This is a genomic window from Rheinheimera sp. (assembly GCF_030824435.1).
In the GTDB taxonomy this organism is placed as follows: Bacteria; Pseudomonadota; Gammaproteobacteria; order Enterobacterales; family Alteromonadaceae; genus Pararheinheimera.
Genome location: NZ_JAVBXS010000040.1, coordinates 1 through 52,081, shown reverse-complemented (window position 1 = coordinate 52,081; position 52,081 = coordinate 1). Strand labels below are relative to the sequence as shown.

Annotated in this window: 42 protein-coding genes; 17 read left to right on the top strand and 25 right to left on the bottom strand. The window is 47.5% G+C overall.

Annotated features, from left to right (window positions below; translation table 11 throughout):
* Window positions 1–108 precede the first annotated feature (108 nt).
* From RCH83_RS09940 to RCH83_RS09925, 4 genes are all read right to left on the bottom strand, one after another.
* Window positions 109–882 carry an NUDIX domain-containing protein gene (locus RCH83_RS09940; RefSeq protein WP_306521525.1) on the bottom strand — a complete coding sequence of 258 codons (774 nt, stop codon included), beginning with the start codon at window positions 880–882 and terminating at the stop codon, window positions 109–111.
* Between the two features lie 68 nt (window positions 883–950).
* On the bottom strand, window positions 951–2,153 hold the full coding sequence (locus RCH83_RS09935) for an ABC transporter permease (RefSeq protein WP_306521523.1): 1,203 nt from the start codon (window positions 2,151–2,153) through the stop codon (window positions 951–953).
* Window positions 2,154–2,939, bottom strand: a complete 786-nt coding sequence (locus tag RCH83_RS09930; RefSeq protein ID WP_306521521.1) for an ATP-binding cassette domain-containing protein — start codon at window positions 2,937–2,939, stop codon at window positions 2,154–2,156.
* Window positions 2,940–2,971: 32 nt separating this feature from the next.
* On the bottom strand, window positions 2,972–3,853 hold the full coding sequence (locus tag RCH83_RS09925) for a DUF3025 domain-containing protein (protein ID WP_306521519.1): 882 nt from the start codon (window positions 3,851–3,853) through the stop codon (window positions 2,972–2,974).
* 209 nt (window positions 3,854–4,062) lie between these two features.
* Here RCH83_RS09925 and asnB point away from each other — a divergent pair, with 209 nt between their 5' ends.
* The 5 genes from asnB (at window position 4,063) to fghA (ending at window position 10,562) form a co-directional block, all read left to right on the top strand.
* Window positions 4,063–5,727 (top strand): asparagine synthase B, encoded by a 1,665-nt coding sequence (gene asnB, locus RCH83_RS09920; RefSeq protein WP_306521517.1) that lies wholly within the window; start codon window positions 4,063–4,065, stop codon window positions 5,725–5,727.
* Between the two features lie 265 nt (window positions 5,728–5,992).
* Window positions 5,993–8,119 carry a hypothetical protein gene (locus RCH83_RS09915; protein ID WP_306521515.1) on the top strand — a complete coding sequence of 709 codons (2,127 nt, stop codon included), beginning with the start codon at window positions 5,993–5,995 and terminating at the stop codon, window positions 8,117–8,119.
* Complete coding sequence (locus RCH83_RS09910; RefSeq protein ID WP_306521513.1) at window positions 8,116–8,364, top strand: VF530 family protein; 249 nt, start codon at window positions 8,116–8,118, stop codon at window positions 8,362–8,364. The genes RCH83_RS09915 and RCH83_RS09910 overlap by 4 nt, the downstream gene beginning before the upstream one ends.
* 73 nt (window positions 8,365–8,437) lie before the next feature.
* Window positions 8,438–9,550, top strand: coding sequence for an S-(hydroxymethyl)glutathione dehydrogenase/class III alcohol dehydrogenase (locus RCH83_RS09905; protein ID WP_306521529.1), 1,113 nt, complete (start codon window positions 8,438–8,440; stop codon window positions 9,548–9,550).
* A gap of 169 nt (window positions 9,551–9,719) precedes the next feature.
* Window positions 9,720–10,562 carry an S-formylglutathione hydrolase gene (fghA, locus tag RCH83_RS09900; protein WP_306521511.1) on the top strand — a complete coding sequence of 281 codons (843 nt, stop codon included), beginning with the start codon at window positions 9,720–9,722 and terminating at the stop codon, window positions 10,560–10,562.
* Between the two features lie 100 nt (window positions 10,563–10,662).
* Here fghA and RCH83_RS09895 read toward each other — a convergent pair whose 3' ends face one another.
* The 4 genes from RCH83_RS09895 to RCH83_RS09880 form a co-directional block, all read right to left on the bottom strand.
* Window positions 10,663–14,307 (bottom strand): EAL domain-containing protein, encoded by a 3,645-nt coding sequence (locus RCH83_RS09895; RefSeq protein ID WP_306521509.1) that lies wholly within the window; start codon window positions 14,305–14,307, stop codon window positions 10,663–10,665.
* 195 nt (window positions 14,308–14,502) lie between these two features.
* On the bottom strand, window positions 14,503–16,452 hold the full coding sequence (locus RCH83_RS09890; RefSeq protein WP_306521507.1) for a methyl-accepting chemotaxis protein: 1,950 nt from the start codon (window positions 16,450–16,452) through the stop codon (window positions 14,503–14,505).
* Between the two features lie 354 nt (window positions 16,453–16,806).
* Window positions 16,807–18,831 carry a S9 family peptidase gene (locus RCH83_RS09885; protein ID WP_306521505.1) on the bottom strand — a complete coding sequence of 675 codons (2,025 nt, stop codon included), beginning with the start codon at window positions 18,829–18,831 and terminating at the stop codon, window positions 16,807–16,809.
* A gap of 124 nt (window positions 18,832–18,955) precedes the next feature.
* Window positions 18,956–20,476, bottom strand: coding sequence for a fumarate hydratase (locus RCH83_RS09880; RefSeq protein ID WP_306521503.1), 1,521 nt, complete (start codon window positions 20,474–20,476; stop codon window positions 18,956–18,958).
* A gap of 243 nt (window positions 20,477–20,719) precedes the next feature.
* On the opposite strand from RCH83_RS09880, the gene pabB reads away from it, so the two are divergent.
* The 4 genes from pabB (at window position 20,720) to RCH83_RS09860 (ending at window position 25,056) form a co-directional block, all read left to right on the top strand.
* Window positions 20,720–22,099, top strand: coding sequence for an aminodeoxychorismate synthase component I (gene pabB, locus RCH83_RS09875; protein WP_306521501.1), 1,380 nt, complete (start codon window positions 20,720–20,722; stop codon window positions 22,097–22,099).
* 9 nt (window positions 22,100–22,108) lie between these two features.
* Window positions 22,109–22,663, top strand: a complete 555-nt coding sequence (locus tag RCH83_RS09870) for a CoA pyrophosphatase (protein WP_306521499.1) — start codon at window positions 22,109–22,111, stop codon at window positions 22,661–22,663.
* 304 nt (window positions 22,664–22,967) lie between these two features.
* Window positions 22,968–24,347, top strand: coding sequence for an L-serine ammonia-lyase (locus RCH83_RS09865; RefSeq protein ID WP_306521497.1), 1,380 nt, complete (start codon window positions 22,968–22,970; stop codon window positions 24,345–24,347).
* Window positions 24,348–24,753: 406 nt separating this feature from the next.
* Window positions 24,754–25,056 carry an isoamylase early set domain-containing protein gene (locus tag RCH83_RS09860; protein ID WP_306521495.1) on the top strand — a complete coding sequence of 101 codons (303 nt, stop codon included), beginning with the start codon at window positions 24,754–24,756 and terminating at the stop codon, window positions 25,054–25,056.
* Window positions 25,057–25,090: 34 nt separating this feature from the next.
* On the opposite strand, the gene RCH83_RS09855 is transcribed toward RCH83_RS09860, so the two are convergent.
* From RCH83_RS09855 to RCH83_RS09840, 4 genes are all read right to left on the bottom strand, one after another.
* The gene (locus tag RCH83_RS09855) at window positions 25,091–26,212 is read right to left on the bottom strand and encodes a beta-ketoacyl-ACP synthase III (protein WP_306521493.1); all 1,122 of its coding nucleotides are present in this window, start codon (window positions 26,210–26,212) and stop codon (window positions 25,091–25,093) included.
* A gap of 210 nt (window positions 26,213–26,422) precedes the next feature.
* On the bottom strand, window positions 26,423–27,475 hold the full coding sequence (locus RCH83_RS09850) for an RDD family protein (RefSeq protein WP_306521491.1): 1,053 nt from the start codon (window positions 27,473–27,475) through the stop codon (window positions 26,423–26,425).
* 88 nt (window positions 27,476–27,563) lie between these two features.
* On the bottom strand, window positions 27,564–28,739 hold the full coding sequence (locus RCH83_RS09845; protein ID WP_306521489.1) for a VWA domain-containing protein: 1,176 nt from the start codon (window positions 28,737–28,739) through the stop codon (window positions 27,564–27,566).
* 3 nt (window positions 28,740–28,742) lie between these two features.
* Window positions 28,743–29,588: a MoxR family ATPase gene (locus tag RCH83_RS09840; protein ID WP_306521487.1), complete on the bottom strand. Its 846-nt coding sequence runs from the start codon at window positions 29,586–29,588 to the stop codon at window positions 28,743–28,745.
* 109 nt (window positions 29,589–29,697) lie between these two features.
* Here RCH83_RS09840 and cysK point away from each other — a divergent pair, with 109 nt between their 5' ends.
* Both cysK and RCH83_RS09830 read left to right on the top strand, forming a co-directional pair.
* The gene (gene cysK, locus RCH83_RS09835; RefSeq protein ID WP_306521485.1) at window positions 29,698–30,666 is read left to right on the top strand and encodes a cysteine synthase A; all 969 of its coding nucleotides are present in this window, start codon (window positions 29,698–29,700) and stop codon (window positions 30,664–30,666) included.
* Between the two features lie 112 nt (window positions 30,667–30,778).
* The gene (locus tag RCH83_RS09830; RefSeq protein WP_306521483.1) at window positions 30,779–31,240 is read left to right on the top strand and encodes a hypothetical protein; all 462 of its coding nucleotides are present in this window, start codon (window positions 30,779–30,781) and stop codon (window positions 31,238–31,240) included.
* Window positions 31,241–31,242: 2 nt separating this feature from the next.
* Here RCH83_RS09830 and RCH83_RS09825 read toward each other — a convergent pair whose 3' ends face one another.
* Both RCH83_RS09825 and ggt read right to left on the bottom strand, forming a co-directional pair.
* Window positions 31,243–31,989, bottom strand: a complete 747-nt coding sequence (locus RCH83_RS09825) for an enoyl-CoA hydratase-related protein (protein WP_306521481.1) — start codon at window positions 31,987–31,989, stop codon at window positions 31,243–31,245.
* 12 nt (window positions 31,990–32,001) lie between these two features.
* A complete protein-coding gene (ggt, locus tag RCH83_RS09820; protein ID WP_306521479.1) occupies window positions 32,002–33,675 on the bottom strand; it encodes a gamma-glutamyltransferase in 1,674 nt (557 codons plus the stop codon).
* A 228-nt stretch (window positions 33,676–33,903) separates the two neighbouring features.
* Between ggt and rrtA the strand changes: the two genes are divergently transcribed.
* Complete coding sequence (gene rrtA, locus RCH83_RS09815; protein ID WP_306521527.1) at window positions 33,904–34,521, top strand: rhombosortase; 618 nt, start codon at window positions 33,904–33,906, stop codon at window positions 34,519–34,521.
* Window positions 34,522–34,532: 11 nt separating this feature from the next.
* Here the strand turns inward: rrtA and RCH83_RS09810 are convergent, their stop codons facing one another.
* Window positions 34,533–35,207 carry an RluA family pseudouridine synthase gene (locus RCH83_RS09810; protein ID WP_306521477.1) on the bottom strand — a complete coding sequence of 225 codons (675 nt, stop codon included), beginning with the start codon at window positions 35,205–35,207 and terminating at the stop codon, window positions 34,533–34,535.
* A 143-nt stretch (window positions 35,208–35,350) separates the two neighbouring features.
* Between RCH83_RS09810 and RCH83_RS09805 the strand changes: the two genes are divergently transcribed.
* A complete protein-coding gene (locus tag RCH83_RS09805) occupies window positions 35,351–36,079 on the top strand; it encodes a pseudouridine synthase (protein WP_306521475.1) in 729 nt (242 codons plus the stop codon).
* 117 nt (window positions 36,080–36,196) lie between these two features.
* On the opposite strand, the gene RCH83_RS09800 is transcribed toward RCH83_RS09805, so the two are convergent.
* Window positions 36,197–38,659: a prolyl oligopeptidase family serine peptidase gene (locus tag RCH83_RS09800; protein WP_306521473.1), complete on the bottom strand. Its 2,463-nt coding sequence runs from the start codon at window positions 38,657–38,659 to the stop codon at window positions 36,197–36,199.
* Between the two features lie 239 nt (window positions 38,660–38,898).
* Window positions 38,899–39,504: an FMN-dependent NADH-azoreductase gene (locus tag RCH83_RS09795; protein ID WP_306521471.1), complete on the bottom strand. Its 606-nt coding sequence runs from the start codon at window positions 39,502–39,504 to the stop codon at window positions 38,899–38,901.
* A 300-nt stretch (window positions 39,505–39,804) separates the two neighbouring features.
* Here RCH83_RS09795 and RCH83_RS09790 point away from each other — a divergent pair, with 300 nt between their 5' ends.
* On the top strand, window positions 39,805–40,395 hold the full coding sequence (locus RCH83_RS09790; RefSeq protein ID WP_306521469.1) for a sigma-70 family RNA polymerase sigma factor: 591 nt from the start codon (window positions 39,805–39,807) through the stop codon (window positions 40,393–40,395).
* Window positions 40,379–41,065, top strand: a complete 687-nt coding sequence (locus RCH83_RS09785; protein ID WP_306521467.1) for a ChrR family anti-sigma-E factor — start codon at window positions 40,379–40,381, stop codon at window positions 41,063–41,065. Before RCH83_RS09790 ends, RCH83_RS09785 begins: the two co-directional genes overlap by 17 nt.
* 173 nt (window positions 41,066–41,238) lie before the next feature.
* Here RCH83_RS09785 and RCH83_RS09780 read toward each other — a convergent pair whose 3' ends face one another.
* Both RCH83_RS09780 and fadR read right to left on the bottom strand, forming a co-directional pair.
* A complete protein-coding gene (locus RCH83_RS09780; RefSeq protein WP_306521465.1) occupies window positions 41,239–43,500 on the bottom strand; it encodes an aminotransferase class V-fold PLP-dependent enzyme in 2,262 nt (753 codons plus the stop codon).
* Between the two features lie 281 nt (window positions 43,501–43,781).
* The gene (fadR, locus tag RCH83_RS09775) at window positions 43,782–44,498 is read right to left on the bottom strand and encodes a fatty acid metabolism transcriptional regulator FadR (RefSeq protein ID WP_306521463.1); all 717 of its coding nucleotides are present in this window, start codon (window positions 44,496–44,498) and stop codon (window positions 43,782–43,784) included.
* Between the two features lie 186 nt (window positions 44,499–44,684).
* Between fadR and dsbB the strand changes: the two genes are divergently transcribed.
* Window positions 44,685–45,218 (top strand): disulfide bond formation protein DsbB, encoded by a 534-nt coding sequence (gene dsbB / locus RCH83_RS09770; protein ID WP_306521461.1) that lies wholly within the window; start codon window positions 44,685–44,687, stop codon window positions 45,216–45,218.
* A gap of 91 nt (window positions 45,219–45,309) precedes the next feature.
* Here dsbB and RCH83_RS09765 read toward each other — a convergent pair whose 3' ends face one another.
* The 3 genes from RCH83_RS09765 to RCH83_RS09755 form a co-directional block, all read right to left on the bottom strand.
* Window positions 45,310–45,927, bottom strand: a complete 618-nt coding sequence (locus RCH83_RS09765; RefSeq protein ID WP_306521459.1) for an FKBP-type peptidyl-prolyl cis-trans isomerase — start codon at window positions 45,925–45,927, stop codon at window positions 45,310–45,312.
* 136 nt (window positions 45,928–46,063) lie between these two features.
* Window positions 46,064–46,345, bottom strand: a complete 282-nt coding sequence (locus tag RCH83_RS09760; RefSeq protein ID WP_306521457.1) for a YfcL family protein — start codon at window positions 46,343–46,345, stop codon at window positions 46,064–46,066.
* A 2-nt stretch (window positions 46,346–46,347) separates the two neighbouring features.
* The gene (locus RCH83_RS09755; RefSeq protein WP_306521455.1) at window positions 46,348–47,526 is read right to left on the bottom strand and encodes an ATP-NAD kinase family protein; all 1,179 of its coding nucleotides are present in this window, start codon (window positions 47,524–47,526) and stop codon (window positions 46,348–46,350) included.
* A gap of 142 nt (window positions 47,527–47,668) precedes the next feature.
* On the opposite strand from RCH83_RS09755, the gene RCH83_RS09750 reads away from it, so the two are divergent.
* Window positions 47,669–49,069 (top strand): coniferyl aldehyde dehydrogenase, encoded by a 1,401-nt coding sequence (locus RCH83_RS09750; protein WP_306521453.1) that lies wholly within the window; start codon window positions 47,669–47,671, stop codon window positions 49,067–49,069.
* A 61-nt stretch (window positions 49,070–49,130) separates the two neighbouring features.
* Here the strand turns inward: RCH83_RS09750 and RCH83_RS09745 are convergent, their stop codons facing one another.
* The 3 genes from RCH83_RS09745 to prmB form a co-directional block, all read right to left on the bottom strand.
* A complete protein-coding gene (locus RCH83_RS09745; protein ID WP_306521451.1) occupies window positions 49,131–50,315 on the bottom strand; it encodes an MFS transporter in 1,185 nt (394 codons plus the stop codon).
* A gap of 149 nt (window positions 50,316–50,464) precedes the next feature.
* Window positions 50,465–51,571, bottom strand: coding sequence for a chorismate synthase (aroC, locus tag RCH83_RS09740; RefSeq protein ID WP_306521449.1), 1,107 nt, complete (start codon window positions 51,569–51,571; stop codon window positions 50,465–50,467).
* Between the two features lie 2 nt (window positions 51,572–51,573).
* On the bottom strand, window positions 51,574–52,081 hold a 508-nt coding region (gene prmB, locus RCH83_RS09735), incomplete at its 5' end, for a 50S ribosomal protein L3 N(5)-glutamine methyltransferase (RefSeq protein WP_306521447.1).

Below are 52,081 nucleotides of genomic sequence, written 5' to 3'. Positions count from 1 at the left end.
TGATTAAAATTCAAACAGCAGCCTCCGGCAATTTTGGTTAATTTTCAAGCACCACTTATCGCAAATTTATTAAGTTGATGTTTTTACGACAGATCTATTTTGGATTTTTTATTCATTTGCGACAGCGGGCAAAAAAATCTCATAGTCAGCCGCCGATTTCATATAACCCTCGACCTGGTGCGATACCAAACGCGACTGACTGACGGCAGACTTTAGAATTAACTTATTGTATAAACTTGCTTTTTCATCGTTAAAATAAGTTTCAACATCAAACCAGCGCACCTCGGCAATTTCATTTTCTGCCGCCTGTAAAGCTGTGGTTTGGGCATATAACTGACACACAATATAAAGGTTGGACGCGCCAAACTGGCCTTTGTGATGATGCCGCATACCAAGCACTGAATGAAAACTGGCAACAACACCGGTTTCTTCCAGTACTTCGCGCACTACGGCGCTGGCTAAATGCTCTTTTGACTCCACCATGCCACCCGGCAACTTAAAATAACCGGGTTTTTCGCCTGCAAGCGGTTGCTCTTTCACCATCAGCACTTGTCCGGTCGGCGACCAGACCAGCGCACCAACCCCAATACTATGAGTTGCCGCCAAAGGTAAATAGCTATTTTGCTGTAGTTTTTTTACCAGCATCAGCCGCTCTGGCTGGCAGTGGTGATAGGTAAAACCAAGCTTTAAAGCATCTGGAATGAAAGCGGCGCAGCTAGCAGGCAACTCAAGCCAGATCAGCTGATATTGCTGTTGCCACTGTGTGATACTTTGTGTCAGCCGCAGCCCGAACTCAGCAACTGCAATAGGCACAGAATCAACCACCAACTGCTCAGGCCCTATATAACAACCGCCATAAGCATTGACTACAGCTTTAAACATTGGGTTCTCCGGCAGTTTAGGGCGCAATAGGTGGCTGGCAGCAAAATGCACCGGCCACCGGCATAGGCTTAACGAAATAACACTTTTTCTTTTTGAAACCAGGACACACAAAAAGCAATGGCGCCAGCGGCTATCAACAAGGTTGAGCCAAGCACCGCGGCCAGCAGCAGGTAATCGATAGTGCCTTTCACCAATTCTTTAATTGATAAAGCCACATTCAGCACCGGTACCATAGCGGTTTTCCAGTTCAGCTCAACGCCTGGCAGAATAGCCACCACCAGCGGCATAAACACCACCATAGTGACTGGGCCAATGTAATTTTGCGCTTCTTTATAACTACGGGCGTAAATAGACAGGCTCAAAAGCATGGCGGCAAAAATGGCAGATAATGGCAACAACAAAGCTAAAATCAGCGTTAAGTCGATAAAACCTAAGGTTTCCATAGTCTTGGCAACCACATCCACACCGGCCATAGAGCCAATCAGATAACCCCAGCCGCCAAAACTGATCACTGTCAGCGCTGCCGACACTAAGCCTGTGGTCAGCACTGTTAAAAACTTGCCAAGCACAATAGCAGTGCGGCTGATGGGGCAAATTAACAAAGTTTCTAAAGTGCCCCGCTCTTTTTCACCAGCGCCTATATCCATGGCCGGGTAAGAAGCACCGGCCAGCACCAGTGGCACCAGTAAATAGGCGATAAAACCACCAATTTTTTCGCCGATATTTTCCCGGTTTTCGGCGGTATTTATCCGTTCTACTGTGACAGGCTCAAGCACTGCGGCCACTTTATCGCTACTGACCCCAAGGCCCGCCAGCTTGTCTTGTTGCAGCTTTTTACTGAAAGTTTTCAGCAAATCGTTAAAGTGTTTGGACACCATATCCAATTGCGACGAACTGTTATGAATAAGCTGCCATTTGCTTTGATTTAAGTTGTCTGCGCTTAAATCAAAATCGGCTGGAATCACAATAGCGACATCAAACTTATCATCGCGGATGGCCTGCTTTAAATCGCTGGCATCTGTGAGATCTGTCTCCACTTTTTTGAAGTTTTTATGATAAAACAAAGCATCGGCAAAGGCTGGCGCCCGCTCTGCATTAATAATTACATATCGATGCTCTTCTGCTTCAGCCTGACGGCTGACATTACTCATCACCAGTCCCATCAGGCCAAATAACAACGGGAAAATTAACAGCGGCAATAACACCACAAACATCAGCGTTTTTTTGTCACGCATCAACTCTAATAATTCTTTTTGATACACCTGCCACATTTACACTGCCTCCTTGTTAATCACCTGCAAAAATCCATCCCTTAAATCGCCTTCGGCTGTTAAAGCACGGAATTCCGCCAGACTGCCGTTAAAAGCACTGACACCGTCGTGAATCACCACCACCCGGTCACAAAGCGCCGCCACTTCATCTAAATGGTGGGTTGAAAAAATCACCGGTGTGCCTTGTTGTTTTAACGAACGGATAAAATCCAGCACAGTCTGCACCGTCATAATATCCAGGCCAGTGGTAGGTTCATCCAGAATAACCACTTTGGGTGAATGCACCACAGCGCGGGCAATGGCGGTTTTTTGCTTCATGCCAGTCGACATATTGTCGGCCCTTCTGTTGGCAAATTCGTGCATCTGCAACAGGGTAAAAAGCTCATCGATGCGTTGGTTCAGATCGTTTTCATTCATGCCATGCAAACGGCCAAAATAAGCCACATTTTCGCGGGCTGTTAAACGGCCATATAAACCAGTGCTGCTGGATAAAAAGCCAATACGCTTGCGGGCTTGCAGCGGCTTTTTAATCACATCCTGGCCATCAATCAGCACTGAGCCACTATCAGGTTGCAAAGCGGTAGATAACAAACGCAAAGTGGTGGTTTTGCCGGCACCATTAGGCCCAAGCAACGCCAGTACTTCACCTGCCTGACAGGAAAAACTCACATCACGCACCGAATGGAACCTGTCACCGCCAAAACGCACGTCATTTTTTTCGCTGTCCGACAGCTTGTGTTGTTTGCTAATGGCAAAAGCTTTTGCCAACTGCTTTATTTCAATCATCTCTACTCCCTGCTCCCAAAAACCGGCCACACTCACTTTGTGTTTGTTCTTTTTGGCCGAAAATAACTGGCATCCTGATAAAAATCAGCCACCTGATTGGCCGCATACCAACCCGGCACGCCCAATAAAGGCAAGGGCGTCAGCTGATTGTTTAGTTGCAAAATATCGTTGTTAGCAATTTGTTTACCAAGCTCAGTATCTATGAAATCAATACGTTGGCGCAACGGCCAATGAAAAAATTCCGTCTGAACCTCAATTGCCAGCATTTTGCCTGTTAAACCAATAAAAGGCCGGGTTGCCATTTCATAATTGGCGTGGCCAAAAATCATCGCCTGTAGCTGTGGTGTTGCATCCACGCCCTGCCATAACCGCCTGTTGTCGACAAAAGCGCTTTGCCACTGGTGCTGGCGCAAAGCTTCTATCACAGGCGCTGCCTGGTGCTGATAAAGTACCAGCACACCACACTCGTCCAATAACGTCAGTTTGTTACGAAGTTTGCTGCGTGTTTTTTGCCCATGCATGGCTATTTCAGCTATATGCAGCTGATTTAACAGCGTTTTTGTTTTAGGAAATAAACACCAAATCAAAGCACCAAAAAAGTCATGCCAGTTGTTTAATCTGGTTGGAATTTCTTTACGCTTAAAAATAAATTCTTCGTAATAACGGCCGTCTTGCTCCAGCAATAGAGTGTCGACAAAAGTAACCCCAGCATCTGGTGGCAACCAGCTGCTGAGCATTTGGGGAGATGGAAAATCTGTTTGTTGTGCTACCTCAAACAATAAGCTCAGATCGGCAAAAATCGGGTTCTGCAACCAGATGTTGAGATCCCAGGTTAAAGGCGCGGCAAAACGATTGTTTTTGCTGTCGGTATCTTTTATCTCAAGAGCCTGGTTTTTATCGGTATCTTTAGTCACAACCAAGCCTCATGTTCAGCACTTGCTTTGAAAAACCTGCGCTTTGCTGAAGGGCAGACTGAAAACTTCCGGCCACACTTACCTTTGAAATTTGGCAAAAAGCGCTTGCAATTTTTCTGGTTGCTGGCAGAGTCAGGTGAGTACGTCTGAACGTACATACTGCCAAATGAAATGTAATTTTTCGGATCAAATCTAACGGAGTTTTTATCATGTGTTCGATATTCGGGGTGCTTGACATCAAGACTGATGTTAAAGCCTTGCGCCAGCAGGCGCTACAGTTATCTAAGTTGTTACGTCATCGTGGTCCGGACTGGTCTGGAGTCTGGAATGACAATAATGCCATCCTCGTGCACGAGCGTCTGGCCATTGTAGATACTGAAAATGGCGCGCAACCTCTGATTAATCCGAATCGAAATCACATTCTGGCAGTGAATGGTGAGATTTATAATCACAAAAATTTAGAGAAAAATTTAACCGTCGACTATGAGTTTCAAACCAAGTCAGATTGTGAAGTGATTTTGCCTTTATACCTGGAGCATGGCGCCGGTTTTATCGACCAGCTACAGGGTATGTTTGCTTTTATTCTGTATGACGCTGAGCAACAAAGATATTTAATTGCCCGCGACCATATCGGCATTATCCCGCTTTATTACGGTTATGACGAACATGGCCAGTTGTATGTCGCGTCCGAGCTCAAAGCTTTAATTCCTGTGTGTAAACAGATGCAGGAGTTCCCCCCGGGGCATTATTTCGACAGCAAAATCGGCAAACTGGAAAAATACTATGCCCGTGACTGGCAAAGTTATGACGCGGTGAAAAACAACCCGGCCGATTTGGGCGAATTACGTGAAGCCTTAGAACAATCGGTGAAAAGCCATTTAATGTCAGACGTGCCTTATGGCGTATTGTTATCCGGCGGCCTCGATTCATCGTTAATTTCGGCTATTACGCAGCAGTTTGCGCGCAACCGCGTCGAAGATGACGGGAAATCTGAAGCATGGTGGCCAAGATTACATTCTTTTGCCGTTGGCCTTGCCGGTTCACCGGACTTAATTGCCGCCCGTAAAGTGGCAGATTCAATAGGCACAGTGCACCACGAAGTACATTTTACCGTGCAGGAAGGTATAGATGCTTTGCGTGATGTAGTGTATTTCCTGGAAACATACGATGTCACCACCATCCGTGCTTCGACGCCAATGTACTTAATGGCCCGTAAAATTAAAGCCATGGGTATTAAAATGGTGCTGTCCGGTGAAGGTTCGGATGAACTTTTTGGTGGTTATTTATATTTCCATAAAGCGCCCAATGCCAAAGAGTTCCACGAAGAAACCTTACGTAAACTCGACCGGTTGCATATGTTTGACTGCAACAGAGCCAACAAAGCCATGTCGGCCTGGGGTATTGAAGCGCGGGTACCATTTTTGGACAAGCACTTTATGGATGTGGCGATGCGCCTCAACCCTGAAGCCAAAATGTGTGGCAAAGGCAAAATGGAAAAACACATTTTGCGTCAGGCCTTTGATGGTTTATTGCCCGATGAAATTTTATGGCGGCAAAAAGAGCAGTTCTCAGACGGCGTGGGTTACAGCTGGATTGACAGCTTAAAAGCCTTTGCCGAAAAAGAAGTGACAGATCAACAAATGGCCACAGCCAACTTCCGCTTCCCGGTGAATACACCGGACAGCAAAGAAGGTTATTTATACCGCACTATTTTTGAAGAACACTTCCCACACAGCGGTGCCATTTCCTGTGTACCTGGTGGTAAATCCGTTGCCTGCTCTACCCCTGAAGCTTTGGCATGGGATGCCAAAATGGCAGAAATGACCGACCCTTCAGGCCGTGCAGTCAGAGATGTCCACGAACAGGCTTATTAATTTGTAAGATAAACAACGCATACAAAAAGCCCGCATGTGCGGGCTTTTTTACTATTAGTGCCCAGCCAATGGCGGAGTTATATCGTCATAAATAACAGATTTGCAGAGCAATAAATACCCAAAATGCCGTCTCAGACATTGGTCTTATTCCGCACACAATTCAGCGGCTTGGGTATGCCCTTCCCCCTTTTTCTGGTAAATTAGCGCCTTTGGTCAAGACACCACCATAATCTACGTCGAAGTAGCTAAGGCTGTTGAAAACAAGATGAAACTGAATTTTCGTTGTTGGTTGCTGGCATCTTTGATGTTTGCACCTGTTGTTGCCGTTGCAGAACAAGCATTAACCGGATTATGGGTCCGCGATTTGCAGCAACAAACTTTGGCTGATCCTCAAACTTCCGGCCTGACATGGCGCCATGATGAATTAATCAGCCTGGGTGATCAGAGCGCCAATCCGGCGTACCGGATGAAACTGTTTCGTATTAATGCAAAAACTGCCATTTTTAATCACGAACCTGTGCCTATTACTATTTCTGACAAAGTACGCAACAGCTGTTTTGGTGATTATCTGGTGAATTCGCCGGATTTAGAAGCACTGACCTGGGACAGAATTGACGATAAAACGCTGATCACAGTGACAGAAGATGCCAGCCGCGCCCAGCTAAGCCCGGCTTGCACCCGCAAGTTTGCCCAGACCAACTCCACTTTATACCCAACCTTATTGCTGAAAATCTCGCTGAATGACGATTTCACCAAAGCAGAAATCTCAGCAGTGCGACCAGTGCAATTCCCACAAGAATCGCAGGTGGGTAATTTGCCTAACGATGGTATTGAAGGCCTGGCGATAGATGACCATCAGAATTTATATCTGGCACTTGAAAAAAATGTAGCCACTAAACCGGCTATTTTTAAAACCCGCTTAACACCGGATTTTTGGGCCAAAGACAACTTTGTCAAAGTGATTGACGCCAATCTCACATTGCCACCACTTGATAATAAAGGCCATCCGATTAACGGCATCGACTTTTTGCCCAGCCCAATTCCGGGCCATCCGGGTTATCTGGTGGCAGTGGCACGTAACGACGACCAGCTTTGGATATTTGATTTAACTAACCGTGTCATTCCTTATGTGCAGCCATTGAGTTTTTATGTTGCCACCGATAATTCTGGCCTTTGCCCTGTTTATGAAAAAATGGTGCAAACGGCACTGGAAGGCATTGCGGTAAAAGACGGCCGGGTCTATCTGGTTAATGATCCATGGAAACAACACTATCCCGATAATATTCAGTGTGATGTAAATGCTGCATATTTCCAGAAAATGGCACCTCTGCTGTTTCAACTGCCGGTCGACCCACGTTGGTTTACGCTGGCAAGACCAAAACAACAAACGGCAGTGCCAGGCATCAGCGCTATGGCGCAAATTGACGCCGACCGTTATTTGTTGCTGCAGGACAAAAAAATTGATCAAGGTGGCGACAGACTTGGGGTGTTGCAACTGTCAGCCACTGGCCAACCGTCTTATCAGTCAGTATTTGTCACAGGTTGGCCGAATAATCAGCCAGCCAGCGATTTAGAATCGGCTTGTGCTTTGCCTGGCCGGTCCAACGAGTTTTTAATTGCTGAAAGTGGCAGCTGGCATGGTGAATTTGGCCGGTTGTTTCATATCAGGTTGTATCAAGGTTACGCCAACGTTCTGGCCAGTTTTCCGTTGCCTGTTGAACATGACAATAACAACGAAAAATCCGGCGATAACTTTGAGGGTTTAGTTTGTGTTACCAAAGCGCCGAACCGTTACCTGCTGGTGCTGGGTGAACGTGGTGGCAAAGGCAAAGCAGGCGCTTTATTGTGGGGCGAGTTTGACTTAGCGGCCGGTGCTATCAGCTGGAACCCTAACCGTCTGTCGGTGCAGGCGCCACAACCAGAACAAGCTGAACCTAAACAACGGGATATCGCCGATTTATATCTTGAATCCAATATACTTTGGGCCAGTGCTGTGCGCGAAAGTAGTAATGCCGGGCCTTTTAGCTCTTTTATTTATCAGGTTGCCTTATTAGATCCACAGGCTGCCCTGCCCGTCAATCTGATTGGCAGTAGTAAAATATACTGGCAAATTGATGGTTTTAAAGTAGAAGCTTTGGCAGCGCCAAGTCCTTTAGTGCCGGGGTCAAGTCTGGCCATAGGTACCGAAGATGAATGGCTGCACGGTGAATGGCGTGCTTTATTCCCGCCAGCAGGGCAGTCGGCAACAATACCTTTGCCTGCAGCACCAGACGCAACCATACCGGCAGCAAAATCATTATTACCGGCAGCCTCATTGCCAGCCACCCAGTTACCTGCAGCAGCTGGCAGCAAAACCGCTGCAACTGCCACTTCGGATAAGCCAAAAATATGACCGAACCAGTAAAATCCGAACAACCAAAAAACCCTTTGCATGGTTTTACACTGGAACAAATTTTAAATTTATTGCTGGCGCATTATGGCGGTTACCCGAGTTTAGCGAGGCAGATTAAACTGAAATGTTTTACTGAAAACCCAAGCGTAAAATCCAGTTTGAATTTTTTACGTAAAACCCCTTGGGCTCGCACTGAAGTAGAGCAGCTATTTATTCGTTTACGCTTGTATCAACACAAGCCTTAAGGTTTAGCACAACAACGCCCCGTATTCGTTTGAATACGCAGCGCTTGCCAAGATAAAGGACATTGCAATGCAAATGATTAAAACCCGTGCCGCCGTTGCCTGGGGACCAGGCCAGCCACTGACGATTGAAGAAGTGGATTTAATGCCACCGCAAAAAGGCGAAGTATTAGTGAAACTGGTGGCAACAGGTGTATGCCATACCGACGCTTATACGTTGTCTGGAGCAGACTCTGAAGGCAAGTTCCCTTGTATTCTGGGTCATGAAGGCGCCGGTATAGTGCAGGCCGTTGGCGAAGGTGTCACCAGCGTTGCTGTTGGTGACCACGTGATTCCGCTTTATACACCAGAGTGTGGCAAATGTAAGTTTTGTTTAAGTGGCAAAACCAATTTATGTCAGGCCATTCGTGTCACTCAGGGTCAGGGTTTAATGCCAGACGGCACCACCCGTTTTTCCAAAGACGGCCAGCCGATTTATCACTATATGGGCACTTCAACCTTCAGTGAATATACAGTGCTGCCGGAAATCTCTCTGGCAAAAATTAATAAAGCAGCGCCACTGGAAAAAGTCTGTTTATTAGGTTGTGGTGTTACCACCGGCATGGGCGCAGTGATGAATACCGCCAAAGTAAAAGCAGGTGACACTGTTGCCGTTTTTGGTTTAGGTGGTATTGGCTTATCGGCCATTATCGGCGCTGTGATGGCCAAAGCCAGCCGCATTATTGCCATTGATATCAACGAATCAAAATTTGATATAGCGCTGAAACTCGGCGCCACTGATGTAATTAACCCACAAAAGTTCGACAAGCCAATTCAGGACGTGATTGTAGAAATGACAGACGGTGGCGTCGATTTTAGCTTTGAATGTATTGGCAATGTGAATGTGATGCGCTCAGCCTTAGAGTGTTGCCATAAAGGCTGGGGTGAGTCGGTGATTATTGGGGTAGCCCCAAGTGGCGCCGAAATTTCCACCCGACCTTTCCAGTTGGTGACAGGCCGGGTCTGGCGTGGTACGGCATTTGGTGGTGTCAAAGGCCGCACTGAGCTGCCGGATTATGTGGAGCGTTATTTAAAAGGTGAGTTTGAACTCGATACCTTTATTACCCACACCATGCCACTGGAGCGCATTAACGACGCTTTTGATTTAATGCACGAAGGTAAATCTATCCGTACTGTCATTCATTATTAATCAATCAACACTGCGCTAACTAAAAGCAGCTTTGATAACGGATATAACATCAAGATGCCCAAAGGCCAGTTTTGCTGGCCTTTTTTATCGATAAGAGTTTCAACAAGGCCTTCTTTAGCAACAGCATTTTTAAAGCGTTTTTTTGCAAAAACACAAAACGGAGCAATCTATGAGTTTACAACTGGTCTCCAGTCAGCGTTGTTTTGGCGGTTTACAACAGCGTTATAACCACAGTTCCAAAGTGCTTAATTGCACCATGCAGTTTTCGGTATTTTTACCACCACAGGCAACACAAAACAAAGTACCGGCGCTGTATTGGTTGTCGGGCCTGACTTGTACTGATGAAAACTTCTCCAGTAAAGCCGGTGCTCAGCGTATTGCCGCCGAGCTTGGTATAGCGCTGATTATTCCTGACACCAGCCCAAGGGGCGCCGAAGTTGCAGACGCACCGGATGCTGCTTATGACTTAGGGTTAGGAGCCGGCTTTTATCTGAATGCGACCCAAGAGCCATGGGCCCGTCATTACCGGATGGACGATTATATTCAGCAGGAATTGCCGGCTTTGATAGAAGCTACACTGCCGGTTAATACAAAACGCGCTATCAGCGGCCATTCAATGGGCGGTCACGGCGCTTTGGTATTGGCACTGCGAGAGCCGCAAAACTATCTGTCGGTATCAGCTTTTGCACCTATCTGTAAACCAACGCAGTGTGATTGGGGCCGCAAAGCTTTTACTGCTTATTTAGGTGCTGATGAAAGCAGCTGGGCCGCTTATGACGCCAGCCTGCTGCTTACCAAATCCGGCAGCCAGCTGCCAATATTGGTCAGCCAGGGCGGTGACGATCAGTTTTTAGCCAATCAGCTTAAACCTGAGCAACTGCAACAAGCAGCTGTGGCCAGCAATACAGCACTGACTTACCAGCTACAGCCAGGCTACGACCATAGTTATTATTTTATCGCGACTTTTATTGAACAACATTTAAGGTTTCATGCAGCGTTCTTATTGGCTTAAAGTAATAATAAACACCACTACAATTTAGCAAAAAGCCAGACGATAACGCTGGCTTATGCTTGTGGCTAATCGCAACTTCAAAACTTGGAATGAACTCAAATCACAACCTGGATCGCAGCAACAACTCAAACTCAGCAGCCGGCAAGGGTTTGCTGCAATAATAACCCTGATAATAATCACAGCCGTGGGTGCGTAAAAACTCCAGCTGCTCTGGCTCTTCTACCCCTTCGGCCAGGGTTTTGAGTTTGAGTACTCGTGCCATTGAAATAATAGCGCTGACAATTTCGTTACTTTCATTATCCAGCGGCACATCATCGATAAAACTTTTATCAATTTTTAATACATCCAGCCGGTATTTTTTTAAATATGAAAAGGACGAATAGCCTGTGCCAAAATCGTCGATGGCAAGCTGGATGCCAAGCTGATGCAAAGTAAGCATGGTTGCAAATGCACTGTTTTCATTGGCCATAATGGCGCTTTCGGTCAGCTCAAGCTCGAGTAAGTGCGCCGGAAAACCGGTTTCATCCAGAATTTGTTGTACTGTTGCGGCTATATCGCCATGTGAAAATTGATGGGATGATAAATTGACCGCCAGTTTTAACGGTGGCAAACCTGCCGCCAGCCAGGCTGCCCCCTGAACACATGTTTGGCGCAGCACCACTTCACCAATAGCACTGATAAGGCCAGTGTCTTCGGCAATAGGAATAAAAACACCAGGGGCAACTAAACCCTGCTCCGGGCTTAACCAGCGCACCAGGGCTTCGGCCCCCATAATGGCACCGGTTTGTACATCGGTTTGTGGCTGGAAATAGACCACAAATTGCTGTTCAACAAGCGCGTTGCGCAGTTTGGATTCCATTTCTATCCGGGTGCGGGCGTATTGGGTTAAATCATCGGAATAATAGGCAAAACGGCCACGGCCCTGCTCTTTGGCTCTATACAAAGCTGCGTCGGCATTTTGTAACAACATAGCGCCTGCAGCACCGTGTTCCGGGTATATCGCAATACCGATACTGATACCAATACGCACTTCATTATTATTTGGTAGCAGCAGGGGTTGATTCAGTTCGTGAATAATGTCACTGGCCAAACGGCCGGCGTCTTCTTCATGCTCCAGCACCGGCAATAACACCATAAATTCGTCACCGCCAAAACGTGCCAGCGTATCTTCCGGCCGCAATTTGCCGGCAAGCCGCACAGCCACCATTTTTAACAGTTCATCACCTGCCGGATGGCCAAAACTGTCGTTGACATATTTAAACCTGTCTAAATCCAGCATCATCAAAGCAAACCTTTGTTGATGACGCATGGCCGCATCAATAGCACCGTCAAGCCGGCTTAACATCTTCAGTCTGTTGGGTAAACCTGTCAGCACATCATGGTGCGCCAGATATTCCAGCTCCTGTTGGGAGGCTTTCAGCTGGGTAATATCGGCAAATACCGCTACATAGTTTTTAATTTGTTGCTGATGGTCATAAATAGCGCTAATGCTGAGCAGTTCCGGGTAAATTTCGCCATTTTTACGCCTGTTCCAGATCTCCCCCTGCCAATGGCCGCTTTGTTGTAATTCCTGCCACATCTGCAGATAAAAGCTGCTGTCATGGCGTCCGGAGGAAAACATCGCCGGACTTTGTCCCAGCACTTCATGCTGTTCGTAACCCAGCATATCCAGCAAACTCTGGTTCACCTGCAAAATATTATTATTGGCATCTGTCACCATAATGCCCTCGCGGGTGCTGTCAAACACCACAGCGGCTTGCTGCAAGGAGTTTTCAAACTGCTGACGTTTTATGGCATTACCCAGGGTATCCGACAGTAATTTCAGGGTATCCAGCTCACTCTGGCTCCAGTGGTAGTCCACCTGATGGGTGGTAAAACCGATAAAACCCCACCATAAATCACCGCTCATCACTGGCAGTATGGCCAGACCCTGCACACCGTTCTGGCTGAGTAGCTGTTGGGTTTCGGGTGAAAAATCAGTGATGGGACCGGCCAGAATTTCGCCTTTGGCCAGTACCGACGCAATATTAACCTGCGACAGCATCTCTTGGTTCAAATGAACCAGATCCTGTTTCACCTGCTCTTGATGCGCGCGCCAGATCGCAAGTCGCCAGGCTTCAGTACCGCTGCTGTGATGCTGGCACTGATATAAAAACACAGTGCCAACCTGCATATGGTCAGCCAATGCCGGCAAATTTTGCCGGAATACCGCCAGCCAGTCGCTGTTTTGTAAAAACTGCTGGCTGACTGATGCCAGAGTTGCCATCAATTGTGCACGGCGGCGCAGATTTTTTTTGTACAACTGTCGTTCAGTAATGTCTTCAACACTAAGCAACAACACCGGTTCTGTGTCGCTGTCACTCTGTAATGCATAAATCGACAATTCAACCAACAATGCCGGCACTGATGGCCGAATTAAGGTGGCCTGCCAGGTCAGATGAAAATTATCCCTGGGTAAATCGCGTAAGGCTTTGACAAATGCCAGCCAGTCATCAACCTGCAACAGCTGGCGCAGTGGCAGTTCGCTCAGCTGTGCTGAATTTTTTAAAGTCATCTGCTCTAAACGCTGATTACTTTGCAGCAATACCAAATCGGCAAAACGCACAATCGCCATCCCAACAAAAGGCGAACTGAAAAAGGCTTTTTGCACACTGCTGCGTTCATGTTGTCTGGCTTGTAAAGTCAGCATATAAGCCAGCATCAGCTGGCGCCAATACAACAATAAACTCACCGACAATACGGTAAAAAGTACCAGGCTAACCAAGGATACCCAGGTGACTAAAGTGCGTACCGGAGCAAGCACCTCGTCTTTATTGATCCTGACTTTAAGCACCAGCTCTTGCCACAACCGCTGGTCAAGTACCAGCTCATCTTGCCCGGACTGATGCAACTGATGTTGTAATACCGCGCTCACCTGCACCCCGCTGTCGGGCCAGCTCAGTAGTTCAGGTAACACAAAATCATCCAGACGGCTTTGCAAACGTATTTGTACATCGGGCAACTGTGGCCAGTACAATTGCCAAATCAAGCGGCAATCGCGAAAACTGACTCTATCGGCACACCAGAGCTCTGGTTGTTCACTGTGCGCCCATTTTGGCGGTGTGACGCTGTGCCCCACACTGAACAATTGTTTATCTGCGGCATATAACTCAACCTGGCTAAAGGCATGTGAAGCCACCAGCGGTGACAGTCTGGCGCCGATATAAACCAAAGCATCTTTTTGCTGTTGCTTAACATAAAGGGTGAGCTGCTGCGCCAGCCCTAAATCGTGGCGCAAACTATTGATGTCAAACTGCCGCTCTTGCAACCATTGCCGGAAAAACTGCTGCTTTTGACTGAGCACTCTGACGCTGCTGTCACGAGTGGCAGCAAGTACCTGTTCACCATAAAGATTTTTTACCAGCAATGACAACACTGGTGATGACAACAGGATCAATAACAACAACCACAAAATACGTGCATGTTTCACTCTGGCAACTTTGAGGCTGGGTAATTCGAGGGATTTATCCAGGGTACGCTGCACCAGAAAATACAACAGCAGTGCACTGAGCACTATGTAGATCAACCCTTTGGCCAGTCCAAACCAGAACAATTGCGCTACCGGTAAACCGGCGCTGTCCAACAGGTAATCAGATAACAGGATCCAGCCCAGAGTAAATAAACTATAACTGGCAATAATGACAAACACAGACCGCCGCCGGTTCTGATGTTGCGATTGTTGCGAATGTGCAGAAGCAGAACTCATCAGCAAAAAGTTATCCTTTTAGCACCACAGTTAGCAGAACGTAAACCCAAAGCTGACAGTTGCCTATGCCAGTCTTGCTAAGGCGTTTAACTTGCCAAATGATAACGTAAATTGCGCCCATTAACACCTAAGTGCATGAAATTATTAATATCTTAAATTAAAGGTGCGGCGCTATTCCAACATAGCGCCTGCTGTTTACACTTTGAACTGACCTACAGTAGATCCCAATTCAGTGGCCAGGCCCAACAAACTGCGGGTACTGTGAGCCACCTCACTGATAGCGCTGCTGTTTTCTTCGGCTGCAGCACTGAGACTACTGATGCCGCGTGCCAGTGTGGCACTGACGCTGCTTTGTTCTTCTGCCGCCGTTGCCGTTTGTGCCATCAGCATTTTTAGCTGCAATAAACGCTGTTCAATATCATCCACCTGCAACTGCATCTGACTGGCTTCTGTTTTAGTGGTTTGGGCTATGACCACACATTCACCGCTACTTTGGTTCAGATGGCCGGACAATTGCAAAATCCCGCCAATCACACCACTGATGTCTTTAGTGGCAAGCTGTACTTTACCGGCCAGCTGCCTTACTTCGTCAGCCACAACAGCAAAACCCCGGCCTTGTTCGCCCGCACGTGCCGCTTCAATGGCCGCATTTAATGCCAATAAATTTGTTTGTTCGGCAATAGCGGTAATAACGCCCACCACGGCGGCAATTTGTTGACTGTCTTTATCCAGTTGCGACACGCCATGCTGGATTTGACTAAAAGCAGCCAGGGTATTGTCCAGACTGGCTGCAACATGGTGAATAGTTGTTGTCAGTTGCTGACCCGACTGCTGACAGGCATTTACTTCATCGGCGGCCTGGGTGGTATTACTGCCAATTTCAGACGCCGCATAACTCATTTCTTCAATCGCAGTTGCCAACATCTCAGTTTCGCGGGCTTGCAGTTGCATGCTGCCATCGGCCTGGGTCATGGCCGCTGAATTTTGTGCTGCGGCCATTTCCAGCGCCTGACCAACCCCCACCAGCTGTGCTATCAAGGTGCGCAACTGTTGCTGCATCCGTGCCAGCCAGCCCATCAGGCTGGACTGAGTAGCTCCGACAAGCGACATGGTGAGGTCGCCTTTAGCAATCACACTGGTCATCAGTACCATATCGTCTGGCTCGCCACCAAGGGGTGCCAGTACAAAACGACTGACAATTTTGGCGGCGATAAAAGCCAGCAACACAGCTACCAACACTATCGCCAGCCCAATCCACAACATACGCTGCGCCGGCGCCGCCACTTCAGCAACGTCAATTTCAGCCAGCAAAGCCCATTGCACACCAAATAAAGTCACGGGTGAATAAGCGGACACCACAGGATTCAGGTTGTAATCATCGATATACAACAAACCTTTTTGGCCTTGCAGGGCTGCCGCTGTTGCTGTTGTCTGTGCACCGTTTTTCGCCACATTACCGGCAAAAGAAGCCAATACAGTGCGGTTAACCGGATCAAGATAAGAATCAGACCGCATCCGCAAATCCGGCCCGACCAGATAAGTTTCACCACTTTGGCCCATGCCTTCACGCACCTGCATCACAGTATTAATGCGGTCAATGGACAATTGCACTGCCACCACCCAATCAGCAGCGCCACGGCCAGACCGCATGGCCATAAAAGCGGCGGCCTGACCATTGGAAGGTGCATAAGGAGCAAAGTCCTGCATCAGCAAAGGTTCGTTTGATGTTTTGACTCTTCGGTACAACAGACCCAGACCTGAGTCTTTATAAGGCCCATCCACCAGATTGCTTTGGTAATCAGCTTCACGGGCTACGCTGTACACTACAGTGCCTTGTGGATCAATCAGGAAAATATCGTAAAAACCAAGTTCAGCAGCCATTTTACTGAGCACAACGTCAAGACTGTTCACGTCAGTGCCCTGATTATTGTCGGCAACGGCCCGCACCGAAGTTAAACCTTTGGCAAAATCCTGAAATAAGGTTTCTACCTGCCGTTTTTTAATTTCCCGCACTGCAACCAGCTTGGCTTCAGCCTGGGCGAATAATTCAGCTCTGGCCAGCATGGTGACTGTGATAGTGGCAATTAACAGCGGTAATAAAGCGGTACATAAACTGATAAGTTTTATTTTTTGAGTAAAACGCATGACAAACTCCTTATGTCAAACGAGGGATTCCGGATCGGAACTGTGTCACCAGATGGGTGACAACATGGTGTTGCTAAAGATATATCACCCCAGCCCCTTTGCAACATAGGTAAGCAACTTTTTGTTTTACTGTGAATTTTTTCTGCCAGAACTCGAATTGGCCCGGCAAACAGATTTAAGGTCTGCTTGCATATTGCTGTGTTATGTAGTGCAGCAATATGCGGCGGTGCTGTTGTGACAGCCGAAGAATAGTGACACTGCACAAAGTTGTGCTGCAACTAGTTGGTTGTAAATAGTTGGCTGCAAAAAAAGCCCGCATAAAGCGGGCTTTGCCGGGCGAAAGGAACCAGTCGATTATTTTGCCGTTTGTTGCTTCATCCAGGCAAAAATTTCGTTGTACCAACGCTCAGCATTGGCCGGTTTTAAGATCCAGTGATTTTCATCCGGGAATAACACCAGTTTAGAGTCGATACCTTTACGCTGTAGTGTGGTAAAAGCTGCTAAACCCTGGGCGTAGGGCACACGGTAATCTTTTAAACCGTGAATAACTAACATCGGCGTTTTCCAGTTATCCACTAAAGCCGCCGGATTAAACTTGTGATAATCGGCTTCTTTGTTCCAGACCGGGCCACCCATATCATATTCCGGGAACCACAACTCTTCAGTGCTACCGTAAAAACTTGGCATATCAAATAAACCAGCGTGATTCACCAGGCATTTAAAGCCCGTTGGCCAGTTGCCGGCAATCCAGTTCATCATATAACCGCCGTAAGAAGCGCCAAGGGCACAGGCGTTGTTGCCATCAAGCCAGCTTTCTTTTTCGGTGATATAAGCCATACCTTTTTTTAAGTCTTCCAGTGGTTTACCACCCCAGTCGCGGCTGATGGAATCGGTAAAGGCCTGACCATAACCGGTTGAGCCGTGGAAATCGATCATCACCACACCATAACCCTGTGCTGCCCAAAGCTGCGCATTCCAGCGATAGTTAAACATATTGCCAAAGCTGCCTTGCGGGCCGCCGTGCACAATAAAAGCAACAGGGTATTTTTTGCCTTCCTGGTAATTCCAGGGTTTCATCCAATAACCATGAACAGTTTCTTCATTGGCGCCGGGGAAACTAAACTGGGCAAATTCAGCAAACTGAATGTCTTTTAAATTTTCAGCATTAATGCGGGTTAAAGCTTCCGCCTGACCCGACTCGCCTTTGACCTGATAAATATCCATAGGTGAGTTCAGGCTGTGATTGACAAACACTACTTTGCCAGCGGCTACATTCAGGCTGCCGGCACTACCGTCACCATACACTTTAGACACATCACCAAAGGCGCTGTTAATGGCAAAAATGCTCTTTTGGCCAACATCCTGCGCTGTCACATATAAAGTACGGTTATCCGGGCCAAACAAATATTCATCCACTGATCTGTCCCAATCCTGGGCCAGCTCTTTACGCTCACCTGTAACTAAATCCAGCAACATCAAACCAAAACGGTCGGCTTCAAAACCTGGTTTTTTCATCGCCAGATAAGCCATATAACGGCCATCTTTAGAAAAGGCCGGTTTAGCATCCCAGGCCGGATTGTCTTTAGTCAGGTTAATTTTTTCGCCGCCGGCTAGAGCCACCTGAAAAATATCAAAGTTGGTGTGCCAGGCCTGATCTTTGGCTGGAATTTTGGCGCTGAATACCAGGTTATTGCCATCCGGCGTAAAGGCCGCTTCGGCAACGCCTGCCACATCGGTATTCCACTCTGGCATTAAATCGCGGGCGTCTGTCACTTTTTTGCCGGTTAAATCCGCGACAAAAAAGTGTTGTTTAAATTCGTCTTCAAAAGTATCCCAATGGCGCACCATTAATTGGTCATACACCATGGCAGTGTCTTTTTTATCGGCTTTTAGTTTTTGTGCTGTCACAGTGCAGGCAATATCGCCACAACCTGGTTTGACATCCAAAGTCAGCACCAGCTTTTTGTTATCGCTTGACACCAGATAACCTTGTACATCCAAAGGTAAATCAGTCACTTGCTGCGCTTCACCACCACCAAGCGGTAAACGCCACAGCTGAGTTGTGCCACTGCGGTCTGTTAAAAAATATAAGCTGGCATCGTCGCTGCTGAATTTGACTGAATGTTCTTTGCTGTCGCTTTCAGTCAGGCGTTTGACTTTGTTGCCGTCAGATAAATCCATCAGGTATAAATCTGCAGTGCTGTCGGCCGGTGCTAAACCGCCATTTTTCTGGCCATAGACCAGGTAACGGCCGTCGGAAGACAACACTACATCATACAGTTTATTCAGTTTATTTAAGTGTTCGATGGTTAAAGGCGTTTTGGCCTGGGCTGCGCCGCTTAATAAAGCCGCGACTAAAATTCCCCATGCTTTTTTCATATTATGTCTCCCTGAAATAACAACTCTGCTGCTGATTTGTGCCAACAACAAAGCTGCTGAATATAGTGATGTGCAGACCCTGACGCGCAATGTCAGAGTCTGGCTTCGCGAAATATGGTGTTTGTTATTGTGCCTCAAGCTCGCCGATTTTTACTTTCCAAATCGCAGGGCCTTGTTTATGTACGTTATTTCCCTGGCTGTCAACGGCAACTGTCACCGGCATGTCCACTACATCAAACTCATAAATCGCTTCCATACCTAAATCGGCAAAAGCAACAACACGGGCTTGTTTAATGGCTTTAGACACCAGATAAGCAGCACCACCCACCGCCATTAAATACACGGCTTTGTGCTGGCGGATGCTCTCAACAGTGGCATCACCACGCTCAGATTTACCAATCATGCCAAGGAGGCCGGTTTGACCTAACATCATCTCGGTAAATTTATCCATGCGCGTAGCTGTGGTAGGACCGGCAGGCCCCACAACTTCATCACCTACAGCATCCACAGGGCCGACGTAATAGATAAATTTATTTTTAAAATCAACGCCTTCTGGCAAACCTTGGCCAGCAGCCAGCATATCGGCAATACGTTTGTGCGCAGCGTCGCGGCCGGTCAGCATTTTGCCCGACAACAACACAGTTTCACCGGCTTTCCAGTCCAGCACATCAGCTGGCGTGACCGTATTTAAATCCACACGGCGTACATTGGCACCCAGCTCCCAGGTTACTTCCGGCCAGTCTTCCAGTTTTGGCACTGGTAAATGGGCCGGGCCTGAACCATCTAAATGGAAATGCACATGACGGGTGGCGGCGCAGTTGGGGATCATCACCACAGGTTTTGAAGCAGCATGTGTTGGCGCTGATTTAATTTTCACGTCTACTACTGTGGTTAAACCACCTAAACCCTGGGCACCAATACCCAGTTTGTTTACTTTTTCATAAAGCTCTAAACGCAGTTTTTCTTCACCGGTTTGTGCGCCTTTTTCAATCAGCTCCTGAATATCCACCGGCTCCATCAGTGCTTCTTTGGCAAGCACTGCGGCTTTTTCGGCAGTGCCGCCAATACCAATGCCCAGCATGCCTGGTGGACACCAGCCTGCACCCATTTTTGGTAAGGTTTCCAGCACCCACTCCACCACAGAGTCAGACGGGTTTAACATCACCATTTTGGTTTTGTTTTCACTGCCACCACCTTTAGCGGCAATAGCAACTTCCACATGATGACCGGCCACCATATTGATATGCACTACGGCTGGTGTGTTGTCTTTGGTGTTTTTACGGGAACCGGCAGGATCGGCAACAATGGAGGCGCGCAGCGGGTTGATTGGGTTCATATAAGCACGGCGGGTGCCTTCATCGACCATTTGCTGAATGGTCATATCGGTTTTGTCCCATTTGACGTCCATACCAATATTGACAAAACAGGTGACAATACCAGTGTCCTGGCAAATAGGTCTGTGGCCTTCAGCCGACATGCGGGAGTTGATCAGAATTTGTGCAATGGCATCTTTGGCGGCCTGATTTTGTTCTTTGTGATAGGCCTTTTCCAAAGCCTGGACAAAATCCAGCGGGTGATAAAAAGAGATGTATTGCAATGCATCTTCGATGCTGTCGATAAAGTCTTGTTGGCGGATCACGGTCATGCTATGCCCTCGAGCGTCTGGTTCATGGTGCAGTAGACTAAACACAACAACTGCACCTTTGGAGGCTGGCGCCGGTGCTTGCTTCACCGGTGCTGCGCTGTTCTTTTTAAGCAGGGCTGGTATCATAACGCGCATCAAATGCAGCGGCTAGTCATAGCAAGGTCAAACTGCGGTTAAAACCGGCAAATCGATAAACTGAGCCCCAACCGCTGCGCTGCCTTATAAAGATTGAGAACTTTTCTGATGTCTGTGTTGTTATTACCCGATGCGCCCGACTCCTTGGTTGAGCTTTTTGCACCTTTGCAAAAGCTGCCTTTTGCCATGCTGCTCGATTCAGCCGCCAAGCAGCATGTCAACAGCAGGTATGACATTCTGGTGTGTGAGCCCCTGGTAACGCTGCAAGCAAAAGGTAAAAGTTGCACTGTTGCCACGCCGGACGGGCAATACCAGACAGAAGCTGACCCTTTTGTATTGTTAAAGCAGCTGCAGCAACAATGGTTAGGGGGTATACAGCAAGCCGACACCCACTTACCTTTTATCGGTGGGGCTTTAGGTTTTGCCGGTTATGACGCCGGCCGGGTGATTGAAGATTTACCGCAAACAGCCGCCGACGATATAGCTCTGCCCGATTTTTGTTTTGGTTTGTACCCCTGGGCGCTGGTGCTGGATAAACAGCAGCAACAACTGTGGTATGTCGATTGCCGTGGTGATGCGTTAAATCGCTGGCCGACACAACAAGCCTGGCTGCAACAAAAACAACAGGAATTCGCAAAGCAGCAAAACAACGGTTTTGCACTAACGTCCGACTGGCAAGCCAATATGGACCCGCAGCAATACCAGCAAAAATTTGAACAAATTCAGGCCTATTTACAAAGTGGCGATTGTTATCAGATTAATCTGGCGCAGCGTTTTAGCGCAGGTTATCAGGGTGATGAATGGCAGGCTTATCTGAAGCTCAGAGCCAGCAATGCCGCACCATTTTCTGCTTTTATCCGTATCCCACAAGGGGTTGTGCTGTCGATATCACCAGAGCGTTTTATTGAGTTGGTTGGCAATCAGGTAGAAACCAAACCTATTAAAGGCACCAAAAGCCGTTTTGCCGATAAAGAGCTGGATGCACAAAGTGCAAAAGCGTTGCAAGAATCGGCCAAAGACAGAGCCGAAAACGTGATGATCGTGGATTTACTCAGAAACGATTTAGGCAAAGTTTGTACCCCGGGCACCGTCAAAGTACCAAGCCTGTTTGCCATTGAGTCTTTTCCTGCGGTGCATCATTTGGTCAGCACTATCACCGGTGAATTAAAAGCAGAATATCAGGCAGCCGATTTATTAAGAGCGGCTTTTCCGGGCGGCTCTATTACCGGCGCGCCTAAAGTGCGGGCTATGGAAATTATTGAAGAGCTGGAGCCCTGCCGTCGTTCTGTTTATTGCGGCAGTATTTTGTATATCAGCCAACAGGGCCATATGGACAGCAATATTGCCATCCGTACGCTGATTTGTGTTGACGGCAACATCCATTGTTGGGCCGGTGGAGGTATTGTCGCCGACTCCACTTATGTCAGTGAATATCAGGAAACCTTTGATAAAGTTGGCAAAATTCTGCCAGTGTTAAGCGAGGTTTAACGGGGCCTTATGCATTTTGCCGAGTTTTACCCGCGTTTTTTACTGCGTCAACAAACAGCGGCAATTTCAGCAACTGCCAATGCCGCTGTGATGTTGTTGTTGTGGCCTGAGCAAGACGGCCTGAAATTATTATTAACCCGCAGAGCCCAACATTTGCGCCATCATCCGGGGCAAATCAGCTTACCTGGTGGCAAAATTGAAGCCGGTGAAAGTGCAGCTCAGGCAGCACTTCGTGAAACCGAAGAAGAAGTGGGTGTAAAAGCAAAGCACATTCGTTTGTTAGGCTCCCTGCCCCTTATTAATACCAGCACAGGTTTTATCGTGTCGCCCTGGCTTGGTTTTATCACACAAAAACCGGATTTTTGTATTCAGCATGCGGAAGTGGACAGTTTAATTGAACTGCCGCTGGAGGTCGCTTTGGCAGAGCACAGGCGCACCAGCTTATGGTTTGAACGGAAAAACCACAAACAACTGCTGCATTTTATTCCTTATGACGGTGCTTTAATCTGGGGCGCTACTGCCGCTATTTTTCACCAGCTTTCCCGTCAGACGATGGATAATTAAATGTATTTTTTGTTCAGCTTTTACGCTGGATTTTGTTTTCTGTTTTGCTACTGGCATTAAATTAATGAATCATATCAAAGGAAAAACACCAGTCCAGATACAGTTTCCACATCCTTTTTTATACCTCTAAAACCAATAAATCCGCGCTTATTCTGCAAAAACATCCATTAATGCAGCTAATACTTGCCATTAGTTCAATTAAGGCAAAATATAATCAGCACTGACCAGTTACCTGCTGACTTACAGAATCAGATTGCTTGGGCTACAATGGCGCCACAACAACAGTCTGAGTAGTAAAATTTCTATGATCATCAGCGCTTTTGATATGTTCAGCATAGGTATTGGCCCATCCAGCTCTCACACAGTGGGCCCAATGCGCGCCGCCAAAATTTTTACCGACAATCTGATAGCCGCCAACTTAATTGACAAAGTAACCAGCATCAAAGCAGAGTTATTTGGCTCTTTAGGCCAAACCGGTATTGGCCACGGCACCGGCAAAGCGGTGATTTTAGGTTTGTCTGGTTATCTACCGGAAAACTGCGATCCGGATCTGATCCCTGGTTTATTAAAGCAAGTTGATGAATCACAACAAATTCTGCTGCATGGCACTCATGCGGTCAGCTTCCCGCGCGAAGGCGCTATTGTGTTTCATCGCCGTAAAACTTTAAAAGAACACAGTAACGGTATGGAGCTGATTGCTTATGCCGGCAAAGATGTCGTGTTTAGCGAAATTTATTTTTCTATTGGTGGTGGTTTTATTGTTAAAGCCGAAGACTTTGACAACGAAAAAAAGGCCGCCAGCCAGTTTGCCGCTGACAATCCGCCACCATTTCCGTTTAACAGTGGTGCTGAATTACTCAAACTCTGCAAAGAAAATGGTTTGTCTATTGCTGCGCTGATGATGGAAAACGAAAAAGTACTGCGTTCTGAAGCACAAATTCAGCAGGAACTCGGACTGATTTGGCAAACCATGTATAGCTGTGTGCAACGTGGTATGAAAACCGAAGGTATTCTGCCTGGTGGCCTGAAAGTAAAACGCCGTGCTCCTGCCTTGCACCGCCAGTTGATGGCAGAAAAAAGTGCTGATCCATTACAAGCCATGGACTGGGTGAATTTATTTGCGCTCGCCGTTAACGAAGAAAACGCCGCTGGTGGCCGGGTAGTAACAGCACCAACCAACGGCGCCGCCGGTATTATTCCGGCGGTACTGATGTATTACGACAAATTTATTCAGCCGGTGACACCGGATATTTATACCCGTTATTTACTGACCGCTGCCGCTATTGGCATCTTGTATAAGAAAAATGCATCTATTTCCGGTGCTGAAGTAGGTTGTCAGGGTGAAGTGGGTGTTGCCTGCTCTATGGCGGCTGGTGCTTTAACCGAAATTCTCGGTGGCTCTGTGGATAACGTGGAAAATGCTGCTGAAATTGGCATGGAGCACAATCTGGGTTTAACCTGCGACCCTGTAGGTGGTCTGGTGCAGGTGCCTTGTATTGAACGTAACGCTATGGGCGCGGTGAAAGCCATTAATGCGTCGCGTTTAGCTGTGCGCGGCACAGGCGAGCACAAGGTATCGCTGGATAAAGTGATTAAAACCATGTGGGACACAGGCCGCGATATGCAAAGTAAATATAAAGAAACGTCCCGTGGTGGTTTAGCGGTGAATATCATCGAGTGTTAAACCAGCATTCAGCTTAAAAAAACCGCCCTCAGGCGGTTTTTTTATTGTCAATTTTAAACGGGCGCCGATGAAGGTGGTTTTTACTTGAATGATTTCAGCTTTGCCTGAACCAAAGGTTCCTTTCCAATGCTAGTCCGGCTGCAAAGCAGCGTGCTGACGCAACACCGAAAGTTAAATAAGGCTAAAGCAACAAGCCCGAAGATAAGATTGTCAGCCAAAAGGTTTTATTCCGGCTAAAAAAGGTATTTAACGCTGTTGGCATCCCTATTGAATTTCAGCATACGTTTGCATTTCGCTGCTGAATCATTTGTATTTTTTTTGGTCACATTTTTGTGCTAGCTTTGAAAGGTTCCGCCACAAGGCATGGAACCATGGGCTAAAGACGTATCACCAAAAGGAGCAGGAAATGTCGATCAGTAAACAATATCTGAAAACCAAACCAGCATGTAAAGTGACTTTCGTCGTGCCCAAAGAACAAGCGGCCAGTGCCGCCACTGTTGCAGTTCTGGGTGAATTTAATGATTGGCAGGCATTGGCAATGAAAAAGCAGAAAAATGGCGATTTCAGCACCACGCTGACCTTGCCTACAGCGCAGGAATTCCAGTTCCGTTATCTAATTGATAATGACAATTGGTGCAACGACAATGAAGCTGATGCTTTTGTGCCTTCGCCTTTATCTTATGATCAAAATTCTGTCCTGCGTCTGTGACGCAGGATAGTTTTATGTTTTGCTTTAGCTGTAATTAACTGAATTTTTCCAGCATTAAACATCCCACCGAATAACCTGCGCCAAAAGAACAAAGTACGGCTTTATCCCCTTGCGCCAACCCCAGTTTATTCTGGTGAAACGCAATAATTGAGCCGGCGGAAGCCGTATTGGCGTAAGTATCCAATACCAGTGGTGCTTCACCTGGCTCTGGCTCCCGGCCAAGAATTTTGCGGGCAGCAAAAATATTCATATTGATATTGGCCTGATGCAACCATAACCTTTTCAGATCCTCCGGCTGCACTTTTAACACCGCCATTTCAGTCAGAATAACGTCAGCGACAATTGGCAGCAGCTCTTTAAATACCTTGCGGCCTTGTTGTTTAAAAAACGGTGTATCAGGGTCGACTTCCGGATGACAATGGTCGGTGTAACTGACATCACAACGGATATTATTGGAAAATTCGGTTTTAAGACGCATACCAAGGATTTTCCAGGCATTTTTGGCAGTACAAGTTTCAGTGGCTTCAATAATAGTGGCAGTACACACATCACCAAAAATAAAATGACTGTCGCGGCTGGTGTAATTCACCTGCGGTGAAGCAAATTCAGGATTGACCACCAACACCACTTTTGCGCTGCCACCACGGATGGCATTCACGGCGTTACTAATACCAAAAGTGGCAGAAGAACAAGCCACATTCATATCAAAAGCGTAGCCTGAAGCGCCGAGTTGTTGTTGTAATTCAATGGCTAACGCCGGATAAGCACGCTGGATATTCGAGGCTGCGCAAATAATTAAATCGATATCAGCGGCAGTTTTGCCGGCCTGTGCCATGGCTTCGCGGGCGGCAACTATCGCCATTTCTACCATTTCCGGTATTTCATCTTCACCGCGTTTAGGGAAGACCGGCTGCATCACATAAGGGTCAAGAATACCGTCTTTATAGAGTACATGACGCGATTTAATACCTGAGGCTTTTTCAATAAATTCGCAGCTGGAATATTCCAGCGCCGCCACTTCACCACTGGCAATAGCTTCGGCATTTTCTGTATTAAATAAATCGACGTACTGATTAAAACTGGCAACTAACTCTTCATTACTGATGGTTAACTCCGGGGTAAAAACCCCTGAACCACTGATCACCACATCTTTCATTTTTCACTCCGGCGCTATCTTGTCTTTGACGCAGCTCTGTTCAATGGCCGCTGTTTTACATGTCGTACCAGTATAACCGATCCCATTGGCCGGACAGGCAATTTTTAACAACGAAAACCGCAGAAAATACCGGTCAAAATGCCATTAAAGCGGTTTGAGCAGCAAACTTTGCTGCAGCAAGCGCCGGCTGTTTTTCAACAGAAAACAGGGTTAATGATGTAAAGGCCGTTTAGGCTGGTTTAAACGAATAACCACTGTCGACACCACTTTATCCTGAATAGCCTGCCGGTTCGGGTCCCAGAATACCTGCAAAAAGCCCGTTAAACCTGTCGCAAAACCAGCACCATAACCACCTTGCCGGCTAAAAGCCGCAAAAGCGCTGAGCTCGCTACCATCTAACTGAATCACCCTGATTTGACACAACTTTTTGCCAATAGTCTGGCCATGGGCCCAATGAATATAAGCGGTAAAATAAAACACCGCCCAGCCAAAACCAATACCAAAATCAGCCAGAATACCTTTGACCCAGCCAATCACACTCTGGGTGCCTTGAGAAGGCATATACCAGGGCTTTTCCGCTGTATTGTTATGAGCAGCTTGCTCTGGTTGGGCTGCTGTAGCAACTTTTGTGTTTGTAACCACCTGGTAATTTTTAAGTTGTTGCTGCAACAAGGCTTTTCGGGTTTTATATGGCAGCTCTGTCACTTCCAGCAGTTCATCTAATAAGTCTTTGGCCGTCGCCACGGGCACTGCAGCCTTCGCCAACAGCAAACTGGATTTTTCAAGTTCAGTTTTGACGCAGTCCAGCTGGCATTCTTTTTGCGCTAACACCAGCACAGCAGCGGCCAGTTGCGCTGATTCAGCAGCACCAAGCTGATCAACACTCAGGTTATTAACTGCCCGATCCTTTTGTTCAGAAATAAGTTCTGGCGCAACTGTGGCTGTGCCTGATAACACCAAAGTGACCAGCAACAACACCACAACATGACCATATTTTTTTAACTGAAAACGCAACCAACACAGATACAACATCACTGGCAGAATAAATAACAAACTGGCAGTGGCAAGACCAAAAATAATAATACTATCAATGCCCATAGCCACAGCACGGCGCATTGGGGTTGCCAAAGGCACTCCGAGCAAATCGTCCGACACTGTGAAGGCATAAGGAGTCACAATTTCACGGCATTCTTTTTTTGTCAGCGGCAGGTGAACTTCAGCAGAAACAGCACTACTTTGATTTATTTGTTTGTCAGCGTCCATGGCAAAACCTTAAAAAGGAATTTAAATTCAAAATGTTATAGTATCCAGTTCAGACGGTAGCTGCAATTTGAACTGAGGTATCCTGAGGCTACTTTTTCAGCAAGCTGCCCATGGCCTGTGCCATACCTTCTTGCGATAACGGATACATGCGCCGTTGCATTAACTGTGTTATCAAACCAATAGATGGATAACTGCGCCACCAGTCCTGCGGTTGTGGATTCAGCCAGACATAATGTACAAAATGACGGGTCAGCCGTTCCAGCCAGACAGCGCCGGCTTCCGCATTAAAATGTTCCACACTGCCACCCGGATAACTGATTTCGTAAGGCCCCATAGTGGCGTCCCCGACAAAAATTAGTTTGTAATCAGAATGATAGGTACGGATAAGCTCTGCAACTGACATCAAATCCTGTGGCCGTCTTTTATTACTGCGCCAGACATGTTCGTAAACGCAGTTATGAAAATAAAAAAACTCCAGCTGCTTAAATTCGCTGTGTGCAGCGCTAAACAGCTGTTGTATTTGTTCAATATGGTCGTCCATCGAACCACCGACATCAAATAACATCAGTACTTTGACGGCGTTATGCCGCTCACGCTGAAACTGCAAATCAAGGTAACCGCCCTGTTTGGAGGTAGCGCTGATGGTTCCGGCTAAATCCAGCTCTAAAGTTGCACCAGTGCGGGCAAAACGGCGCAGCTGGCGCAAAGCGAGTTTGATATTGCGGTTATTGAGTTCAGTTTTACTGTCTAAATCAGCAAAATGACGTTCATCCCACACTTTTACCGCACGGCGCTGACCAGAGCCTTGTTGCCCTACTCTGATCCCTTCCGGATGAAAACCATAAGCGCCAAAAGGGGAACTGCCGCCTGTGCCTATCCATTTATTGCCGCCCTGATGCCGCTCTTGTTGCTCTTTTAAACGTTCGCGGAATTTATTGAGTAACTCTTCCAGCCCACCGGCTTTTTGCAAAGCGGCTTTGTCTTCCTGTGACAGTTGCCGGATAAGATTGGGCACCAGCCATTCGGGTGGGATCAGGCTTGCTAAATCAAGACTCTCCACAGCTTCGAAATATTCGGCGCAGGCGCGGTCAAATTTGTCAAAATGCACTTCGTCTTTCACCAGACATAACCGGGCCAACAGGTAAAATTCTGCCATATTGGCAAAAACCAGTTGTTGGTCCAACGCTTTGAGTAAATCCAGCCATTCGGTGATGCTGACAGGCACACCGTATTTGCGTACCGTCAGAAAAAACTCAATCAACATCTGTTAACGTCCGGCTCTTTTAGCCATAAACAGCAGCTTTTCTACCAAAGCCACGTCTTGTTCATTTTTTAACAAAGCACCATAAAGCGGCATTAAACCGCCCTTTTCTTTGCTTTGCGCTAAGGTTTCGGCCGGAATTTGTTCTGCCAGCAATAATTTCAGCCAATCAATCAGCTCAGAAGTTGACGGTTTTTTCTTCAGTTGTGGCATGTCACGCAACCCAAAAAATAACTCCAGCGCTTGCTGCAACAGCGCAGGCGTTAAACCCGGTAAATGGACGTCGACAATAGCCTTTAAAGTTTCAGCATCCGGAAAACGGATATAGTGGAAAAAACAACGGCGTAAAAAAGCATCCGGCAACTCTTTTTCATTATTAGAGGTGATGATCACTATAGGCCGCACTTTGGCTTGGACGCTTTCGCCGGTCTCGTAAACATCAAACGCCATCTGATCCAGTTCATGCAATAAATCGTTCGGAAATTCGATATCAGCTTTATCAATTTCGTCTATTAACAACACAGGACGTTTTGTTGCGGTAAAAGCCGACCAGAGTTTGCCGGGTTTAATGTAGTTTTTTATATCATGTACCCTGCTGTCACCGAGCTGGCTGTCACGTAGACGGGACACTGCATCATATTCATACAAGCCTTGTTGGGCTTTAGTGGTGGATTTGATATGCCACTGAATCAGTTGTGTGCCGAGGCTTGCTGCCAGTTGCTCGGCCAGCTTCGTTTTACCAGTACCAGGTTCGCCTTTGATTAATAATGGTTTTTCTAATGAAATTGCCGCATTCACTGCCAACGCCAATTCAGCACTGACAATATAATCTTTGGTACTTTGAAAACTCATGTCTTGTCCTGCTTATAACTAATAATTTTATAACTTATGCCAAAACGCTACTTTCGTTTTTAACCACAGCAGTTATGCTAAATCGCATCTTAATGTGCTGGAGCTTAGCATGGCAAAAATTTATCAGGACAACTCTTTGTCGATTGGCAATACACCGCTGGTCAAACTTTCCCGCGTCACCACCGGCAATGTGTTTGCCAAAATTGAAGCCCGTAATCCAAGTTTTAGTGTGAAATGTCGTTTAGGCGCAGCGCTGATTTGGGACGCTGAGAAAAAAGGTTTATTGGGCCCTGGTAAAGAGCTGATTGAACCAACCTCAGGTAACACCGGTATTGCTTTGGCTTTTGTTGCTGCCAGCCGCGGTTATCCGTTAACCCTGACCATGCCGGCAACTATGTCGCTGGAAAGACGCAAACTGTTAAAAGCACTTGGCGCCAATCTGGTCCTCACCGAAGGCCCGAAAGGCATGAAAGGTGCCATTGAAAAGGCCAAAGAAATTCAGGCGTCAAACCCGGATAAATATTTGTTATTACAACAATTTGAAAACCCGGCTAATCCACAAATTCACTTTGATACCACAGGCCCTGAAATCTGGAATGACACTGACGGCAATATTGATATTTTTGTGGCAGGCGTAGGCACAGGCGGCACTATCACGGGTGTCAGTCGTTATATCAAACAGGAAAAAAACCATCCGCTTATCAGTGTTGCGGTAGAACCAGCCGACTCGCCAGTGATCAGTCAGGCGTTGGCCGGTGAAGAATTAAAACCAGGCCCACATAAAATTCAGGGCATTGGTGCTGGTTTTATTCCGGGCAATCTGGATTTAAGCCTGATAGACAGTGTGGAAAAGGTCAGCAATGACGAAGCTATTGCAATGGCACACCGTCTGATGCGCGAAGAAGGTATTCTGGCAGGTATTTCATCCGGTGCAGCTGTTGTTGCCGCCAAACGTTTAGCTGAATTGCCGGAAAACGCAGGCAAAAATATTGTGGTGATTTTACCATCGGCGGCAGAACGTTATTTAACCAGCCCGCTGTTTGCTGATGTGTTTACCGAACAAGAACTACAAGCTTGATTTGTCGTCAGTTTTACAGCAACTAAAGGCCACTTTGTGGCCTTTTTCTTTACAGCACCAGATAAAAGCAGCACACTGAAGACTGTATCGAAAAAAGTGGCAAGGTAAAGTTATGCGCATCCTCCCTCTCCTGTTGACCTCGGCGCTGTTGTTTGGTTGTGGTGAAGAATCTGACACCAAAGAAGCGACCTCTTCGGCGGCCACTATTGCCGAGGTACCAGAATCAAACGCGGTAAAGTTCTTTAATGCAATCCTGATAGAAAATGACTTAAAGAAAGCCAAAAAGCTGGCAGTACCTTCAATGGCCAGGGTGCTTGATAGTTATTCCACCGGCAAAGCTGCCGGACGCACCTTGTTTAATATGCGTTTTGATAAACTGGAAATTACCGTCGAAGACACCAATAAAAACGTGCGTGAATTTTATACCGACAAAGCTGACGTCATGCTGATTTTTACCGGTGAATACGATGGTGACAGAAGAGTGGATATGCGGATGGTAAAACTGGTCAATCAAAAAGGCAAATGGCTGATTTCCGAGGTAAAAACCGACCCATTTGCCCGAACTGGCGTTTAAATTTAACTTTTGCTTCTGTTAAAAAAGCTGTGCAGCGCTTGCTGGCAAGCTTCGGTATGCAGCAAGTGTTCAAACACCGCCAGCTCCTGATGTAACACTTGTTGCACCATTTGTTGTTGCGGCTGACGTAATAACTTTTTCGATTGCACTACGGCCTCAAGCGGCAATGCTGCCAGCTGCTGTGCTTTTTGCGCTGCAAGTGCAAACAACTGATCCGCCGCCACCAGTTGATTCACCAACCCAAACCGATAAGCCTCCTCACTGTCAAAAGCCTCACCCAATAATAAATATTGTGAAGCTTTCTGATGCCCCATCAACTTGGGCAATAATAAACTCGACGCAGCTTCAGGGCATAATCCAAGTGCGGTAAAAGGTAACTGAAAACGGCAACCGGGCGCTGCATAGACTAAATCACAATGCAGCAATGCTGTGGTGCCAATGCCAATGGCAAGGCCTGCCACTGCTGCTACCACAGGTTTGGAAAAATGACTTAAGGCATGTAAAAACATCACTGTCGGATGTTCCGCATTCAGCGCGCCTGCCGCCACAAAATCGGCTAAGTCATTACCAGCACAAAAACAATTTTCTTGTCCTCTGAGCACTACCACATGCACCGAAGGGTCAAGCTCAGCTTGTTGCAGCGCATCAGTCAGCGCCAGATACATGCTGCTTGATAACGCATTTTTTTTATCGGGTCTTTGTAATGTCAGTGTCAGCACAGCCTGCTGTTGGCTTTGAATAATGGTCATACCCGGATCCCTTTAGTGCGCAATAGCCTGGCCTTCGCGGCGTGGATCTGCACCACCCTGCCAGCCATTGGCCGATTTTTTAATCAAATGTAAACCGCTGTTCAGTTCCACAACTTTTGGCTGATAACCCAAATCACGCATTTTTGGCAATAAGGATCCCAGTTCAGTGCCTTGTTCCAATGCCAGAAAATCGTTGCGATGGGTAACTTTGGCCAGATCTGCCGCCTGTTGCGGGTCCAGTTGCCAATCAATCATGGCAACCAGCGCCTGCGCCACATAATCAATAATACGGCTGCCACCAGGCGAACCAGCCAGCATCAGCAGCTCTCCTTGTTGGTTAAACACCATCATAGGTGCCATCGACGAACGGGGTCTTTTACCTGCTTCCACTCTGTTGGCAACCCAAACGCCATCTTTACGCGCCTCCAGCGAAAAATCCGTCAGCTGGTTATTTAATAAATAACCATTCACCCACAAACCGGAGCCAAAAGCGTTTTCGATACTGGTGGTCATACTGACAGCATTGCCGTTTTTATCCACCACCGACAAATGGCTGGTATTTTCAAATTCAACAGCTTTGCTACTGGCAAGTGGCTCTGCACCCTCAGGCGCACCTGCAGCCACATTAATGGCATCCCTTTGTTGGTTAATCAGCGCTGCCCGTTGGCGCAAATAATCATTGGCCAATAATCCTTCAACCGGCACTTTGCTAAAAGCCGGGTCGGCCAGAAATTGTTCACGATCGGCAAAAGCTAACCGGCTGGCCTGAGCGAACAGGTGCAGCGCCGGTACTGAATTAGGCTTCATGTTTTTTAAATCAAAATGTTCCAGCATACCGAGGATTTGCAGTACAGCCAGGCTACCTGAGCTTGGTGGTGCCATACCACAAACACGATACTGACGATAAGGCCGGCATAAAGGCGCCCGCTCCACTGCCTGATAGCTGTCTAAATCATCCAGACTGAGTTTGCCTGGGTTCACAGGTGCAGTGTTCACCGCCGCAACCAGTGCTTTGGCGTTTTCTCCCTGATAAAAAGCTTTTTCACCTTCTTTGGCAATACGGCGCAACGTCGCAGCATATGCCGGATTTTTCAGTAACTGCCCGGCTTGCAGCGCTTTACCTTGTGGGTAAAAATAGTCTTTGCTGGCAGCAAAATGCGACAAACCGCCGTCCTGGTAAATATCCAGCAACATCGCAAGTCTGGGCGACACAATAAAACCTTGTTCAGCAGCCGCAATAGCTGGCTGAAATAAGCTGGCCCATGGCAATTTGCCCCATTGCTGGTGGGCTTTAGCCAATGCCCGAATGACACCAGGGCTGCCAACAGACTTACCGCCAACATAAGCACGGCGCCAGTCCAGCACTTTGCCATGTTCCATAAACCAGTCCGGATGAGCAGCTTTGGGCGCCGTCTCGCGGCCATCAATGGTTTGAAGTTGCCGTTCTTTACCGGCAAAATGCAACATAAACAAACCGCCGCCTATGCCTGAGCTTTGGGGTTCAACTAAACCCAGCATCAGTTGCATCGCAATAGCAGCGTCAGTTGCACTGCCACCTTCTGCCAACATTTTTGCACCTGCTGCCGATGCCAGCGGGTTTGCCGAAACTACCATACTGGATTTGCCATCTACCCGGACTTTTTTCAGCACGCCAGTGGCGGCTTCCGGGTCAACATCTGCTGCCAAAGCCGGACACTGCCAGCTTATGCAACACAAACTGAAAAGAACGGGCACAAAACACAGGCGTGACTTAAACTTCATGGTGTTTCCAAAATTACGTCGAATCGCGGCAACCTTAACTTATCTGCCGCAAACAGATCAATGCCGGATAAAAATAAGATAAGATAGCATCATGACTGACACACTTTATTGTTAATCCTTTTTCATTGAATTATCACTTGAGATCCAAATTTGATGTTTTTGAGTTTTTTACGTAGCCATTCGATGGCTGTCACACTTTTTTTTAGCCTGATCCTGTTACACCTGTTACAGGCGTCATTGCAGCCGCTGTTTGAATTTAATCGTACCGCTATTTACGAAGGGCAATGGTGGCGTCTGGTGACGGGTCATTTGTTCCACACCAATAACTGGCACCTGCTGATGAATCTGGGTGGTTTTGTGTTGATCATGCTGCTGCATGGCGCCTACTACAGCAACCGTCGTTTTGTGTTAAACCTTTTCGTCGGCAACTTGCTGATTGGCCTAGCATTACTTTGCTGGAGCCCAGACATCAGCTTTTATGTGGGTTTATCAGGCTGGTTACATGCATTGCTGGTTTGTGGTTGTTGTATTGATATAGAGCGGCAATGGAGCAGCGGCTGGCTGATACTGCTGGCGGTGTTTGGCAAGGTTTTATGGGAACAATGGCAAGGTGCCAGTAACGAAGTGGTCACGCTGATAGGCGCAGATGTCGCCACAGATGCCCATTTATTTGGTGCTGTGGTTGGTTTGCTGATGTATCTGAGTATGTTATTTCGCCGCACAGTAGCACTGAATGCAACAAGCCCGGCATCTAAAACTCAGGCTGAATAACCTGCTTTTATTTAAAACTCAGGCGCTGCGCTGAACTGCAGCTTTTGCCCTGATAGCGGATGAATAAACTCAATAAAAGCAGCGTGCAAACACAAACGGGGTGAGCTCTGTGCCACCTCTTTGCTGGCATAAAGACTGTCACCAACCATAGCATGGCCAATAGCTGACAAATGCAACCTGAGCTGATGCGAGCGCCCTGTCACCGGACTTAACAACAACCGGCTCTGATTAAGCCCGGTATCGACTTGCAGTGTCTGATAATGTGTCAGAGATGCTTTGCCTTTTTGCTGACAAATTTTATATAAAGGCCGGCGTTGTTCATCAGGCGCTATCGGCAGGTTAATGCTGCCACTGGCGGGCTCCAAAACACCGCAAACTAAAGCCTGGTACTGTTTTTCCACAGTCCGGGCCTGAAATTGTTTACTGATGTGCGATAAAGCGGCTTTGGTCAGCGGCAATATCACCAGACCAGAAGTGTCGTAGTCCAGCCGATGCACCACCTGTGCTTGCGGAAACTCAAGCTGCACTCGACTTATCAGACAGTCAGCATTGGCCGGATGCCTGCCAGGCACTGTCAGCAACATGGCGGGTTTGTTGACGACCAATAGTTGTTCGTCCTGATACAACAACTGCCAGGCTTGATTGGTGGCTTTGAGAACGGCAAGTTCAGAGATATCATCAGACATGGCAATAGCATCAACAGTTTATGGCAGGCGCGCATTATGCCAGACCGTATAACGGACGCCTAGCAGGCTTTTGTCAGAACAAAAATTTCAGACCAAAACCACAAAGCTGCAGGCTTTGACAAGATGGACTTATACAAACCCTGATGACAACCAATTTTCAATACCAACCGCCTCAAACGCCACTTGAACTGCTGTATCGGGACAAAGACCTGCTGGTGCTGAATAAACCCAGTGGCTTGCTAACTAACCCTGGTAAAGGTGAACATTTACACGACTCTTTATTAACCAGAGTACAGGCTGAGTTTCCAACCGCGCTACTGGTGCACCGGCTGGATATGGCCACTTCCGGTCTTGTGGTTTTTGCATTAAGACGCAAAGCAGAAGCAGCACTGAAACAACAATTTGCCAACCGTACAGTGAAAAAAACCTATCTGGCACGGGTGTTTGGCACACCGGAACCTGCCGCCGGAGTTATTGATGTGCCTTTGATTGCAGATTTAACAGCGCCCCCCCGTAATAAAGTTTGTTTTAGCCAGGGTAAAGCTGCCCAAACTTATTATCAGCTACTGCCGGAGGCAAAAAACCATGCTGGCGGATCACCACAAAATGCTTTATTAGCTCTTTTTCCGCTAACAGGCCGCGCTCATCAGCTCAGAGTACATTTATTGCATCTGGGTCACCCCATTTTGGGCGACGCTTTATATGCGCCAGACAACATACAAAAATCTGCCAGCCGGTTGTTATTACATGCGATGGCGCTGGAAATTCAGCAGCCTTATTCAGGGCAGCCGCTGCAATTTTTGCAACAACCTGATTTAGCCGCTTTTGACCTGTCGCAGCCTATAGCACTGCCGGCAAATCCTTACCCTTAATCTTTTACCAAAAAAAAGCGCAGTATTTCACTGCGCTTTTGCTGTTTTGCACAAAACCTTCTTACAACCCCAGATTAAAAGCTTTGGGCTTAACCTCTGTGGCCTGAAGTTTTTGGTTTAAAGTTCACGTTCAAACAGTTTATAAATGCGGCGGTATTCATCCAGCCAGCTGCTTGGCTGACGGAAACCATGCGGCTCTACCGGGAAAATCGCAGTTTCAAAACTGTCTTTTTCCTGCTCTATTAAACGTTGCACTATGCGCACCACATCCTGGAAAAATACATTGTCATCCACCATAGGAGCGTTGATTAACAACTGGTTTTTCAAGCCCTGGGTGAAATAAATCGGTGAACTGCGCTCATAGGCAATAGGGTCCACTTCGGGTGTATTCAGAATATTGGACGTATAAGGATGATTGTAGTAAGCCCAGTCGGCAACAGGACGAAGCGCAGAGCCTGCTTTAAATAAATCCGGCTCTTTAAACATCGCCATAAAGGTCATAAAACCACCGTAAGAGCCACCGTAAGTGCCAACACGTTTTTCATCGACGTTAAAATTAGCCACCAGATACTTCACGCCATCCACTAAGTCCTGCGTTTCCGGAGTGCCCATCTGACGGTAAATGGCAGTGCGCCAGTCGCGGCCATAACCTTTTGATGCCCGGTAATCCATATCCAGCACCACATAACCTTGTTCAATCAAAATGTTATGAAAGAAAAACTCGCGAAAATAATTTGACCAGCCCAAATCGCTGTTTTGCAGATAACCGGCACCGTGGTTAAAAATCACCGCGCGGCGTTTTTCACCTTGTTGATAATCTTTCGGTAAATACAGTTTGGCAAAAACCGGTTGTTCACCATGGCTGGATGGCACTGCCACTACTTGTGGCGCCTGTAATTTCATCTGGCTAAATTCGGGTGAAACGGTAAAGGTCAGACGTTTGACTGTGCTACCGGCCTGGTTTGCCATCAGATACAACTCTTCCGGCATTACAGAAGTGGAATAACGCAGCAGAATATGTTGTTCATCCGGCGATAAAGCAAAAGTCAGATTGCCCTGCAGTTGAGTCAGCTGCGTTTGTTTACCGCTGGCAAGTTCCATTTTATAAACATTGTAAATGCCGGGATGCTTGATATTGGCACGGAAATACACCGCATCACCGGCTTTATTCAGTACCGGCTGGCTGACTTCAAAAGTGCCGGCTGTCAGTTTTTTTGCTTTGCCATTCAAAGCCTTTGTATACAGGTGAGAATAACCACTTTCTTCTGACAGGAAATACAAACCCTGCTCGCCCGGCAACCAGCCAAAATTGTTAAAGTCATAGTTTACCCAGGCATCGTCATGCAGACGGTGCTGGTTCAGCAGCTTTTTTGTTTTAAAATCTACTGTTGCCAGCCAACGGTCTTTGTTATCCCAGGCTTTGAGCATCACAGCAACCTGACTGCCATCTGCGTGCCAGCGAATCGCCGACTGATCCCAGCTCCAGTCATTTAATAACGCAATGTCACGGGGCGCTTTTTTCGATTGATAAGTTTTGCCATCACGTTTGGCATTTTCAGCTTTAACGCTGGCCAGAACATCTTCGTCAAAACCCGGCAAGCTGCTGTAAGCGAGTTCGGTTTTTTCGCCCGATTTGACATCTAATAACCACAGCTGCTGGGGTTCTGGCTTTTGGTCATGCACTCTGGCGCGAACCGGTTGTGCTGCAATATTGCCATCCGCTGTAATGTAGTTCGGCATGATGTCAGTGCTGCTGTTTTTGCTTTCTGCTTCCAGTGCAACAATCAGCTTGTCAGCAGCAGGTGACAACACTGCTGCTGCAATTCGTTTTTCTTTGCCCAGATAAAAAGCGGCTGGTGCCAGCACATCACTTTGCGATTGCAGTTTTTGTTGTTGTGCAAAAGCTTCGGTGGCGTTTTTATGCTCAAGTGCAATAAATGCAATCAGCTTATGCTGCTCACGGGCCAGATAACTGTCAGCAATTTGTGGTGCTTTGGGCTGCTCTTCAGTTTTTAGTGACGCCAGTTGTTTAAGCTCGCCGCTTTGTAAATTCACTGCCAGAAAATTCCAGCCCTGACGCCAGCTTAAACGACCATCTGTTAAAAACTGCAGATCCTGTTGCTGCGCTGAATTGCGCGTCAGCTGGGTAATTTTGCCTGAGCTTAATGCTTTGACAAAAACCTGGCCTTCAAAGGTCCAGGCGACAAACTGACCATCGGCAGAAAAACGCTGATCTTCAGCACCAATATTGTCTAATTCGTTTAATGCCACCACAGTGCCGCTATCATTGCCGTCCAGCGGACGCGCAAAGGTATCTCTCAGCTCTGAACCTTGTTGTTTACGCTGAAAATACACAGTTTTACTGTCAGCTGACCAATACGAAGCTTCACTCTGACGGCCAATCCAATCCGGGTGCGCCATGGCTTGTTCCATCGTCATCAGGGTTGTGCCCTGGGTTGATGGCCCTTGCACCGTCGCGGTCTGGTAGGTCTGAGGTTCGGCTGCAAACAAAAGGCAGCTGCTGAAAGTTAACAGGGAGCTAAGCGCTATCGTCAGCGCTGGTTTGGCAAATGGCTTCATGGATAAAAGTGCTGCTTGTAGGTGGACTAAGGAGCCTCTCTTATACAAAGGAAGCTGCGGGAATTCAACCTTCTGCGGTTAAGCGAACAGAGTTCAGGATAAGTTGCCGGGAACGCGTTTTGAACGTCGATAAAACGACAGAAAAAAGCCAGTGACTGTGCTGAAAACACCACCACTGGCATAAAGGCCGGGACAAGGCCAACAAGATATAAAGAGCCGGATATGAAAAAGACAGTATTTTAAGCAGCAAGCTCAGCGGTTAAATCCGCAATAGCAGCATGGGCAGCTTTTAACGCCGCCTGCGCAGAGTCAGCGCCCATATTCAGCCCTTCGGCAAAAATAAAATGCAGGTTTTTCAGGCCAATAAAATTAAAAAAGTTCACCAGATAAGGGGTTTGGGTGTCATGCGGTAAATCTTTGTACATACCACCCCGGGTCAGGAAAAACACCACTGGTTTATCTTCCAGTAAACCTACCGGGCCTTTGTCGGTATATTTAAAAGTGACACCGGCACGGGCAATACGGTCGAACCAGGCTTTAAGCTGGCTTGGCACACCAAAGTTGTACATTGGCACACCAATTAAAATCACATCGGCGGCTTTTACCTGAGCAATCATGCTGTCAGACACTGCCGCCAGTTGTTGTTGTTCGTTGCTTCTGTCAGCTTCCGGAGTCATCCAGGCGCCAATTTCCGGCATGCTCAGATGCGTGAGCGTGCTTTGGTTTAAATCCAGGCTGGTAACAGCCACTGTTGCCGGCAAAGCTTTTACAAAGTTATTGATCAGTTGATTTGACTGGCCGTTTTCGCCGCTGATAGAACTGTTCACTACGAGAATATTGTGCATGATGCTGCTCCTTAAGTTGATGGAGGCAGTATAAGTTCGCTTTTATTGACAATAAATCGCGAAATTTCGCAGCTATCTTTCTATTTTATTCAACCATCTAAGCACAGATCTAAATCAGCACCGGCAGCGTATAACAACAGTAACCACCAAAAAACGAACCAACAACACAATACTGGCCTTTGGGTTGCTGCAAAATGCAGTCAAAAAGGTGCAGTTCAATACAGAGGCTGATTGATAATGTTGGATCCGATACAAATAAGCAGTCATCATAACGCTGAACTTTCTTTTCAGAGTAAGCCTATGACGACGCAAGACATCACCACAGCAGCTGTGGGGCAATGGGAGGAAGCGCTGGCTTTTGTCGCCCTTCATCGCGACAAAAGCGCATACGCTGAATTGTTTCGTTATTTTGCACCGCGTCTACGCGCTTTTGGTATCAAGATGTTTGGCAACGAACAGCAGGCCATGGAAATGGTGCAGGACACTATGCTGAATGTCTGGCAAAAAGCAGCACTTTTTGATGCCAGCCGCGGTTGTGCCTCCACCTGGATTTTTACCATAGCCCGTAACGTGCGTTTTGATATGTTGCGCAAAAAACAAAGCCGCAAAGACGACATCAGTGCAGACGATTTATGGGCTGATGGTGATTATCCTGAGCAGGAAGATAATCAAAGCCAGCATTGGGACTTACATCTGGTGGCGGAAAAAGTCGCGCCCCACTTTCACGCTTTGCCACCGGCACAACGGCTGGTGATGGAAAAAGTATATCTGGACGAGTTATCCCATCAGGAAGTATCAGAACAACTCGGTATCCCGCTTGGCACTGTAAAATCGCGGATCCGACTGGCATTAGACAGGTTAAGAGAGGCAATAGATGGCCCACGTAGTTAAATATCACCCGAGCATCAGCTTATTGGAGCAATACAGTGAAGGCACGCTGGCGGCCGAGCTTGCACTGGTGGTGGCTGCTCATCTTGATTTTTGTCCGCATTGCCAGACATTACATCGCGACATTGAAGCAGATTTGGGTTGTGAGCTGGCGATGCAAAGCGCACCTGAAGCAAACTCTGACAGCTGGCAACAAATGCTGAATAACATTCTGGCCGAACCTGCAGCAGCAGTACCAGCCAGAAAAACATCACCTGTGACGCCGTCACAAAGCCAGCTGGTGGTGGGTCAACACAGCTTTGTTGTGCCCCGCAGTTTGCAACGTCTCGTCAGTAAACGGAATAAGTGGTTGACCCTTGGCGGTATTTCCACAGCAAAACTGCCAGGTACTGACGAAAATCATTTGTCTTTGTTGTGTATTGAAACCAACACTCAGGTGCCGCTTCATACCCACAAAGGGCTGGAAATCACTTTGGTACTATCCGGAGAGATGGTGGATGAAATGGGACAATATGCAGCTGGTGATTTAATTATTAATACACCCGATCATACCCATACCCCAAAAAACATTGCCGGTGAACCTTGTCTATGTTTATCGGTATTAACAGCACCACTTGAATTTAAACAAGGCCTGACCCGCTTGCTGAATCCGCTACAAAGGTTTTTTTATTAATAGTTGACCTCAGCGCGCTTTGCGCCAGTAAACAGCAACTGTTAGTAATGCTCAGCATTGCAGCAGTTAAAAACCCGGGAAAAAAAACAGCGCCTTAGGCGCTGTTTTTTTTATTGTTAAAAAGCAAAGTTATCGGCAAAACCACATAACACAACAGGCTTTACCATCGCTGTTTAACTTAACATCGCAAAACCGCCCTTGAGGTTATATACCTCAGTAAAACCAGCACGGTTTAATACCTTGGCTGCCACCAGACTGCGGTTGCCGGAGCGGCAGACCAGCAACAGCTGCTGCTCTGAGGTTAAAGCACCACTGATCAGCGCATCACAAAGTCTGGATAAGGGCCATTGTTGCACCACAGTCCCTGATGGCAAATAAGGTTCCAGCGCCCCGGCACTTTGTTCATAAGGTTCACGCACATCAACCAGCACAACATCAGGATGTGCCTGAATAAAATCCTGCAGATCGGCGGTTTCTACCACAGCTTTGGCGTCTGACCAGCACACCTCCACCACGCCACACTGGTACTGACTGGCCTGACACAAGGCCAGACTTTGTTGTTGCAGTGTTTCCAGCCAATCGGCCGGACAATTTTGTGCAGTTAACAACGAAGCCAATAACGGCTGCTCAGAAGTTGCTATGTTGAGTGTGGTAAAAAAACGCTGGGCATAATCGTGACTCGACAATAACAAAGTCTGTGGTGTCACTAAACGACTTAAATTTTTCAGGCTTTGCTGAAAGGAGGTTGGGTCTGAATCGGCTAAATCCAGCCTGCCAACCCCACCTGGTAATAATAAATCACCAACAAAAGCCGCCACAGTGCCGCCATGATGACTAAGCAGATAACTGCGACTTTCGGCACTATGTCCAGGTGTTGCAACTTTATGCAGCTGATACTGACCACACTGAATAACAACTTCAGCAAAAGGCCAACCCAGTACATCAGTGGCGCTGTCATCTTTCAGACCTAATAACGCCGTTAAATCATCACGCGCTGAACGATGATCCTGATGCAAATGTGTGTCAAGCACTGCCACCAGCTGTAAACCCTGTCCCTGTACCATATTTGCCAGCCGGTTAGAAAGCGCAACTACAGGGTCAATAATGACCGCCTGCTGACTTTTGGCACATACCAGCAAATAACTACACATATCTTCATGTTTGAGCTGAGTTAAACCACTCACTGCTATATCCGCCAGCGGCTCAGCGTCTGACAATACCAGGCAACAACGCTGCACTATATCAGCCAGCCGGGCAATGGCATTACAGGCAGCATCACACTCTGCCGCCGTCATGGCCGGACCAAAAGATAAACGGATAGCACCCTGACTACGCCAACTTTCCAGCCCCATCGCATCCAGCACAAAACTACTAGGCACTTTAGAGCTGCAGGCCGAGCCTGAACTGATACGAATACCGGCGGCGTCAAACAAATCCATAATGTCTTTGCTGTAAAAACCGGGCACAGAAAAGTTAATAGTGGTTGGAACTATAAAAGGCGCATCACTATTGAGCACCAGCTTTGGGAAAACTGTTTTGAGCGCTTTAAGCAAAGCTTCGCGGTATTGCCAGAGCACTGCTTCAGGTTGAAATACGGACTCTGACTTTTTATTAAGTTCGGTAAAAATAGCATGCAGTGCTGCTATGCCAGGCAGGTTCTCGGTACCGGATCTTAAACCACTTTCCTGACCGCCACCGGCAATAAATGGCTGATAAGGTGTGCCCTGACGCACATATAAAAAACCTATACCTTTAGGTGCATAAAGTTTGTGACCGCTAAAAGGCGCGTAATCGATGCTGGTATTGGCAATATCCAGCTGCATTTTGCCAAGCGCCTGCACACAATCCACCATCCACAGCACATCAGGATTTGTCCGACGGATCACGGTTTCAAGCGCCGCTAAATCCTGTTTCACACCGGTTTCATTATTGGCAGCCATGGTGCAGATCATCGCGGCTTTTGGCAGCTGCTGAGCGATAAAATCCAGATCCAATAAACCTTGTTGGTTCACTGGTATGGCTTTGACTGTTGCGCCCAACTGCAACACCTGGTTCCAGTGTTTTAAACTTTCCGGCACTGCTTTGTGTTCAGTGGCGCCATACAACAACAACAACTCCGGACCGGTCTGGCCACGATGTTTGGCCGCGAGCAAAGCGGCAACAATGGAGGTCTGAATCCCCTCAGTCGCCCCTGAGGTAAAAACAATCTGGCCACTACTGGCGCCTATCACTTTGCGCGCCAGCGCTCTGGTGGTTTCAAGCTCAACCTTGGCTTTAATACCAGTACTATGACTGCTGCTTGGGTTGCCAAAACAGGTTTGCATATGATGCATCACAGCAGCGGCCGCACAAGGCAACACCGGTGTGGTGGCATTATTGTCGAGGTAAACTTCCTGCTGACGCAGTCGCTGGCTGACAGGTGCTGTTGTTGACATAAAAGAAGCCTTTATAACTATCGGTTATACCTTATTCCTGCACATGATAAGGAGCTATCAAACTTCAGACAAGTGTAATCTACCAGAGCAACGGGCAAGACCGACCAGCACTATAAATCGATTTGAACAATCGGCCTGTTTTTCAAATGTTTAGGAGGTGACAACATGTCACAGCAGCACACACTCAAAAATCAGCGAAGCAAAGGCACAATGCAGAGCGCCATTTTGTTTACTAAACACCGGATAAAAAAACACTCCGCATGCGGAGTGTTTTTAACGAGTTATTCCACCAAATCTTTTGGAATATCCGGTCTTAATGCTGACCAGACTTTGCCACTTTCTTTACCGTATTTACGCACCGCAAATACCACTTCGTCATGTTTGCCTGCTTCAGCGTACAGTTTCAGTTGGTGATAATATTTACGAGCTAATTCACGGGCTTGCGGGTGAGAAAAGTAAAAACGGGCAATTTTGCGGTATAAACCGCGGAAACCATTCAGGATAAGCACATAAATCCGGTTGGATGAATGCAGTGCCAGCTCATGGTTCAGGTTGTAATCAAAATCGGCAAAAGCTTCTGCAGTGTCTTCCAGATTTTCGGCGCCGGCAAATACAGCAACCACTTCATCTCTGTGTGTTTTAATGGCACCACGGATATAAATAGCACTGATGTTGGTACGGGCAGATAATAATTCATCCACCAGCTCAGGCATCCGGTCTTCATCAAGACGCGCCAGCGTTTCCAGAATATTCAGGCCTGAAGTTTCCCAAAAATTATTTACTTTGGTTGGTTTACCATGCTGTATGGTCAGCCAGCCGTCACGGGCCAGACGTTGTAACACTTCGCGTAACGTGGTGCGGGTTACGCCAATCAGTTCAGAGAGTTCGCGTTCAGCAGGCAAAATAGAACCTGGCGCAAACTTGCCATTCCAAATGGATTCAACAATGTATTCTTCAGCAAAACCCGCAGGGCTCTGCGCTTTTATGAGGTTGGTCATCCGGATTTGTCCGTTTTTAGTTGTCTGTCTCACCACGATTGGCACTGATTGTACCAGAGCGCAATGAGTTAACAAGCCATGCCACAAAAATTGACCTGAGTGATTGATCGCAAAGGTTGTTTTAGATAACAAATTGGCTTAGATTGTGCGTTGGATACCTTTCACTACTCCAACAAGGGAAATCAGATGTTTGCAGCAGTGGCTCGTTGGCCGAAACAACGCTGGCCTTGGGTTCTTTTAGCCGTCAGTGCAATCGCTTTAATGTTGGTGGCGTTGTTCTTTCAGTACGGTATGGCGTTAGCACCCTGCATTATGTGTGTGTATCAGCGTTTTGCTATCACCGGAATTTTCTTTGCCGGTGTTATTGGTTTGTGGGGCCGGGAATCGGCACCAGTGCGCTGGCTGGCCTATAGCAGCTGGGCAGTGTCGGCGGGCTGGGGTCTGAAAATAGCCCATGATCAGGTGTTGGTGGAAGAAGTAGTCAAAAGTGGCGGTTTTTCCAGTTGTGGCCTTTTTGCCGAGTTCCCCACCTGGTTACCTTTAGATCAGTGGCTCCCTGCGATTTTTAATCCAACCGGTGTTTGTGGTGAAATTGCCTGGCAATTTTTAGGTTATTCAATGCCGTTCTGGATGCGTATTATATTTGCAGTTTATCTGGGCTTAGCCCTGATTGTGATGGCTAGCCAGCTGAAAAAGCATAAATATAATCCTTATGATTAATTGTCAGCTGCAATAAAGCTGTTGGGCAAAACTGCCAACATAAAAAAACCGCCGGCAAAGGCGGTTTTTTTATGTGTTGACCCGAACTGAGTTAAGCAACAATAGCCAGCAGTTCTACATCAAACACCAGTGCGCTGAATGGTGCGATAGAAGCACCGGCACCACGCTCGCCGTACGCCAGCTGATGTGGGATATATAAACGGTATTTAGCACCAACCGGCATCAGTTGTAAGGCTTCAGTCCAGCCGGCGATTACACCACCGACCGGGAATTCAGCAGGCTGACCACGGTTGTACGAACTATCAAACACAGTACCGTCAATTAAAGTGCCGTGGTAATGCGTACGAACTGTAGAAGCACGTGTTGGTTTTTCGCCGTCACCTGCCATCAGCACTTCATATTGCAAACCTGATGCAGTAGTTACTACACCTGGTTTTTTGGCGTTTTCAGCCAGGAAAGCTTCACCGGCGCCAGCGGCCAGTTTGGCATTTTCTTCCTGCTCAGCCTGCATCCGCGCGCTGATCACTTCAAAAGCAGCACGAATCTGCTGTTCTGACACTTCAGGCTCATCACCATAAAAAGCAGCAGCTAAACCAGCAGCAACAGCGGCGATATCCAAACCTTCAAACGGGTTGTCAGCCAGTTGCTGACCCATTTGCAGACCTATGCCATAACTGGCGTGTTGTTCAAGGGTGGTGAATGTTGACATAAAAATCACTTTTGACTGTGCGCCATAGGCGTCGTTAAAAACAGACAATGGCAAGCCATTATCAGGAAAGGGGTGATGCTAGCCGATTTTGCGTTGCTTGTCTTGCCAGAACACAATATCAGCACAGCAAAAATATTCAGGCAGCAAGCGCCTGCACTTGTTGCCAGATGTGCCGCACTAACTGCTCATCGGCTTCGCTGAGCTCGCCTGCCAGAATTGCCGCCGCTAAACTTTCGTCCACCTGACCGATAATGTCAGCGGCGGCAAATGGCTGCTCCGCCACCTGCAAACGGCCGATGCCGAGGTCAACATGGCCACGCAGATAACCGGCAGCAAAAAGTTCATCATCACTGGCTGTTGCCACGTTCTGGTCAAAATAGCTGCTGATGGCCTGTATAAAATTTTCGGGTTGTTGCATTTTTACTCCTCAATGCCGAGCCGGTACATCACATAATCGTTATAACCACACAGCACTTTGAGCATGCCCTGTAATTGTTGGTCGAGCTGAGCATCCCCGCTGTCGCTGATCAGCGGCCTGCCCTGAAGTTGTTGTAATTTAGTTTTGGTGGCAATTAACATGATGTTGTCACGGCCAATGGCGCGAATCACATCTGGCGATAACTGCTGGTTGCCACGGCCAAAAATATGGCCCTGACCGCCAATCAAGGTGATGATGAGTTTGCAGTGATGGCCTTGTACCAGCGGCAGTAACTCTAAAGCTGTGACATCAGAGGCAATCACTTCGCCATTTTCAACTACATCCACCCCAAGCAAAGTATTGGGTAAACCAAGTTCAGCCATCACAGCGGCAACAGTAGAGCCTGAGCCCATCACATAACGCACACCGTCTTCCATTTGACTTGCCACATAAGCAGCTAAATCATCCAGCACCAGCTCTTCAGATTCTTTACCTGCGGTTTTTACACTTTGCACATAACGAAGTTCGCTTGGTATTTGCATTTCGCCATACCTTTTGGCGCGCACTGTGCCTGCCCGAAACGCCACTTCATCAATATCCATCACTTGCGCTTCCTGTACTGTGACCAGCTCACCACGCACCATCTGCGCCACCACTTTACCGGCAGCAGCCGGCGTAATGGCATAAACACCTGAATGAATTTTACAGCCGGCCGGAATCCCCAGCACTGTGGTATGAGATTGGCTGTGATGATTGGCAATCACGGTACAGATATTACGGGCAGTGCCGTCGCCACCGGCAAAAAGCAGTAAGTCGACACCAGAATCCAGTAACAAAGTTGCGGCCTGCTCTGTGTCCACTGCCGTAGAGGGATCGCTTTGCGCCTGACCGACAACTTCAACAGCAAAACCAAGTTCTTCAGCTACGGTCTGCCCCATATCATTGGCAAAGGTGTAGATCCGGATCTGAGGTTGCAATTCAACCAACTCGGCCAATGCGGCTTTGGCGCGTTGTTGTGCCATAGGCACAGCACCACGGGCCAGCGCTTCTTGTGCAACACCATCACTGCCTTTGAGTGCAACAGCACCACCAATACCGGCCCATGGGTTAATAATCAGCCCTAAACGAAATGTTGTATTTTTGACAGCGTCAACAACAGCAGAAGGAGACAACAACGACATAGACAAATCCCGGTAGAACCAGACAAGGCTTTAAGTGGCCGGCATTGTAACCAATAGCACCCAAGCTGGCAAAGCCGCAGCATTGCACAGAGGTCCAACCTCAAGTAGATTAAGCAGTTCTGATGTAGAACCGGATTGACCCATGCAGTTTCTGAGCGATATTTTCACTAATCTTACTGCTGCTTATCAGCAACAACCTTACCCGGGCCTGCAACAACGCCAACAACAACTGCAGGCGTTACGCCACCAATTGCTGGTGCAGCAACAGGCGCTGTTACAAGCATTAACGGCAGATTTTGGTCAACGTTGCCATAGTGACAGCCAGACGCTGGAAATTTTGCCCAGTATCAGCAGTATCGACCACAGTTTAAAACAGCTGAAAAAATGGCTAAAACCACAAAAGCGCCATGTCAGCTGGCTTTTTTTGCCCGCCAGAAACTTTGTGGTTTACCAACCACTGGGGGTAGTTGGCATTATAGCGCCGTGGAATTATCCGGTATTTTTAAGTCTGGGACCTCTGGTTGCTGCTATCAGTGCCGGCAATAAAGCGATGCTGAAGTTATCGGAATTTACGCCCCATACCAATCAGGTGCTAAAAAATATCATTGAAACTGCGCTGCCAAATGCAGCTGTTGTCATTGAAGGTGATGCCGCAGTTGCTGCAAGCTTTAGCCAGCTGCCTTTCCAGCATTTGCTTTATACCGGCTCTACGGCTGTTGGTTACCAGGTAATGCGCGCTGCCAGTGCCAATTTAACCCCTGTGACGCTGGAGCTTGGTGGTAAATCGCCATTAATTCTGGCGCCTGATGTCAATATTACCCATATGGCCGAACGTATTATATTTGGCAAAACAGCCAATGCCGGCCAAACCTGCGTGGCACCGGATTATCTGTTGGTACATCAAACTCAGCTTGAGCAAACAATTGCCGCTTTACAGGCTGAATTTCAGCAGTTTTATCCGGCGCAAAGTTTTGCGCAAAACTATCCGGCCATTATTAATGAACGTCATTATCAAAGGTTACAAACTTATTTAACCTCGGCCAAAGCAGCAGGTGCGGAGATTATCAGTTGCCTGCCAACAAGCGCAGAGCATCAACAAAAAAGGTTGTTACCACTAACATTGGTGCTAAATGCGCCACTTGATTGTGCCCTTTGGACTGAGGAAATTTTTGGCCCTATCCTGCCAGTGTTTGTGTATAACCACATTGACGAAGCTTTTGATTTTATTAAACAACGCCCAAGACCGCTGGCACTTTATCTGTTTAGCAACAACAAACAATTACAACAGCGTGTGCTCACCCACAGCCATGCCGGTGGTGTATGTATTAATGAAACACTGGTGCACGTTGGCCAGGAAGATTTGCCTTTTGGCGGTATAGGCCCAAGTGGCATGGGTGCTTATCATGGCAAAGAAGGTTTTTTAACTTTTAGTCACACTAAGGCTGTACATCAAAAAGGTTGGTTAAATTCCAGCGTATTGGCTTATCCACAACACAGACCGAAAATTTTTGATAGTTTGTTACAGTGGCTGCTGCGGCCTTAATGGCCGCAGTTTGATTATCCGCCCCGGCAGCGCCTTTATAGCTGAGCTTTGATAACTCAGCTTAGAGGGCCGCCGTTGTACCAGGCTCAGTCTGTATAGGGGTAATAACTTTGGGCAAGCTCAGCGCCAACCCCATTGAAAGCAAAGCACACAGGCTACCCAGTACAAAAGTAAAACCGGCACCGGCACCGTCCTGCCAGGCAATACCTGCCACATAAGCGCCAAGCGCGCCACCGCCACCATAAATTAAACCGGCATATAAAGCCTGACCCCGGCTACGTTGGTTTTGTGGGAAAAACTGCTGAATAAACTGCATAGCGCAGCTATGGGCAATGGCAAAACTAAAAGCATGCAGCAGCATACTGGCAGCAAGCAAAATACCGCTGTCGGCCAAATACGCCACCATCAGCCAGCGTATTGCGGTTAAACCATAACAAAGCCCTAATAATTTCTGATAACTGCGGCCGTTTAAAATACGGCCGGCAAAATAAAAAGCCACTATTTCGGCGGCAACAGCCAGTGCTATCAACAAACCAGCGTCGCTGCCGCTATAACCTAAATCACGGGTATATAAGGTAAAAAAACCATAAAAAGGTGCAAAACTCATCTGCATAAAAAAGGCACCCAGCATAAATTTAATAAAAGCGCTGTGGCTCCATAAGTTACGAAACTGAAAAGGCTGATTGCCTGTGTTATTTTCCAGCGAAAACTTTGGTAATAACCACAGAGTACCAAGCATCAATAACAAAAATAACAAAGCGCTGTGTGGCAACATCTGCGGCCCTGTATGCTGAAACCACCAGCCGCCCAGCATCACCAGTACGATGTAACCCACAGAGCCCGCAGTACGCACTTTGCTGTAACGCGAGGTGTTGTTGTCGAGATAATAAAAAGCCGAACTTTCCAGCTGTGGCAAAATAGCGGTCCAGCACAAACTATAAAGCGCAAGACCGGCCACCAGCGGCCAATAACCACCGTCATAAAAACTACTGAGCCAGCCGATAGTGGCAAGCACAGCACCAAACCGCATCACCCCTATCGGATCTTGCCTTCGCGCGGCCAGACTGGCCCATAAACTGGGGCCAACAATCCGCATACCGGTCACCAGCGCCAGCAGCAAACCAATTTCTTCTGAATTCAGTCCCCTGCCATCCAGGAACAGGCCGATATAAGGCACAAAAACCCCAAGCACGGCAAAATAGGCAAAATAAGCCAGACTCAGCGTCTGGGAGCTGGACAACTTCACAATACACTCCATGGAGATAAAACAGCTGGCAGCAGAACAAGCATCAGGCTGTGCTAAAACAACAACGACGCCTAAGCGTCGTTGTATCTCTGTGACATCGGCAGCTATTGTAGCTTCCGGCCAGTCAATGGCATAGCAACAATCTGAGCTTAACCACCGCGGCCAATTCGGGCGATATCAGGGGTTGTCACCGACACCTGATGGTTTTGCGCATGATGACGCAGGAAATGGTCCATCAGCACTATCGCCAGCATAGCTTCGGCAATAGGCACAGCGCGAATACCGACACAAGGGTCGTGCCGGCCTTTGGTCAACATTTCCACCGGCTCACCGCTGGTGTTAATGCTGGCACCGGGAATACTGATGCTGGACGTTGGTTTGAGCGCAATACTGACGCGGATATCCTGGCCTGAAGAAATACCACCTAAAATGCCACCGGCATGATTGGCAGTAAAACCTGTTGGCGTTAACGCATCTCGGTGGGTAGAGCCTTGTTGCTCCACCACGGCAAAACCATCACCTATCTCTACCGCTTTCACCGCATTAATGCTCATCATGGCATGGGCAATATCGGCATCTAAGCGGTCGAACACAGGCTCGCCCCAGCCCACAGGTACATTGCTGGCCACCACATTAATACGGGCCCCCACTGAATCGCCGGATTTTTTTAAATCGCGCATAAAAGCATCCAGCGCTTCAATTTTATCTACATCAGGGCAGAAAAAATCGTTTTGTTCTACTTGCGCCCAATCCAGCTGTTCTGCTTTAACCGGCCCCAGCTGGGCTAAATAAGCGCGCACTTCAACACCAAAACGTTGTTTTAAATATTGTTTGGCAATAGCACCAGCTGCAACCCGAACCGCAGTTTCGCGGGCAGAAGAGCGGCCACCACCCCGGTAATCACGGATACCGTGTTTATGCCAGTAGGTGTAATCAGCGTGCCCCGGACGGAACACATCTTTAATGGCGGAATAATCCTGCGAGCGTTGATCGGTGTTTTCAATTAACAAGCCAATAGAACAACCTGTAGTGACCCCTTCAAACACACCGGACAAAATTTTCACCACATCATCTTCACGTCTTTGGGTGGTGTACCTTGAAGTGCCGGGTTTGCGTCTGTCCAAATCATGCTGAATAGCGTCTAAGTCCAGTTTTAAACCAGGAGGGCAACCATCCACAATACCGCCAATGGCCGGACCATGGCTTTCACCAAAAGTGGTTAAACGAAACAATTCACCAATGCTGTTACCGGCCATGTTTATTCCTCAAACTGCTGTTGATGGGCAACCAGCTGCGCTTTGGTCAGGGCAAATACACCGTCACCGCCGTTATTAAAAGTGATCCAGTGAAAAGGCACATCCGGCATTTGTTCAGCAAGCGCCACCATTGAATTGCCCACTTCACAAATCAGCACGCCGTTTTCGGTTAAATGCGCTGCGGCTTCACGCAAAATTTGCCGGGTCAGCTCCAGGCCATCCACACCGGACGCCAGCCCAAGCTCGGGTTCATGATGATATTCAGCCGGTAAATCGGCCATATCGTCGGCATCCACATAAGGCGGATTGGTGACAATCAAATCATATTGCTGGCCGGGCAGGCTCTGGAAACAGTCGGATTGAATAGGAAATACCCTGTGCTCTAAACCATGCTGACTGATATTTAAATCTGCCACCATCAGCGCATCTTCGCTGATATCCACTGCATCCACTTCAGACTCCGGTAAATAATGCGCGCAGGCAATGGCAATACAACCAGAGCCGGTGCAT

Excerpts from the sequence above, each read along its gene's own strand:
- RCH83_RS09915 (WP_306521515.1), top strand. The coding sequence starts at position 5,993 with ATGAAACTGAATTTTCGTTGTTGGTTGCTGGCATCTTTGATGTTTGCA.
- RCH83_RS09860 (WP_306521495.1), top strand. The coding sequence starts at position 24,754 with ATGTCGATCAGTAAACAATATCTGAAAACCAAACCAGCATGTAAAGTG.
- RCH83_RS09750 (WP_306521453.1), top strand. The coding sequence starts at position 47,669 with ATGCAGTTTCTGAGCGATATTTTCACTAATCTTACTGCTGCTTATCAG.
- asnB (WP_306521517.1), top strand. The coding sequence starts at position 4,063 with ATGTGTTCGATATTCGGGGTGCTTGACATCAAGACTGATGTTAAAGCC.
- RCH83_RS09930 (WP_306521521.1), bottom strand. The coding sequence starts at position 2,939 with ATGATTGAAATAAAGCAGTTGGCAAAAGCTTTTGCCATTAGCAAACAA.
- RCH83_RS09855 (WP_306521493.1), bottom strand. The coding sequence starts at position 26,212 with ATGAAAGATGTGGTGATCAGTGGTTCAGGGGTTTTTACCCCGGAGTTA.
- RCH83_RS09870 (WP_306521499.1), top strand. The coding sequence starts at position 22,109 with ATGCATTTTGCCGAGTTTTACCCGCGTTTTTTACTGCGTCAACAAACA.
- dsbB (WP_306521461.1), top strand. The coding sequence starts at position 44,685 with ATGTTTGCAGCAGTGGCTCGTTGGCCGAAACAACGCTGGCCTTGGGTT.
- RCH83_RS09780 (WP_306521465.1), bottom strand. The coding sequence starts at position 43,500 with ATGTCAACAACAGCACCTGTCAGCCAGCGACTGCGTCAGCAGGAAGTT.
- RCH83_RS09785 (WP_306521467.1), top strand. The coding sequence starts at position 40,379 with ATGGCCCACGTAGTTAAATATCACCCGAGCATCAGCTTATTGGAGCAA.
- fadR (WP_306521463.1), bottom strand. The coding sequence starts at position 44,498 with ATGACCAACCTCATAAAAGCGCAGAGCCCTGCGGGTTTTGCTGAAGAA.
- RCH83_RS09885 (WP_306521505.1), bottom strand. The coding sequence starts at position 18,831 with ATGAAAAAAGCATGGGGAATTTTAGTCGCGGCTTTATTAAGCGGCGCA.
- RCH83_RS09805 (WP_306521475.1), top strand. The coding sequence starts at position 35,351 with ATGACAACCAATTTTCAATACCAACCGCCTCAAACGCCACTTGAACTG.
- RCH83_RS09935 (WP_306521523.1), bottom strand. The coding sequence starts at position 2,153 with ATGTGGCAGGTGTATCAAAAAGAATTATTAGAGTTGATGCGTGACAAA.
- pabB (WP_306521501.1), top strand. The coding sequence starts at position 20,720 with ATGTCTGTGTTGTTATTACCCGATGCGCCCGACTCCTTGGTTGAGCTT.
- rrtA (WP_306521527.1), top strand. The coding sequence starts at position 33,904 with ATGTTTTTGAGTTTTTTACGTAGCCATTCGATGGCTGTCACACTTTTT.
- RCH83_RS09865 (WP_306521497.1), top strand. The coding sequence starts at position 22,968 with ATGATCATCAGCGCTTTTGATATGTTCAGCATAGGTATTGGCCCATCC.
- cysK (WP_306521485.1), top strand. The coding sequence starts at position 29,698 with ATGGCAAAAATTTATCAGGACAACTCTTTGTCGATTGGCAATACACCG.
- RCH83_RS09830 (WP_306521483.1), top strand. The coding sequence starts at position 30,779 with ATGCGCATCCTCCCTCTCCTGTTGACCTCGGCGCTGTTGTTTGGTTGT.
- RCH83_RS09825 (WP_306521481.1), bottom strand. The coding sequence starts at position 31,989 with ATGACCATTATTCAAAGCCAACAGCAGGCTGTGCTGACACTGACATTA.
- RCH83_RS09840 (WP_306521487.1), bottom strand. The coding sequence starts at position 29,588 with ATGAGTTTTCAAAGTACCAAAGATTATATTGTCAGTGCTGAATTGGCG.
- RCH83_RS09895 (WP_306521509.1), bottom strand. The coding sequence starts at position 14,307 with ATGAGTTCTGCTTCTGCACATTCGCAACAATCGCAACATCAGAACCGG.
- RCH83_RS09940 (WP_306521525.1), bottom strand. The coding sequence starts at position 882 with ATGTTTAAAGCTGTAGTCAATGCTTATGGCGGTTGTTATATAGGGCCT.
- RCH83_RS09760 (WP_306521457.1), bottom strand. The coding sequence starts at position 46,345 with ATGCAACAACCCGAAAATTTTATACAGGCCATCAGCAGCTATTTTGAC.
- RCH83_RS09845 (WP_306521489.1), bottom strand. The coding sequence starts at position 28,739 with ATGTTGATTGAGTTTTTTCTGACGGTACGCAAATACGGTGTGCCTGTC.
- aroC (WP_306521449.1), bottom strand. The coding sequence starts at position 51,571 with ATGGCCGGTAACAGCATTGGTGAATTGTTTCGTTTAACCACTTTTGGT.
- RCH83_RS09810 (WP_306521477.1), bottom strand. The coding sequence starts at position 35,207 with ATGTCTGATGATATCTCTGAACTTGCCGTTCTCAAAGCCACCAATCAA.
- RCH83_RS09795 (WP_306521471.1), bottom strand. The coding sequence starts at position 39,504 with ATGCACAATATTCTCGTAGTGAACAGTTCTATCAGCGGCGAAAACGGC.
- RCH83_RS09800 (WP_306521473.1), bottom strand. The coding sequence starts at position 38,659 with ATGAAGCCATTTGCCAAACCAGCGCTGACGATAGCGCTTAGCTCCCTG.
- fghA (WP_306521511.1), top strand. The coding sequence starts at position 9,720 with ATGAGTTTACAACTGGTCTCCAGTCAGCGTTGTTTTGGCGGTTTACAA.
- RCH83_RS09910 (WP_306521513.1), top strand. The coding sequence starts at position 8,116 with ATGACCGAACCAGTAAAATCCGAACAACCAAAAAACCCTTTGCATGGT.
- RCH83_RS09765 (WP_306521459.1), bottom strand. The coding sequence starts at position 45,927 with ATGTCAACATTCACCACCCTTGAACAACACGCCAGTTATGGCATAGGT.
- RCH83_RS09890 (WP_306521507.1), bottom strand. The coding sequence starts at position 16,452 with ATGCGTTTTACTCAAAAAATAAAACTTATCAGTTTATGTACCGCTTTA.
- RCH83_RS09880 (WP_306521503.1), bottom strand. The coding sequence starts at position 20,476 with ATGACCGTGATCCGCCAACAAGACTTTATCGACAGCATCGAAGATGCA.
- RCH83_RS09790 (WP_306521469.1), top strand. The coding sequence starts at position 39,805 with ATGACGACGCAAGACATCACCACAGCAGCTGTGGGGCAATGGGAGGAA.
- RCH83_RS09905 (WP_306521529.1), top strand. The coding sequence starts at position 8,438 with ATGATTAAAACCCGTGCCGCCGTTGCCTGGGGACCAGGCCAGCCACTG.
- RCH83_RS09755 (WP_306521455.1), bottom strand. The coding sequence starts at position 47,526 with ATGTCGTTGTTGTCTCCTTCTGCTGTTGTTGACGCTGTCAAAAATACA.
- RCH83_RS09850 (WP_306521491.1), bottom strand. The coding sequence starts at position 27,475 with ATGGACGCTGACAAACAAATAAATCAAAGTAGTGCTGTTTCTGCTGAA.